We start from the raw sequence: 56794 nt of genomic DNA, 5'->3' as shown, positions 1-56794 counted from the left end.
AACACTACGGGATCTGGGTGTACGCCATCCTGTTTCTCATCATCTTCTGCGAGACAGGCCTGGTGGTCACACCCTTCCTGCCTGGCGACTCCCTGCTGTTTGCCGCCGGGGCCCTGACGGTGGGCAGCGTGCTGGACGTGCATACCCTGGCAGGGGTGCTGATCATCGCCGCTGTGCTCGGCAACGTGGTGAACTACACCATAGGGCACTTCTTCGGCGAGCAGCTGTTCCGCAATCCGGACTCGAAGATCTTCCGCCGCGATTACCTGGTCAAGACCCACGCCTTCTATGCCAAGCACGGGGGCAAGACCATCATCATCACCCGCTTCCTGCCCATAGTGCGCACCTTTGCGCCCTTCGTGGCGGGGATGGGTGCCATGACCTATCCACGCTTCCTGGCGTTCAATCTGGTGGGCGGCCTCCTGTGGGTGCTCTCCTTCGTCTATGCGGGCCACTTCTTCGGCAATCTGCCGGTGGTGCGTCACAACTTCACCCTGCTCATCTTCGGCATCATCGGCATCTCCCTGCTGCCCATGGTGGTCGGCATGGTGAAGGCCAGGATGGATGCCGGCAAGGTGGCCTCCTGAGCTTCTTGTCCCTGTGGCAATGAAATGAGAAAGGGAGCCGATGGCTCCCTTTCTGTTTGTGGCCTGCTCACTGTCAGATTGCCGATGGTCACGATGGCAATCGGCAATCTGGAGACGAAGATGGCAACTCACCGCTGTGGAACTATGGTCCAGGCGTGATCTGACGCATAAACAAAGGAGGGAGCCATCGGCTCCCTCCTTTGTTTATGCGTGCCTCCCGGCTCAGTTGCAGCAGCGACCCTTGATCAGGTTGCCGATGGCGACCACCACAAAGACCAGCAGATAGGCGGCGAAGATGGCGACCAGCCACTGGGGCATGGAGAAGCCGAGGAATTGCCAGCTGATCTCGCTGCAATCTCCGTCCGGATAGAACATCCAGGGGATCCACTGATCCAGCGGCGCCCAGCTGGGGAAGTCGACAAAGCCCTCGCACACGTTGAAGGGGGAGGGGTTCATCTGATAATCCACATGCTTGAGCGCCAGCTTCAGGCCCCAGAAGGCGCTGTAGCCCCACAGCAGCATGGCGCTCCAGCGCACATACCACTTCTGGGGCGCCACCATGCCGAGCAGGCCGGCCGCCAGCACGCCCAGGATGGCGATCCGCTCGTAGATGCACATGACACAAGGGTGCAGGACCAGCACGTGCTGGAAGAAGAGGGCGCACAGTTCGAGGAAGAGAGCGGACGCGGCCAGCAATCCCCAGGCCAGACGATGGCTGGCAATGCGGCGAAGAAACTCGATCATCTGATTGATCTCACAGAGAAAATAGTGGCTGAATTAGAGCAGAGCCCCATCCAAAAAGAAAGGGGCCGTACAGCCCCTTTCACCATCAGTGTGCCGCCGGCGCCGACAGAGGCACGGCGGCGTGCTCCATCAGCCAACCCGCCTGGTAGAACCATTCGGTGGCGGGGCCGAGCAACAGCTCCACGGAGAAGAAACCGACCAGGCCCAGTACCAGGGTATAGGGCAGGGCCATCCATACCATGCGGCCGTACGAGAGGCGCAGCAGGGGGGCCAGGGCCGAGGTCAGCATGAACAGGAAGGCGGCCTGGCCGTTGGGGGTGGCGACCGAGGGCAGGTTGGTGCCCGTGTTGATGGCCACCGCCAGCAGATCGAAGTGGGCGCGGCTGATGGCCCCGTTGATCAGCGCCGTCTTCACCTCGTTGATGTAGACAGTGCCGACGAAGACGTTGTCACTGACCATGGAGAGCAGGCCGTTGGCCAGATAGAACAGGGCGAGCTGATCCTCGGGCTTGGCCGCCAGCACCCACTGGATCACCGGCTTGAACAGCTGTTGATCGATGATCACCGCCACCACGCTGAAGAAGACGGTGAGCAGGGCGGTGAAGGGCAGCGCCTCATGGAAGGCCTTGCCGAGGGCGTGTTCCTCGGTGATGCCGGTGAAGGCGGTGGCGAGCACGATGACGGTCAGGCCGATCAGCCCCACGGCGGCCAGATGCAGGGCCAGCCCCGTGATAAGCCAGGTGGCGATCAGTGCCTGGACGATCAGCTTGGCCTTGTCTTGCGGGGTACGCTGGGCTTCTTCCTCGCGTTCGTACGCTTCCATGATGTGGCGTACGGGCTCGGGCAGCCGGGTGCCATAGCCGAACCAGCGGAACCTTTCGACCAGGATGCAGGTGAGCAGACCGCAGAGAAACACGGGGACGGTGACGGGAGACATGCGAACGGCAAACTCGCCGAAATGCCAACCTGCCTGCTCGCCGATGATGAGGTTCTGGGGCTCGCCGACCAGGGTGCAGACACCCCCCAGTGCGGTACCTATGGCCGCGTGCATCATCAGGCTGCGCAAGAAGGCCCGAAATTCGTTCAGATGCCGACGGGAGAGCTCGTCGATCTCCTCGTCATCGTGGTGCAGGTTGCCGGACTCATCCCGTGAGGCCACCTTGTGGTAGATGGCGTAGAAACCGGTGGCGACGCTGATCACCACGGCGATCACGGTCAGGGCATCGAGGAAGGCGGACAAAAAAGCCGACACCAGGCAGAAGGCGAGGGAGAGCAGCGTCTTGGAGTGGATGCGCACCAGCATCTTGGTGAAGACATAGAGCAGCAACTGCTTCATGAAGTAGATGCCGGCCACCATGAAGACCAGTAGCAGCAGCACTTCTATATTGGCCACCAGCTCATGTTTGATCTGGTCGGCCGAGGTCATGCCGATGAGTACCGCTTCGATGGCCAGCAGGCCGCCGGGTTGCAAGGGGTAGCACTTGAGGGCCATGGCCAGGGTGAAGATGAACTCGACGACCAGCAGCCAGCCAGCCAGGAAGGGATCAAGGTGAAAGACGATCGGATTGATCAGCAGGAATAGGACGATGGCAAGCTTGTACCATCGCGGGGCATTGCCCAGAAAATTCTTTGTAAACGCGCGCCCTAGGCTGATTGGCATAATGATGGTTCTCGGTTCTGTTGTTGGTATCTGCGTCTATGCAGTCGAGCCCGGCTCGACCCGAACTTCCGGATATTCACCTGTATCAGATTGATTGCACATGATTTTAATCAAGGGAGCGATAACTATAAATAACGTGGCGAAACTTGCACAGCGATGAAGTGCGTATCACACCCCCATTGGGGGTTGGTTGGCTCTCGCGTTGTCGCTGCATACATATTTTTAACAAAAAGATCGGGTTAATGTGAGCAGAGGACTGACCTTATGCTTGCCAGCATGACCGGCTTTGCTATTATTCGTGAGCCTTTTTACGTACTACAACAGAGTCACTACATGGTCATAAAAGCGCAAAGCCCTGCCGGGTTTGCCGAGGAATACATCATCGAGTCCATCTGGAACAATCGCTTTCCTCCTGGATCCATTCTGCCGGCGGAGCGTGAATTGTCCGAGCTGATTGGCGTGACTCGCACTACCTTGCGCGAAGTGCTGCAGCGCCTTGCCCGCGATGGCTGGCTCACCATCCAGCATGGCAAACCGACCAAGGTGAACAACTTCTGGGAAACCTCAGGCCTCAATATCCTGGAGACCCTGGCGCGCCTCGATCAGGACAAGGTGCCGGATCTGGTGGCCCAGTTGCTGTCGGCTCGCACCAACATCTGCACCATCTTCATCCGTGGCGCCATTCGCAACAATCCGGATCAGGCCGCCGAGATCCTGCGCGGTGCCGACGAGGTGGAAAACACGGCCGAAGCCTATGCGGACTTCGATTACCGTCTGCACCACCAGCTCTCGTTTGCTTCGGGTAACCCCATCTATGCCTTGATCCTCAACGGGTTCAAGGGGCTCTATAGCCGCGTCGGGCGTTATTACTTCTCCGACAAGCAGGCGCGCGAGACGGCGGATGCCTACTACAAGACGCTGCTGAAACTGGCCGAGACCAAGGACCACGAAGCCGTGTTCATGACGGTGCGTCAGTACGGCATCGAGTCGGGCAAGTTGTGGACCCGGTTGCGCCAGGACATGCCAAGCAATCTGTGTGACAACTGATTGCCGCGACCAAGAAAAACGCGCCTGATGGCGCGTTTTTTTATGCTTGCGACTCCCGCCTTGCCCATCAGGTGGCGCTCTTGCGATCCGGGCAGCGACCTATGATGTCCGCGGAGAGCTCGCCGTTGTCCTGCTCCAGTATCACATCGAACCCCCACAGCTGGTGCAGGTGCTTGAGCACCTCGTGGCGCGACTCACCCAGGGGAATGCGGTTGTGGGGCACGTAGCGCAGGGTGAGGGAGCGATCGCCCTTCACCGCCACGTTGTAGACCTGAATGTTGGGCTCCAGGTTGCTCAGATTGTACTGGGCTGACAGCGTGTTGCGCACCAGCCGGTAGCCCTCCTCGTTGTGGATGGCGGAGACCCTGAGGTAGTTCTTCAGATCGTCGTCGTCGATGGCAAACAGCTTCATGTCGCGCATCACCTTGGGACTGAGGAACTGGCTGATGAAGCTCTCGTCCTTGAAGTTCTGCATGGCGAAGTGCAGGGTATCGACCCAGTTGGTACCGGCATAGTCGGGGAACCAATGCCTGTCCTCCTCGGTCGGGTGCTCGCAGATGCGGCGCAAGTCCGTGAACATGGCGAAGCCGAGGGCGTAGGGGTTGATGCCGGAGTAGTAACGGCTGTTGTAGGGGGGCTGGTATACCACGTTGGTGTGGCTGTGGAGCACTTCTATCATGAAGCGGTCGCTGATCTTCCCCTCGTCATAGAGGTGATTGAGGATGGTGTAGTGCCAGAAGGTGGCCCATCCCTCGTTCATCACCTGGGTCTGTTTCTGCGGGTAGAAGTACTGGCTGATCTTGCGCACGATGCGCACCACTTCCCGCTGCCAGGGCTCGAGCAGGGGAGCATTCTTCTCGATGAAGTAGAGAATGTTCTCCTGGGGCTCGGCCGGATAACGCCTGTCCTCGACACCGGAGATCTTGTGCTGCTTGGGCAGGGTGCGCCACAGCTCGTTGACCTGGGTCTGCAGATAGTCTTCCCGCGCCTTCTGGCGCCGTTTCTCTTCGGCCAGCGAGATCTTCTGGGGGCGCTTGTAGCGATCCACCCCGAAGTTCATCAGGGCATGACAGGAGTCGAGCAGGCGTTCGACCGCATCGATACCGTGTTTCTCCTCGCACTCGGTGATGTAGTTTTTGGCGAACAGCAGGTAATCGATGATGGAGGAGGCATCGGTCCAGGCCTTGAACAGATAGTTGTTCTTGAAGAAGGAGTTGTGGCCATAGCAGGCATGAGCCATCACCAGGGCCTGCATCGGCATGGTGTTCTCCTCCATCAGGTAGGCGATGCAGGGATCCGAATTGATGACGATCTCGTAAGCCAGCCCCATCTGGCCGCGCTTGTAGTTGCGCTCGGTATGGATGAAGCGCTTGCCGAACGACCAGTGCTGGTAGCCGATGGGCATGCCGACGCTGGAGTAGGCATCCATCATCTGCTCCGCCGTGATCACCTCGATCTGGTTGGGGTAGGTGTCCAGCCGATAGAACTTGGCAACCCGGGCTATCTCCTGGTGATAGATCTCCAGCAGATCGAAGTTCCAGTCAGGACCATCGTCCAGCGGCGCTATTTTTCTCGCGGTTTCTACCATATGTGATCCCTCAAGCCGCTTGCTTCTTGAACAGCTCCCGGAAGACCGGATAGATGTCTTCCACCTTGCGGATGTGCTCCATCGCGAAGTGGGCATACTGCTCGGCCACCGCCTCGTACTCGTGCCACAGGGTCTGGTGGGCGCGGGTAGTGATCTCGATGTAGGAGTAGTAGCGCACCCTAGGCATGATGTCGCGCATCAGGATCTCCCTGCACTGGGGGGAGTCATCCGCCCAGTTGTCCCCGTCGGACGCCTGTGCCGCATAGATGTTCCACTGGTTGGCCGGGTAACGCTCGTTGATGATGTCGTTCATCATCTTGAGTGCGCTGGAGACTATGGTGCCGCCGGTCTCCTGGGAGTAGAAGAACTCGTGCTCGTCCACCTCCTTGGCCTGGGTGTGGTGACGAATGTAGACCACTTCCACATTCTTGTAGGTCCGACTCAGGAACAGATAGAGCAGAATGTAGAAACGCTTGGCCATCTCCTTGGTGGCCTGATCCATGGAGCCGGAAACATCCATCAGGCAGAACATCACCGCCTGGCTGGAGGGAACGGGTCGTTTGACGAAGTTGTTGAACTTGAGATCGAAGGTGTCGATAAAGGGCACCGCCTCGATGCGCCGCTTCAGCTCACGGATCTCTTTCTCGAGCTGGGCCATCTCGGCGAAATGGTCGTTGGGTTCGCGAACCAGCTGGGCCAGCCGCTCCTCCAGTTCGCGCAGCTGGCGTTTCTTGCCTGCCTGCAGCGCCATGCGGCGTGCCAGCGAGTTTTGCAAGGATCTCACCACGTTGATGTTGGCGGGCACCCCGTTGGAGGTGTAGCCCGCCCGGTAGGTCTTCATCTCCATCAGCTGGTTGAGCTGGGTCTTTTGCAGCCGTGGCAGCTCGAGATCCTCGAACAGCAGATCGAGGTATTCATCCTTGGAGATCTGGAAGACGAAGTCATCCACGCCTTCCCCCTGATCCGAGGCCTGGCCTTCACCTGTGCCCTGACCGCTGCCCCCTCCCTTGGGACGGTCAATCTTGTCGCCGGAGACGAACTGATCGTTGCCAGGATGCACCATCTCCCGTTTGCCGCCTTGCCCCTGATGAAAATGGGGCTCGCCGATGTCCTTGGTCGGGATGCTGATGCTCTCGCCCTTGTCCACGTCCTGGATGCTGCGTTTGGAGACAGCATCCGAGACCGCTTGTTTTATCTGCTTCTTGTAGCGGCGAATGAAGCGCTGCCGATTGACAGCGCTTTTGTTTTTGCCGTTGAGCCTGCGGTCGATAAAATGCGCCATAACTCCCCCTTGAACACGGCAGGGTCAGGATGACTTGCGTACCCTGAGATACCACTCGGAGAGCAGGCGCACCTGTTTGCGGGTGTAGCCCTTCTCCATCATCCGTTCTACAAAGTTATCGTGCTTCTTCTGCTCCTCAGCCGAGGTTTTGCTGTTGAAGGAGATAACCGGCAGCAGCTCTTCCGTGTTGGAGAACATCTTCTTCTCGATCACGGTGCGCAGCTTCTCGTAACTGGTCCAGTTGGGGTTACGGCCTGCGTTGTTGGCCCGGGCACGCAGCACGAAGTTGACGATCTCGTTGCGGAAATCTTTCGGGTTGCTGATTCCGGCGGGTTTTTCTATCTTTTCCAGCTCGCTGTTGAGGGATGCGCGGTCAAACAGCTGGCCGGTCTCGGGGTCACGATACTCCTGATCCTGGATCCAGAAGTCGGCGTAGGTGACGTAGCGATCGAAGATGTTCTGGCCGTACTCGGAGTAGGACTCGAGATAGGCGGTCTGGATCTCCTTGCCGATGAACTCCACGTAGCGCGGGGTCAGATAGCCCTTGATGAACTCCAGATAGCGATCGTGCAGCTCCTGCGGGAACTGTTCCCGCTCGATCTGCTGCTCCAGTACATAGAAGAGGTGCACCGGGTTGGCAGCTACTTCCGCGTGGTCGAAGTTGAAGACGCGGGAGAGGATCTTGAACGCGAAGCGGGTCGACAGGCCGTTCATGCCCTCGTCCACCCCGGCGTAGTCGCGATACTCCTGATAGCTCTTGGCCTTGGGATCCGTGTCTTTCAGGCTCTCGCCGTCATAGACCCGCATCTTGGAGTAGAGGCTGGAGTTTTCCGGTTCTTTCAGGCGAGAGAGCACCGAGAACTGGCCCAGCAGCTCCAGGGTCCCCGGGGCGCACTTGGCATCGGTCAGCTCGCTGTTGAACAGCAGTTTTTCATAGATCTTCACCTCCTCCGAGACCCGCAGGCAATAGGGCACCTTGACGATGTAAACCCGGTCGAGGAAAGCCTCGTTGTTCTTGTTGTTGCGGAACTGCTGCCACTCGGATTCGTTGGAGTGGGCCAGCAGGATGCCGTCGAAGGGCAGGGCGGACAGCCCCTCGGTGCCGTTGTAGTTGCCCTCCTGGGTGGCGGTCAGCAGCGGGTGAAGCACCTTGATGGGAGCCTTGAACATCTCCACGAACTCCATCATCCCCTGGTTCGCCTTGCACAGGGCGCCGGAGTAGGAGTAGGCGTCGGCATCGTCCTGGGCATAGTGTTCCAGCATGCGGATGTCGACCTTGCCGACCAGGGAGGAGATGTCCTGGTTGTTGTCATCGCCAGGCTCCGTCTTGGCGATGGCGATCTGATCCAGGATGGAGGGGTTGACCTTCTCCACCTTGAACTTGGTGATGTCGCCGCCAAATTCGTGCAGGCGCTTGGCGACCCAGGGGGACATGATGGGCCTCAGGTAGCGGCGCGGGATGCCGTATTCCTTCTCCAGGATCTCGCCATCCTCTTCGATGTCGAACAGGCAGAAGGGGTGATCGTTGACCGGTGAGCCCTTGATGCGATAGATGGGAACTTTCTGCATCAGGGACTTGAGTTTCTCTGCCAGCGAGGATTTACCACCGCCGACGGGGCCAAGCAGGTAGAGGATCTGTTTCTTCTCTTCTAGGCCCTGGGCCGAGTGCTTGAGATAGGAGACGATCTGCTCGATGGCATCTTCCATGCCATAGAAGTCTTTGAAAGCGGGATAGCGCGCGACGACGCGGTTGGAAAAGAGGCGGCTGAGGCGCGGATTGGTCGAGGTATCGATCATTTCCGGCTCGCCGATGGCGGTCAGCAGGCGTTCTGCGGCGGAGGCGTAGCAGGATTTGTCCTGTTTGCACATATCCAGAAACTCCTGGATGCTGTACTCCTCCTCTCTGGCCTTCTCATACCGCTGTTGATAGTGCTCGAAGATGCCCATAACTTAGCCCTCGTTATAGTCGCTTGCCCTGAAAAAGAGTGGATCACTACTTTTGTTCTGTTTACCTCTTAAGCCTAGTCAACAGCCCCCAGTAATCCATCGCCATCATTGGTTTAAGTTTGTACGGGAGCTTCCCGATCCTGGTGCGGGAAGAGACAGCCAATGACATACCTATGTTACTGACTGTTAAATTATTTTTGCCACGACAATGATGCCGATGTCAAAGACATAAAAAATAAATATTTGTGCGGTACGGGCGGAAAACGCGGGTTGTCCGTCTTGCGGTGGCGTGCAGCAGGCGGGGCAAGGGATAGAGGCGTAAGGAGAGGAAATGCGATGTCGTTTACGTCAACGTAATGCACTTGGTTTGGTGCTTTAACTCTAATTTTTACATTGACGCTACATTTTGGCTGCTTTAGATTGGCCCTGTGTCGAGCAGCCATCGCTTTAGCAAGAGAGTGGGTGACTGTGCAGATACTAAGCTCTGTTTAAGCACGTTTCCGTTGGCTTGACCCTCGCACCCGCGAGGGTCTTATTTTTTCAGCATCCGGCAGATCAGGATTCGTCGGGATAGAGGCGGGAGACCGCCGCCAGCACGTCCGCGAAGGGATGGGCCGCCAGCTGGCCAAAACCGGCCAGGCTCCTGGCCTTGAGCCGGGTGGTCAGCGGGGTGGCGATGCCGCACAGGAAGCGGGTCAGCAGGCGGGGATCCCGGCTGCGACACAGGGCCACCAGGGGATCGCACCAGGCGCGCAGGCCATGCTCGTTCGGCAGGGCGGGCGTCGGCAACGGGGGCAATAGGGCGACCTCTCCCCGGCAAACGGAGCAGTGCCCGCACCGCTCGGGGGCCTCGTCATCGGCAAAATAGCGGGCCAACTCATGGCTGAGACAGGTGGTCGAGGAGAAGAAGGTCAGCAGGGCTTGCAGCCGGGCCAGTTCACTCTGCTCTTTTTGCTCGAACAGGGCATGGAGCTGATCTGCCAGCGACGCCACGTCGATCCCCTGGCGCAACACCCGATACACCTCGGTCATCTGTTTACTTTCAAGCTCTATGCAGCCCTGCTGCTGCAGATAATCCAGCGCTGCCGCGGCGCGCTGGCGTTCCCCCTGATAGCCTTGCCACAGCGCCTCGAAGTCCATGGTGCACCAGGTGCGCGCCTGGGGGGCGCAGGCAAACACCTGCTCCAGAAACTGGCGGCGCTTGGGATCGAATCGGGCCAGGATCGCCTGCTTTTCCAGCACGAACCTGAAGCGGTACGCGGCAAAGTAGTTGTAGGCCGGCGCTATGATGCCCGCCATCTCCAGATAGACCAGCAGGGTCTTGAGGGGCAACTGGCGGATGTTGGTCTCGTTGGAGAGGCGCAGCAGACCAAATTCCCACTCGCTGCCAGCCTCTTGCAGGATCCCGAGCAGCCCCAAGATGGCGGTGCGGTCGGGTGTATCCCCATAGACGAAGTTTTCCAGTACTGGCAACTGGACGCGGCTTGCCAGCACGGTGCAGCGGGAGGGGAGGCCATCGCGCCCGGCGCGGCCTATCTCCTGGCTGTAGTTCTCGATGGATTTGGGCAGATCGTAGTGAATGACCCGGCGAATGTCGGCCTTGTCGATGCCCATGCCAAAGGCGATGGTGGCGACGATGCAGTCTAGCCTGCCCGCCATGAAGTCGTGCTGGATCTGGCTGCGCAGGGCGGGATCCAGCCCCGCATGGTAGGCACACGCCCGGATGCCGCTGGCCTGCAACTGCGCGGCGCACTGCTCTGCACTGTGCTGTAGGGTCACATAGACGATGGTGGGGGCGGCCGGATCCCGGTGCAGCTCCTCGCGCAGCCAGGCGTCGCGGGCGCTGCCGGCCAGCGGGATGACGGCCAGATCCAGGTTCGGACGATAGAAGCCGGTCACCACCAGATCGTCCCCGTCGATGCCGAACTTGGCCTGCATGTCGGCCATGACCGCCGGGGTGGCGGTAGCGGTCAGCAGCAGCACCTGGGGTATGGCCAGCTCGCGGCGATGATCCGGCAGCTTCAGGTAATCGGGGCGAAAGTTGTGGCCCCACTCCGAGATGCAGTGCGCCTCGTCCACCACCAGGAGGGACAGGGGGATCTGGGCGATAAAGCGGCGAAAGCGCTCGTTCTTGAGGCGCTCCACCGAGATCATCAGGATCTTGAGCCGGCCATCGCTGGCCTGCTGCATCACGCGCCGGCTCTCCTCCGGCGTCTGGCTGGAGTCCAGGGTCGCGGCGGCGATCCCCTTGCGCTGCAAGAAGGCGAGCTGATCATGCATCAGGGCGATCAGCGGCGAGATCACCAGAGTCAGGTGGGGCAGGGCGAGGGCGGGTAGCTGATAGCAGAGGGACTTGCCGGCCCCGGTCGGGAAGATGGCGGCCGCACTCTTGCCGGCCAGCAGGCGGCTGATCACCGCTTCCTGCCCGGGCCGCAAGCGATCGAAACCGAAGTGTCGGCTTAACAAAGAGGTGATCATGGCAAGGCTCCCTGAGAAAGGGCCGCATCATACCACTTCTGGTCCAGCGTTGACCGAGGATCGGACTGGTTTGGTGACATTTTGGTCGCGGTTGATATTGTGTTATCACATTGTTGTAGATTTTTTGTGAGGTGACCCTGATATTTTTCAGTGATTATGTGGAAAAAAACGGTGGCAGATGGGATATTCCTTGTCCGCAACCCCACGCGAACGGACGGATCCAGCAGAAGATCTGCCGACGGCACCATGGTCCCCGGACCGGTGTCCTTGCGTGGGCGGGTTGCCAACAGGACTAATGATTCACGCACCATGGGTGCACAGGGACTATTTGATGACACAACAACACCCCCTCATTCGACTGGTGAACAGCACCAGTCTGGTTAGCCAGATCCTGGTCGGTCTGGTACTCGGTATCCTCCTTGCCATGTTCATGCCGGAATGGGCGAAGGCGGCGGGCCTGCTTGGCAGCCTGTTCGTCGGTGCCCTGAAGGCGGTTGCACCCTTGCTGGTCTTCGTGCTGGTGATGGCGGCGATCATCGGGCACAAGCAGGGTCAGAAGACCAACATGAAACCCATCCTGCTGCTCTATCTGCTGGGAACCTTCCTGGCGGCTGCCGTGGCCGTGGTCGCGAGCTTCCTGTTCCCCTCCAACCTGCACCTGGTGGCCAACAGCGCCGAGATCTCCCCGCCGGGCGGCATCACAGAGGTGCTGCAGACCCTGCTGTTCAACGTGGTGACCAACCCGGTGAAGGCGCTGCTGGAGGCGAACTACATTGGCATCCTGGCCTGGGCCATCGGCCTTGGCATCGCCATGCGCCACGCCAATGAGAGCACCAAGGCGGTGATCACCGACCTGTCCCACGGGGTGTCTACCATCGTCAAGGCCGTGATCCGCTGCGCCCCGCTTGGCATCCTGGGCCTGGTCGCTTCCACCCTGGCCGAGACCGGCTTCGACGCGCTGTTCGGCTATGCCCAGCTGCTGGTGGTGCTGATCGGCTGCATGCTGTTCATCGCCTTCGTGGTCAACCCGCTCATCGTGTTCTGGAAGATCAAGCGCAACCCCTATCCCCTGGTGCTGACCTGCCTGAAAGAGAGCGGCGTGACCGCCTTCTTCACCCGCAGCTCCGCCGCCAACATCCCGGTCAACATGGCGCTGGCCGAGAAGCTGCGCCTGCCGGAAGACACCTATGCGGTCTCCATCCCGCTGGGTGCCACCATCAACATGGCCGGTGCGGCCATCACCATCACAGTGCTCTCCATGGCGGCGGTTCACACCCTGGGGATGGAAGTGGATCTGGCTACCGCCATTCTGCTCTCCGTGGTCGCCACCGTCAGCGCCTGCGGCGCCTCCGGCGTGGCCGGTGGCTCCCTGCTGCTGATCCCGCTGGCGTGCAGCCTGTTTGGCATCAGCAACGACATCGCCATGCAGGTGGTGGCGGTCGGCTTCATCATCGGGGTGCTGCAGGATTCCGCCGAGACGGCCCTCAACAGCTCCACCGACGTGCTGTTCACCGCGGCCGCCTGCATGGCCGAGGATGAAAGCCTGCTGGACATGGCCCCGGTCCCCAGCCGCGAAGCCTGATCCCCTCGCGTGCCATGAGTTGCCAGCGCCCTCCTCGGAGGGCGCTTTTTATTGCTGGCCCTGTCCTCCACATTCCGTATGTCCCGCATTCCCTGGATCTAGCCTTCCACCCCACAGGGTCGCCATGGCCGTAGTGGGGGCTCCCCAAATTGACCCTGGGCCGCCAGCGTGCCGGTGCCAAGGCTGGTCTGCGTGCGCGGCTTCCCGTGGTTCCGCCATGAGTGACGTTGCTTCCTGCTGCCTGAGCGGCGGCGTGGCGCATCGCATCAGAGGATGGGCAAGCGCGGGGGGCAGGCGATACGACCGGGCAGCCTGTACGGCGAAGTGCAGGGGCCACGCCACCGGCGCGTGTCTGTTCCCTGTGACCAGTTCATCCCTTGAGTCGGAGGGCTATTGCCAAGCGGGATCCTGCCGTCCTGCTCAACCCCGTCAGAGGGATGCGTCGTGCTGGGGCCTGATGCGATGCAAGCCGATGCCGCTGCGCCTGCAAGGACGAGGGGAAAAGGGCGATGAGGGGAGAGGGCAGGAGCCCCTCTTTGGGTGAGGGGGATGGGCAAGGCGGAGCTGGGTACTCAAGAAGGCTGGGAACTGGGCCGAGGAGTGCGCCATGGGCCGCGGGAAGGGACTATCTGAACGCCTGATCCCGGGGGCATGATCCTCACAACGAACACAGCCCGGCAGAGGGGATCTGCCGGGCTGCGGGGAGTGTCGGGCCAGAGGCTGGCCCGACACTATCGGTGGCGGGATTAACCGACCAGCTGATACAGGATGGCGGAGATGGCGATGAGGCCCATGACCGCCACGAAGACGTTGCTGATCTGACCCTGGTATTTCGCCATGGCCGGCACACGCTTGATGGCGTACATGGGCATGAGGAACAGGATGGTGGCGATGATGGGGCCACCCAGGGACTCGATCATCCCGAGGATGGAGGGGTTGATCACGGCCACGGCCCACAGGGTCAGGATGAAGAAGGCGATGATGAACAGTTCGATCTTCTTGTGGTTCGGGGTCTTGCCGGAGTTGCGCATGTTCTGGACGATCATCCCCTTCAGGCCTTCACGGGCACCCAGGTAGTGGCCGAAGAAGGAGGAGACGATGGCCACGAAGGCAACCAGCGGGCCGAAGTAGGAGATGATGGGGCTCGCATGCTGGTTGGCCAGGTAGGAGAGCACGGCGATGTTCTGGGACTTGGCCTCCGCCAGCTGGGCCGGTGTCAGGCTCATCACGCAGGAGAAGACGAAGAACATCACGAAGCCCAGCAGGATGACGGCGGTACGCTTGAGGATGGCGTCGGACTTGGCGACCGCATGGTCACCGTGATCGCGGCGCTGGGCCAGGGCGAAGCTGGAGATGGCCGGGCTGTGGTTGAAGGAGAAGACCAGCACCGGAATGGTCAGCCACAGGGTGGTGGCGAAATCCTTGGCGCTCGGCACTTCACTCAGGGCCGCGCCGGTCCAGTCCGGAATGAGGTAGAGGGAGATACCGGCCAGGATGGCGATGAGCGGGTAGACTAGGAACTCGGTGACCTTGAGCATCAGCTTCTCGCCGGCCAGCATCACGGACATCATGGCCATGATCAGCACGATGGAGAGGATCCAGCGCGGCGGCGCCGTCATTTGCAGCTGGTTGACCAGGAAGCTTTCCACCGTGTTGGTGATGCCCACCCCGTAGATCAGCACTATGGGGTAGATGGCGAAGAAGTAGAGCAGGGTGATGAGCTTGCCGGCACCCATGCCGAAGTGCTCTTCCACCACCTCTGTGATGTCGGCATTGGGCTGCTTGGAGGAGAGCACGAAACGCGCCAGACCGCGGTGGGCCAGGTAGGTCATGGGGCCGACCAGCAGCGCCATCACCACCAGTGGCCAGAAGCCGCCCATGCCGGCGTTGATGGGCAGGAACAGGATGCCGGCGCCGACGGCGGTACCGAACAGGCTGATGACCCAGGTGGTGTCTTGTTTGCTCCAACCGCGAGCCTGGGTTGAGCGGGTTCCTTGCTCCTGTACGGCTGCAACATCCTGTGCGCCAGTGACTGTATTGGACATGTGTCTCACCCCGAATGTGTGGTTTTAATTAATCGGCGCAAGAATACTTTTTTTTTCATCAAAAATGTTGATCAAATTCACCTTTATGAGGCAGAAACCCGTACTTCCTTGTAGAAATGTGATCAAAAGAATAAAAAATCAAAATTTATTTATCAAATGCAGTGTTATTTGAATGTTAATCGGTCGATTCTTCATCCCTGCATGTTGTCAATATGTTGCTCTGAGAGGTGTTGGGACAGCTGGCGGATCATGCTGGCGGTCGCCCCCCAGATGAAAGAGTGCTCCCAGGGGATCCAGTAGATGGTGTGGCGTTTTCCCGCCCTGGGCAGGGTCAGGGCGATGTGATGGGCCGGATCCAGCACATGGCTGAGGGGCACTTCGAAGGCCTGATCCACCTCGTCCGGGCTCAGGGTCACCCGATAGCCGGGATCGAGCATGGCCAGCACCGGCAGCACATCGTAGCGGGAGATGGTGTTGAGGGGGGTAAGGCTGCCGATGACCCGGATCTGGGAGGCGGGAATGCCGAGCTCCTCCTCGGTCTCTCGGAGCGCCGTGTGGATGAGGCTCTCATCGTCCGGATCCTGGCGCCCGCCGGGGAAGCTTATCTGCCCCGGATGGTGGCGCAGGGCGGGACTGCGACGGGTCAGCAACAGGTGCAGGCCCCGGGGGCGCTCCACCAGGGGGATCAACACCGCCGCCGGTTTGAGCCCCCCCAGCGCCAGGCGATGGGCGGGGGCGGGGCGTTGCAACAGGAAGCGGGTCAGCAGCTCGCTGCTCGTCATCTCCATGGGTCTCCATATTGCGGCCCGGAGGGCCTGGGTTCACAGGGTATCCAGCAGCGGCAGGATGCGGGCCACCTTGTCGAAGGTCTCCTGATACTCGGCGTCGGGGTTGGAGTCGGCTATGATGCCGCCCCCCGCCCAGCAGTGGAGCTGGCCTGCCTCGGCGATCAGGGTGCGAATGCAGATGCTGGTGTCCATCCGCCCGTGCTGGCTCAGGTAGCCGATGCTGCCGCAGTAGGCGTTGCGTCTGTGGGGCTCCAGCTCCTCGATGATCTCCATCGCCCGGATCTTGGGGGCGCCTGTGATGGAGCCGCCGGGGAAGCAGGCCCGCAGCAGATCCACCCCTTGCCAGCGCGGGTCCAGCTCCCCGTGAATGGTGGAGACCAGGTGATGCACCGCGGGGAAGGACTCCACGGCGAAGAGGTGCGGCACAATGACCGAACCCGGGCGGCTCACCCGGCCGATGTCGTTGCGCAGCAGATCCACGATCATCAGGTTTTCCGATCTGTCCTTGTCGGCGTGGGCGAGCGCGTCGGCCACCCGGGCGTCGATGACGGGATCCGGATGGCGGGGGCGGGTGCCCTTGATGGGCTTGGTCTCGATATGGCGCTCGTCGAGCAGCAGGAAGCGCTCCGGGGAGAGGCTCATAATGGCGCTCTGGGGCAGGCGGACAAAGGCCGAGAACGGCGCCTTGTTGGCGGCGCTGAGGGCGCAATAGGCGGACCACTCGTCTCCCTCATAGGGGGCACTGAAACGCTGGGTCAGGTTGATCTGGTAGCAGTCTCCCGCCGCCAGATAGGCCTGGATGCGGGCAAACTTGTCACCGTATTCGGCTCGCGTCATGTTGCTCTGCCAGGGTCCCAGCAAGGCGAGAGGGGCAGATGAGCGCCCGGTCTGCGCCATCAGCCAGGCGAGGCGACGGGCGAGTCCGGTCTCGTCTCCCCAGTGCACCAGTTGCCAGCAGTCGGTCGCCACGTCCCGCAGCAGTGCCCAGTCGTAGATCCCCACCGCCATGTCCGGCACCTGGATGTCCGCCTGTGCCTGCGCTGGCAGGCGCTCGAATCGCCGTCCCAGATCGTAGCCAAAAAGCCCCATGGCACCCCCGATAAACGGCAGACCCGAGTCATCGTCAACCAGATCCCCGAGCAGGGCCCGCTGGACGTCGGCGAGCAGGGCGAGGGGATCGTCGTCATGGTGGCTCAGGTGGCCAGCCTGGTTCAGGCAGGTACTGTCACCCCGGGTCTCCAGGGTGGCGAGGGGATCGGCGCTGACGATGTCAAAGCGGTTGTCGGCCCCCTGGGGACCGGCGGACTCCAGCAGGATGGCCCAGGGCTGGTGCTGCAACCGGGCGAACAGGCCATGCAGCGAGGTTTGCGGGTCGAAATGGTGGATATGCAGTCTTGGTTTCATTTTTTGTTACATAGGCAACAGTTTGCACCCGGCTCCCTAGCCGGTTCGGGTGCTCAAGCGTATCATGGCCGCCGGCATTTTTAAGAAAAACACCGTTATAAAAACACGCCGTAGTCTGCCGGCTCCGGGCGCGCCTGCCGCCTGCCGAAGGCCCGGCTCATATGGAAGCCCTTGCTCGCGCAAGCGAGGACAAGGACCAGTGAGGATGATATGAGCATCATTAGAAAACAGGACTTTATCGATTCCATTGCTGACGCCCTGCAGTACATCTCCTTCTACCACCCCCTCGATTTCGTTCAGGCCGCCAAGGCCGCCTATGACAGGGAGATCAACCCGGCTGCCAAGGACGCCCTGGCCCAGATCCTGATCAACTCCCGCATGTCCGCCGAAGGCCATCGTCCGCTCTGCCAGGATACCGGCATCGTCACCTGCTTCGTGAAGATCGGCATGCAGGTGCAGTGGGACAGCGACATGACGGTCCAGGAGATGGTGGATGAAGGCACCCGCCGTGCCTATACCAACCCGGACAACCCGCTGCGCGCCTCCGTGCTGGCCGATCCGGCGGGCAGCCGCAAGAACACCAAAGACAATGCCCCTGCCGTCGTGCACATCGACATGATCCCCGGCGACAAGGTGGAGGTGAGCATCGCGGCCAAGGGTGGCGGCTCCGAGAACAAGTCCAAGATGGTGATGCTCAACCCTTCCGACGACATCGTCGAGTGGGTGCTCAAGACGGTGCCGACCATGGGGGCCGGCTGGTGCCCGCCCGGCATGCTGGGCATCGGCATCGGCGGCACCGCCGAGAAGGCGGCCGTGCTCGCCAAGGAAGCCCTGATGGAGCACATCGACATCCAGGAGCTGATCGCCCGTGGTCCGCAAACCACCGAAGAGAAGCTGAGGGTCGAGCTCTACGACAAGGTCAACAGGCTGGGGATTGGTGCCCAGGGCCTCGGCGGCCTCACCACAGTACTGGACGTGAAGGTGAAATCCGCGCCGACTCACGCCGCCTCCAAACCCGTGGTGATGATCCCCAATTGTGCCGCCACCCGTCACGTGCATTTCGAGCTCGATGGCTCGGGCCCGGCCGAGCTGACCCCGCCCAAGCTGGCCGATTGGCCCGAGATCACCCGCGAGGCGGGGGGCAACGTGCGCCGGGTCAACGTCGACGGTATCACCAAGGCCGAGCTCGCCAGCTGGAAGAGTGGCGATACCGTGCTGCTCTCCGGCAAGATCCTGACCGGTCGCGACGCCGCCCACAAGCGCATCGCCGACATGCTCAAGAACGGTGAAGGGCTGCCGGAAGGGGTCGATTTCACCAACCGCTTCATCTATTACGTGGGCCCTGTCGATGCGGTGCGTGACGAAGTGGTCGGCCCGGCCGGCCCGACGACCTCCACCCGGATGGACAAGTTCACCGACATGATGCTGGGAGAAACCGGCCTCATCGGCATGATCGGCAAGTCCGAGCGCGGCCCCAAGACGGTCGAGAGCATCAAGCAGCACCAGGCCGTTTATCTGATGGCGGTCGGTGGCGCCGCCTATCTGGTGGCGAAAGCCATCAAGAAGGCGCGGGTAGTGGCCTTTGCCGATCTCGGCATGGAAGCCATCTACGAGTTCGAGGTGGAAGACATGCCGGTCACCGTGGCGGTCGACTCTCAGGGCAACAACATCCATGAAACCGGGCCGGCCTACTGGTCCGCCAAGATTGCCGAGCTGGATACCAAGCTCGCGTGATCCGCAGCCCCCGTCGGGGGTCGGGCAGGGAAACTGCCACCGGCATGGAGATGACAGAAGGCGACCTCAGGGTCGCCTTTCTTGTGCGCCTCGTTTGCCGATCGCCACGCCTTGATAATGGTGCTCTGTTCTTATAACCCTATGACGCAAGGGGCTTTTCAGAGACCAGCCCGGAGCCGTAGGTCTACTCAATGGTTCAGGTAGACATCCTGGCCGCCGTAGCCAAGGGCGCCTCCCCGGGAGGGCACGGGTTCGAAGAAGCGGGTCAAGACGCCGGCGCGCTGGCCCAGGGTGTTCAGTCTGCCGCGATCCAGGGCAACCTGTTCGGGCAGCCAGGTCAGCACGGCGGCACAGTGGCCATTGATCAGGCTCTGCTCCAGCAGACGCTGCCAATTCTTGATCTTGCGACCATGCACGACCAGCACCCTGGCAGGGTTGATCCCCTGTGCCTGCAACTGCTCGGCGACGGGCAGGCCGGGCGGCGCGATGAGCAGGATCCAGCCGCGGTCGCTCTGGCTCAGGTGGCCCAGCGCATCGAGCAGCGGTGTCTCGTGAAGGTTGGCACCGAGCCGCTGCTCATGCCCCATCTTGCTCTGATGGCGGGTGGGCCAGGTGGTGATCAGACCGGCAGAGGAGGAGAGAGGGCGGTGACTCAGGGGCTGGCTCATATGTTGTTCCTGTATGAATAACCATGCTGTATGCGCATACAGTAGTTCCATCTTGCGGGAGTGACAAGTCGCTTGTGGCTAAAAATGTGAGCAGATTGGCAATATCAATACTTAAGGTTATGAATAAAAAGAATATTTTTATTTGGCATGAGGTGGGTGTTTTGTGAGCTGTAGACAAATGGCGGGTCGGCGCCCATGGTTATACAGTCTGTGTGACGAGAGGAGGGAGCAAGATGGACGTCAGTACCTTGCAGCGGCTGGATGCCAACATTCTGCTCGGGATCATCAACGAGAAGCTGCGGCTGGAGTGCGATGGTCTGGAAGAGCTGCTGGCTTATTACGACATGACGGAGGATCAACTGGCCACCCGTCTGCAGCAGATTGGGTATCACTATGATCCCATGAGCAACCAGTTCAAGGCCCATGGCTAATTGGCAGGGCAGGGTGCTCCGCTTGGAGCACCTTCCTTTTATTGCCGCCTGAACATTGCAAGCATTGAAAGCGGTTTCACCTTCAATCATATTGGCAGTTATTTTCACGTATTTTCAGCCGCAGGCAAACATTGAAAACCTATTCATGAATTTATCTTTTGTGAATTCATGCATTGTGTTGATTTAAAAGGTTATTTTTATTTCCCATCCCAAAATTTAAGGAAAGGGTTTTCATGGTGAAACTGTCATTTTTATGCGTTAAAGTGTGACTCACGTTAACTTTTCAACCCCTGGCTTTAGCTAGTATGCCCACGCCGGAGCATATTCTGAGATAACAACAGCGCCGGTCCCCAATGGGATGACATTTTTATTTGTAACGAAGGAAAATGGTTTATGGCTACCAAGAAGAAGACAGACCAGGATCTCCAACTGGATAAAGATCAGCTCAAGGCGAGTATCGTGCGTCACCTGCGTTCTACCTTGGGTACAAGCGAACAGAAAGCCTCTCCGGATGCCTGGTGGAAAGCGACCGCTGCCGCCGTCAATGAACAGGTGTACGAGCGCCTGACCCGCACTCAGCAGACTCACTTCAAGAAAGATACTCGTGCGATTCACTATCTATCTGCTGAATTCCTGATGGGGCGTTTGACCTCCAACAACCTGCACAACCTCTCCCTGTACAAGATCTGCGAAGAGGCGCTGGGTGAACTCGGTCTGGAACTGACCGATCTCTGCGAGCAAGAGCCCGACATGGCCCTCGGCAATGGCGGCCTGGGCCGTCTGGCCGCCTGCTTCATCGATTCCCTGGCCACCCTGAACTACCCGGCGGTGGGCTATGGCATCCATTACGAACACGGCCTGTTCCGTCAGGAAATTCAGGATGGCCGCCAGATCGAGCGTCCGGACTCCTGGCGCGAATATGGCAACCCCTGGGAGATCTGCCGCCCCGAGTCTGTGCAGGAGATCCCGCTCTACGGCTACGTGGAGACGGTGTTCGGTGACAAGGGCGGCCTGAAGAAGGTGTGGCACGCCGGTCGCAAGATCAAAGGGGTGCCCTGGGATATCCCGGTCGTCGGTTTTGGCGGCCACACCGTCAACATCCTGCGCCTGTGGGAATCCCGCGCCTCCGAGTTCTTCGACTGGGACGTGTTCAATGCCGGTGGCTACGTCGACTCCCAGGCCGAGAAGGCCCAGGCTGAGACCATCTCCAAGGTGCTCTACCCGAACGACGAGACCGACGCGGGCAAGGAGCTGCGCCTGATCCAGCAGTACTTCTTCTGTGCCTGCTCCATCAAGGACATCATGCGTCGCTACAAGCGGGTCCATGGCGCCGATTTCGGCAACTTTGCCGCCCAGATCGCCATCCAGCTCAACGACACCCACCCCACAGTGGCCATCCCCGAGCTGATGCGGGTGCTGGTGGACGAGGAAGGGCTGACCTGGGATACCGCCTGGGGCATCTGCTATCAGGTCTTCTCCTACACCAACCACACCCTGCTGCCCGAAGCGCTGGAGAAGTGGTCCGTCAGCCTGTTCGAGAAGGTGTTGCCCCGTCATCTCGAGATCATTTATGAGATCAACGCCCGCTTCCTGAACGAGCTGGTCGAGCCGAAATGGCCGGGCAACGACGCCATCAAGGCCAAGCTCTCCATCATCGAAGAGGGTAACGTGCGCAAGGTGCGCATGGGCAACCTGTGCGTCATCGGCTCCTCCAAGGTGAACGGCGTGGCCGAGATCCACTCCAAGCTGGTGAAGGAGGATCTCTTCCCCGAGTACGCCGAGCTGTGGCCGGAGAAGATGTGCAACGTCACCAACGGCGTGACCCCGCGTCGTTGGCTGCTGGCCTGCAACCCCGAGCTCGCCGAGCTCTACAACGAGGTGGTGGGCAAGGAATGGCCGCTGCAGCTCGACAAGCTGCGCAGCGTGGTGAAGTTTGCCGACGACCAGGCCTTCCAGCAGCAGTTCATGACCATCAAGCGTCACAACAAGGAGAAGCTGGTCAAGGTCATCAAGGCCGAAACCGGCATCGAGGTGAGCGCGGAGGCGATCTTCGACGTCCAGATCAAGCGTCTGCACGAGTACAAGCGCCAGCAGCTGAACCTCATCCACATCATGGCGCTCTACCGCCGTCTGCTGGCGAACCCCGACTATGACATGCACCCGCGCGTGTTCATCTTCGGCTCCAAGGCGGCGCCCGGTTACAAGCTGGCCAAGGACATCATCTACGCCATCAACAAGCTGGCGGAGCGGGTCAACAACGACGCCCGCATCCAGGGCAAGCTGAAAGTGGTGTTCATGCCGAACTACCGCGTGAGCCTGGCCGAGAAGCTGATCCCGGCGGCCGACGTCTCCGAGCAGATCTCCACCGCCGGTTATGAAGCGTCCGGCACCGGCAACATGAAGATGGCACTGAACGGCGCCATCACCATAGGTACCCTGGACGGCGCCAACATCGAGATCGCCGAGGAAGCGGGCGCCGAGAACTGCGCCATCTTCGGCCTGAACGTGGACGAGGTGAAGTCCCTGAAGGCGCGCGGTTACAACCCGTACGACTTCTACTACGCCAACTCCGAGCTCAAGGCCGTACTGGACTGGTTCGATACCGACTACTTCACGCCGGGTCGCCCGGGGGAGCTCGCCTCCATCAAGCGCTCCTTGCTGGAAGGGGGGGATCCCTACCTGACCCTGGCGGACTTCGAGTCCTACTCCGAGGCGCACAAGCTGATCGATGCCTGGTATCGGGATCCGGCCCTGTGGGCGAAGAAGGCCATCATCAACTCCGCCACCATGGGCAAGTTCAACTCCGACCGCTCCATCCAGGACTACGTGGACCGGATCTGGAAGCTCAAGAGCTGCAGCGTCGGCTGATCGCCACCCCTATGAAAAACCCCGCGATGCGGGGTTTTTTTATGCCATCAGCTCCAGGGCTCTGTCATCAGGGTCTGTCGACCACCCGGGTGCCTGCCGGCACGCGCTTTTTGCCGGTGATCATCCCCCTGACGAGATCCCCCCGCACCAGGCGATCGAGGGCGATGACCGCCAGCACATGGACGAAGATGGCGATCTGCAGCGCCTTGGCAAAGAACTCGTGCACCTCCTCCATGAGATGGCTGCCCGCCAGCGGCCCGTATTCGGTCATGATCCCGCTCGCGGCGGTGCCTACCAGGCAGGTCAGGAGCAGCAATACCATCAGGGAGCCCAGCGGATTGTGGCCGGCGTAGTAGGGATGCCGTCCCTGCAGGGTGCTCTTGAGATAGGCGATGACGCCGGCCGGCGTCGGCAACCACTGGGCAAACCTGGCATGGTAAGAGCCGATGAACCCCCACAGGATGCGCAGCACCAGCAGTCCTGCCAGCGCATATCCCGCATAACGGTGGTTGCGCTCCCCCTCCTCGAGGATGAAGAGGTTCAGCACGCATAAAAGCACGGTGGCCCAGTGAAAGCCCCTGACCACCCAGTCCCACACCTTGATTTCATTGCCGCTCTGCATCGTGTTCCCCATGACATGATCCTCTCGTCGTGATGTGTCGAGCCCTCCGCGTCACGGGTGGCTCGCCTGTCGTTGTCCTGCATCATGGGAGGGATTTCTTAAGGCAGTGTTAATGCGAGCACGGCCGGGAAGCCGAGGGGGCTGGTTGCCATGTCGGCGCGATGAGGGAGGCGGCCGCGGGCAAAACAAAGCCCCGGCGAAGCGGGGCTTTGAGGGTCATCAGGGCCGCCTGCGGGCGAACATCAGTGGAGGATGTCCCCCATGAAATAGGCGAGCAGGGTCAGAATGACGGTGAACACCAGGTTCAGCACCAGACCGGCCCGCATCATCTCCCGCTGCTGGATGTGACCGCTCGCAAAGACGATGGCGTTGGGTGGGGTGGCCACCGGCAGCATGAAGGCGCAGGAGGCGCCGACCGCGATGAGTACGGACACCACCACGGGGGAGACCCCCAGCGCCTCGGCGACCCCGGCGAACAGCGGCACCAGCAGGGCGGCGGTGGCGGTGTTGGAGACCAGCTCGGTCAGGAACACCACGAAGGCGGCCAGGCAGAGCAGGATGACGAAGATGGGCATGGCGGAGAGGCCGCTGGAGAGGTGCTCCGCCAGGAAGGCGTTGGCCCCGGTCTGCTTCAGAATGGCGCTCAGGGTGAGGCCGCCTCCGAACAGCAGCAGCACACCCCAGTCGGTGTTCTGGTTGATGTCATCCCAGCTGGCGACCCGGCTGACGGCGATGGCCAGGATGGCACCCATGGCGATCAGGGTATCGAATTGGGGAATGCCGCCCAGGGCCGCGGCGAGGGGCTGGGAGCCGATCCACAGCAGCACAGTAGTGAGGAAGATGAGCAGAGTCGTCTTGCGCTGGCCTGTCCACTCTATGGTGACCCGCTCGGTGCTGACCTGGTGGGAGAGATTGGGACGGGTCACCCAGTAGAGCAGGCTTATGCCCACCGGCATGAAGATGAGCACCACAGGGATGCCGAATTTCAGCCAGTCGGTGAAGCCAAGGCCCATCTGGGCGGCGGCGATGGCATTGGGCGGGCTGCCCACAAGGGTGCCGATGCCGCCGATGCTGGCGCTGTAGGCGACGCCAAGCAGGACGAAGACTAGGGTACGACGCTCCTTGTGGGCGTCGAGCCCCTTCAGCATGCCGAGGGCGAGCGGCATCATCATGGCGGCGGTGGCGGTGTTGCTGATCCACATGGAGAGGGCTGCCGTGATGGTGAAGAGCACGATGGCGGCCCAGCCGAGGTGCCCCTTGGCGAGCTGCATCACCTTGCCGGCGATCTGGGTATCGAGTCCCTGCTTGGAGAGCGCCGCCGCGAGGGCGAAGCCGCCGAAGAAGAGGAACAGGACGGGGTTGGCGAAGTCGGTCAGCGACTTGCTCATGTCAAACACCCCGAGCAGGGTGGCGAGCACCGGGATGGAGATGGCGGTGATGGTGATGTTCACCGCCTCGGTCAGCCAGAGGATGGCGATGAAGATCAGGATGCCGAGCCCCTTGTTGACCATGGGATCAAACGGGAGCCAGGCGAGCATGGCACAGAGCAGCAGGAGATCCAGGATGACGATCCCGGACTTGATGTCCAGCCAGCGTGAGGGGGTGGAAGGCAGTGCAGAGGTTGGCATGTTGTTCTCTCGGTTAATTTATGGTTGTTGTTGTGTTGCCGAGATTACATTCAAGCCCCTGTTTGAAACAGGGGCTTGTGGTCAAACCATGTGGCGACTCACAGAGTCAAGTGAAAATGGATCTGAAATTAAACACAAATCAAACATTTCATTTTCATTTTGGCGTGATCGCGAAGGAGAGGAGCCACTCCTTGAACATCCCCTTGGGCAGGGCCCCGCTGCGCTGGGCCAGGATCTCCCCCCGCCGGAAGATCATCAGAGTCGGAATGCTGCGAATGGCGTAGCGGCTGGCGATGGCCGCCTCCTGCTCTGTGTCGAGCTTGACGAAACGGATGCGGGGTTCGAGCTCCCGGGCCGTCTCCTGAAAGACAGGGGCAAATTGCAGGCAGGGGCCGCACCAGCTGGCCCAGAAGTCGACCACCACCGGAATGTCGGACTGGATCAGGGCATCGAAGTGCGCCAGCCGGCCGGTGACGGGGGTGTACGCGAACAGGGGATGCTGGCAGCGGCCACACTTCGCATTTGAGTCTGTTTTTTCGGCGGGCAGGCGATTGCGGGTAAAGCATTGGCTACAATAGGTAGTGACAAGTGACATATTTGCTTCCTTATTTCATGGCCCGGCAACATCTTTATTGCATTCAGAGCGCCGACTAACGGTAACATAGCACCCAGTTGTTTTTCACAGTGGGCCCTCCGGCCGTGACCTCGTGTCACCGGATGGCCGACCATGACATGAGAATCGAGACGGGATGAAGAGTGTGGCACGGGTCAATCGTGTGGTCTTTGGCCTTATCATCGTATCGCTGCTGGCGTTTTCTGCCTATTGCTGGCAATTGCTCAGCCAGCAGCAACGCGCCTTCGATCTGAGTGTGGCCGCAGAGTTGGTGCTCAATCGGGTCAATACCGACACCGTTTATCTGCTGGGGCGCGAGAAGGCCAGCGATGGCAGCGTGCAGCAGCGTCTCAGCCTGCTGTCGAGCAGTCTGGACCGGTTCGTGAGCCAGGTGCGCGACGATCCGGCGTCGGCCGAGGATCCCGGCGCCCAGACCCTGCAACGGGACATCGACGGCTATCTGCTGGATCTCGCCAGGCTCTACACCATGGAGATGACTATAGAATATCTGGCGCCTCGCTTTCAGGGCCAGCTCAAGGCGCTGCAGACGACCCTGCCGGCCGGGGAGGGGCAATACCGCGACCTCACCGAGCTGGTCCGGCTGAGCCACTATCTCAGGCGCAGCTGGGACACAAACGAGCAGAAACACCTGTTGCAACTGCAGCAGCAACTGCTGGACACCTATGGCGGGCAGCCCAGGATGGTGGCGGTGGTCCGGCTGAGCCAGGAGCTCAACCAGCAGGTGATGGAGTATCATCGCCTGCGCAACCAGATCGTCGAGATGAAGGGGCTGAGCTCGCTGCCGGCCTGGAAGCAGAGCAAGCTGGAGCTGGCCTCCTCCCTCAAGAGCCGCTTCTATCTGATGGTGCTGGGGGGGGCGCTGCTCTGCTTCTCGCTGGTGGCCGCGACCCTGTGGCGCCGCAACCAGAAGCTGAGCGATCTTTCCCGCCATGCCGGCTTGCTGGCCCAGGCCAAGAGCGACTTCCTGGCCAACATGAGCCACGAGATCCGCACCCCCATGAACGCCATCATCGGGTTCAGCGCCCTGGCGCTGCAGACCAACCTGGATCCGCAGCAGCGGGACTATCTCAACAAGATAAAATCCTCGTCTGACACCTTGCTGCTGCTCATCAACGACATCCTGGATCTCACCAAGGTGGAGTCCGGCAAACTGACCCTGGAGGAGATCGACTTCGATCTCAGCGAACAGCTCGACTCCCTGGCCGCCATGTTCGCGGATCTGGCGGAGCGCAAGCAGATCGAGGTCATCATCAACAAGTCCCCCGCCGTGCCCGACTTCCTGCGCGGGGATCCGCTGCGCCTCGGCCAGGTGCTGGTCAACCTGGTCAACAACGCCATCAAGTTCACCGAGCGGGGCGAGGTGGAGGTGGCTATCACCCTGGTCAACCAGCACCCCATGCGGGTCTGTTTCAGCGTGCGGGACACCGGCATCGGCATCGCACCGGAGAAGGTGGCGCAGCTGTTCCAGCCCTTTACCCAGCTGGAGGCGGGCAACACCCGCAAATACGGCGGCTCCGGGCTGGGCCTCAACATTTCCCAGCGGCTGGTGGGACTGATGGGGGGCGAGATCCGGGTGCAGAGCAAGCCCGGGGTGGGGTCCACCTTCCGGTTCGAGATCCCCATGTCCCAGGCGGTCTACGGGGTCTCCGGGCGCCGGGTCTTCTTCGATCACCAGCCCCTCATCCTGATGATGGATGACAACGAGCTGGTGCTGGAGCTGGCCAAGGACATCCTGGGCCGTGCCGGCGCCTCGGTGATCGCGGTCAACAGCCTCTCCCGCGCCCGCCAGGTGCTGCGCGAGGAGGGGCACCATATCCGGCTCGCCATCCTCGACTGGCGCATGGGTCAGGAGGACGGCCTGGATCTTGCGCTCGAGATGTACCAGCACAGCCAGTGGCGGCGCCTGCCCATCCTGATGACCAGCGCCTGGTCCAGGGAGGGGCTGCACGGGCGCATGGAGAGTATGGGGCTGACCCACTTCCTGGCCAAGCCGATGACAGAGAACGCCCTGCTGGCCAAGGTGGACGAGCTGCTCAATGGCAGCTCCCACGACAGCAAGGTCCGCCAGGCCGAGGTGCAGGGGGATCAGCAGCATTTTCGCGATCTGCTGCGCGGCACCCGGGTGCTGCTGGCCGAAGACAACAGGGTCAACCAGCAGCTCATCCTGGAATACCTGCGCCGGGTGGAGGCCAAGGTCACCGTGGTGGACAACGGACGCGAGGCGGTGGAGCAGGTGGCGGAGCAGCCGTTCGACGTCATCCTGATGGACTTGCAGATGCCGGTGCTGGACGGGCTGGATGCGACCCGCCAGATCCGCAAGATGGTGGACAAGCACGACGTGCCCATCATCGCCCTGACCGCCAGCGCCATGCCCGGGGATCGGGAGCGCTGCCTTGGGGTGGGCATGAACGGCTATGTCACCAAGCCGGTCAGCAAGCTGGATCTCTACAACAACCTGTTGCAGTGGGTGAAGAGCAGCGGCGGGGAGTCCAAGGTGCCCCTCGAGGTCAAGCCGCCGGCTCTGATGGGGGTGCTGGATCTGGACGATGCCCTGCGCCGGCTGGAGCAGGACAGGGAGGCGCTGCAGATCCTGTTCAAGTTGTTCCTCTCCGAACACAAGGACGATCTGTGGGACATCCGCTCCGCTCTGCGCCGCCAGCAGCCCGAGGTGGCGTGCCGGCTGTTGCACACCCTGAAGGGGGTGTCGGCCAACATCTCCGCCTCCCGCCTGCAACTGCTGGCCGGGGAGCTGGAGTGGCGGCTGCGGCTGCAGGAGGAGCTGAGCGAGGGGGATCTGAACCAGCTGCAGCAGGTCTTCACCCAGACCCGGGAGGAGGTGTCCCACTTCCTGCTCACCGGGGAGCAGCAGGAGTCGGTCGCCTTCCCGTTCTCCTCCTCCGACAAGCGGATCTGAGGGGCAAAGATAGCAATCGTTCTCAAGTCGCCCGCTTCAGGCTATGATGATCGACCCAATCGCCCCCGCCACGGGGGCGATTGTATTGGGCTTTTTTCACGATCACGCGGCAGCGCGCCGCGACCAAGGACTTCTCTGTGAGCGTATTTCTGCGGCTAGGCTGGTTTTTCAAGGATCAGTGGCGGCGTTATCTGGTGGCCATCTCATTGCTGATGCTGGTGGCCCTGTTGACCGTGATCCCCCCCAAGGTGGTGGGCTGGGTGGTGGATGGCATCGCCAAGGGCGGGCTCGACGGCAGCACCCTCACCGGTTATCTGGCTGGGCTCTTCGGCCTGGGCCTGCTTATCTACCTGCTGCGCTACGTGTGGCGGGTCATGCTGTTTGGCGCCTCCTATCGCCTCGCCTACGTGCTGCGCAACCGGCTGTTCACCCACTTCACCCGCATGAGCCCGGATTTCTACCAGCGCCACCGCACCGGCGATCTGATGGCCCATGCCACCAACGACATCCAGGCGGTGGAGATGACGGCCGGGGAGGGGGTGCTGACCCTGGTGGACTCCTTCATCGTCGGTATCCTGGTGCTCTCCATCATGTGCAGCCAGTACTCCTGGCAGCTGACCCTGCTCTCCCTGCTGCCCCTGCCGGTGATGGCCTTCTTCATGAACCGCTTTGGCACCCAGATCTACAAGGAGTTCAAGGCGGCTCAAGGGGCCTTCTCCCGCCTCAACAACAAGACCCAGGAGGCCCTCTCCGGGGTGCGGGTACTGAAATCCTATGCGGTGGAGTCCCTCGAGGATCAGGGTTTTGCCGAGCTGACCCGTCAGGCGGGGGAGCGCAACATGGCGGTGGCCCGCATCGACGCCAAGTTCGACCCCGTCATCTACCTGTGCATCGGCTGCTCCTATTTCCTGGCGGTGGCGGGCGGCAGTGCCCTGGTGCTGCGTGATGAGCTGACCCTGGGGGAGCTCACCAGCTTCACCATGTACCTGGGCCAGCTCATCTGGCCCATGTTCGCCATCGCCTGGTTGTTCAACATCATCGAGCGGGGCAGCGCCGCCTACTCTCGCATCGAGAGCCTGCTCGGCGAGCGCAGCGACATCGAGGAGCCTTCCTCCCCGCTGCCGTTCACCTCGCCCTTCCCCCTGGTGATGAAGGGGGTGGCATACCGGCTGGAGTCGCGCACCCTGCTGCTGGGAATAGACTTCACCCTGTCAAGGGGCGGCATGCTGGGCATAGTGGGACGCACCGGGGCGGGCAAGAGTTCCCTGCTCAAGCTCCTGATGCGTCTGGCCAACCCGGGGGCCGGACAGATCACCATGGGGGGGCAGGCCATAGAGCAGCTCTCTCTGGAGGCGCTGCGCAGCCAGTTTGCCTATGTGCCGCAGGAGCCCTTCCTGTTCTCCACCACCATAGCCGCCAACATCGCCCTCGGCCGGCCGGACGCCAGCCAGGAGGAGATAGAGCGGGTGGCCCGCATCGCCTGCGTGCACGACGACATCGTCCGCTTCCCCAGAGGCTATGAGACCGAGGTGGGGGAGAAGGGCGTCACCCTCTCCGGCGGCCAGAAGCAGCGGCTCGCCATCGCCCGCGCCCTGTTGCTGGATGCCCCCATCCTGGTGCTGGACGACGCCCTGTCGGCGGTGGATGCCCACACCGAGCAGCAGATCCTGCTGGCGCTCAAGGCCCACAAGCGCACCCTCATCCTGGTCAGCCACCGCATGACGGCGGTGGAGCAGGCGGACGAGATCCTGGTGCTGGAGCAGGGAGAGATCAGCGAGCGAGGCCGTCACGACGCCCTGATGATCCACAACGGCTGGTACGCGGACATGGTCCGCTATCAGCGCCTGGAACAAGACGTGGAGGAGAGCCTGTGAGTTTGATGATGAGACGAGTGGTTCCCCTCATCCCCACTGCTCCTGCGAGGGGGGAGGGGAACAAAGAAGGGAGCAAAGAGAGTCAATCCCATTGGAACGCTGCGCTGGAGGCAAGTCTGTGAATCCCACGATCAAACGCCTGCTGGCCTACTGCACCCACTATCCCCGCTGGCTGGTGCAGGCGGGCATCTGCCTGCTGCTGGCGACCGGTGCCGAGGTGGCGGGCCCCTTGCTCATCAAGCTCTTCATCGACGACTACCTGGCGCCGCGCCGGCTGGAGTGGGGCATCATCGCCGCCATCGCGGCGGGCTATCTCGGCTTGCAGGTGCTCTCGGCGGCCGGTTTCTATCTGCAATCCCTGCGCTTCAACCGCATCGCGCAGGCGGTGGTTCAGCGCCTGCGCGAGCAGGTGTTCGCCACCGCCATCCGGCTGCCTGCCCGCTACTTCGACAAGCACCGCTCCGGCTCCCTCATCTCCCGCATCACCAACGACACCGAGGCGATCATGAACCTCTACGTCCAGGTGATAGGGCTCCTGGTGCAGAAGGTGGTGCTCCTGTGCGGCATCCTCCTCTCCATGGCGCTGCTGGACTTGCGCCTGATGCTGGTGTGCGCCACCCTGCTGCCGGCGGTGGGGGCCGTGATGTGGCTCTATCAGCGCCTGAGCGTGCCCGTGGTGCGGGCGACCCGCTCCTTGCTCTCCGATATCAACAGCCGCCTCAACGAGTCGCTGCAGGGGATGCCGGTGATCCAGGCCATGGTGCAGGAGCACCACTTCGCCAACGCCTTTGCCGGGGTGAACCAGCAGCACTGGCAGGCGCGGATCAAGAGCCTCAAGATCAACGGCATCCTGCTGCGCCCCCTCATCGATCTCTTCTACATGATGGTGCTCATCGGCCTGCTGGCCCTGTTTGCCCACGAGGGGCTGAGCACGGCAGGGGCCATCCAGGTGGGGGTGCTCTACGCCTTCATCAGCTATCTGGGGCGGATGATCGAGCCCCTCATCGAGATGACCAACCAGCTCAACCAGTTGCAGCAGGCCATGGTGGCGGGGGAGCGGGTCTTCGCCCTGCTCGACGAACCCCGCGAGAGCACTAAGGGCGAGACGCTCCCCCTGGAGGGGCGGGTGCGTTTCGAGGGGGTGAGCTTCTCCTACGACGGGGAGCAGCCCGTGCTGAGGGACGTGAGCTTCGCCACCCGGCCCGGCCAGATGCTGGCGCTGGTGGGTCACACCGGCAGCGGCAAGTCCACCATCATCAGCCTGCTGATGGGTTTCTACCCCCTGGATCAGGGGATGATCCACTTCGATGATCACCCCATGACGGGGCTGTCGCTCGCAGCGGTGCGCCGCAGCATCGGCCTGGTGCAGCAGGATCCCTTCATCTTCGTCGGGACGCTGGCCGAGAACCTGCGCCTCGGGCGTGACGGCATCGCGGAGGAACGGCTCTGGCAGGCCCTGGAGGAGGTGCAGCTCGCCGACTTCGTGCGCCGCCTGCCGGATGGCCTGGCCACCCTGATGGAGGAGGGGGGCAAGAACCTCTCCGCAGGCCAGCGCCAGCTGCTCTCCTTTGCCCGCGCCCTGGTGGGGGATCCGCGCATCCTCATCCTGGACGAGGCGACCGCGAGCGTGGACTCCCAGACCGAGCTGGCGCTCTCCCAGGCGCTGGCGGCGGCGCGCCGCGGCCGCACCACCATCGCCATCGCCCACCGCCTCTCCACCATAGTCGATGCCAACGAGATCCTGCTGCTCTCCCGCGGCCAGGTGAGCGAGCGCGGTACCCACAACGAGCTGATGGCCGAGGGAGGCCACTACGCCCAGCTGTTCGAGATGCAGAGCCAGGGGGCCTGGCTCGAAGAGAAGCGGGCCTGAGGCCTTTCATAAAGAAAACAGCCGGCATTTGCCGGCTGTTTTGATTGGGGGGGTTACACCGTGGCCTTGCTGCGGGCAACCAGCTTGGGCTCCAGGGGCGGGAAGTCGTCATTGAAGAAGGTGTCCGCCTCCTCGATCTGCGCCTTGCGCTGCTTCTGGATGAAGTTGTCGAAGTCGCGCTTGATCTCCGGATCCTTCAAGGCCTCGTAGTCGAATACGTTGGCGGCATAGAGGTAGTTGAAGTAGATGTCGACGAATTCGGCGCGGGCACAGGCGGAGGTGAACTTGCTGTTCTGGCGGTCGAAGTTGACGCGGTACTGCTTGATCTTCGGTACATAGACCAGCTCGTTGCCCACCCTGAACACCTCCACCGTGACCCCCACGGTGATGGTCTTGTAGAAGTCCTTGTTGTTCTCCACCCCGAAGCGGATGGCATCCCCCTGCTTTTGCAGGAACTTGTTGAAGCTCGCCAGCGCCGTGGTGCCCTGGCTCACCACCACGTCCATGATGAAGTTGATGAAGTCGGTGGCGATGCTGAGCCCCTTGATGTGGCGGCTGTAGCTCTGCTGGTCGATCTTGCTCGGCCCCATCAGGGGGATCTTGGAGAGGGCTCGGGCCCAGAGATCCGCGTCCGTCTTGTACTGCTCGCCATAGGCTTCGGCGTAGCGGTTGATGTAGGCGGTGACCACAGAGGTGATGGCGATGAGGTAGGCCTTCTGCTCCGCCAGCCTGGCCATGACGGCGGGATCGTCCAGCAGCTCGTTGGCCACGATGAACTCCACCAGGCCGTCCTTGTCGGCATAGGGATCATTGCCCACCGCCCGGACGGTGTCGGGCAGGTTGACGTCGTTGAAGAAGGCCTCGGCCTCGGCGAACTGGTCATGGTGGTTCAGACGGCTGGCCGGGGCCTCGCGCACCAGCTGGCAGAGCACGATCTCGGCCTCGTAGTCGGACTCGCGCCACAGGGGGGCCTGTGCCTGGTTGCCGAAGGTCTTCTTGTAGGCGAGGTTGAAGTCGAGCAGCACAGAGCTGCAGCCGCAGTCCATGGCGAAGTCGACGGTGTAGCTCAGCGGCCCGGTGGGCAGGGGCTTGCTCATCCGGCCCTTGACGCCGAGGTTGGCGTAGCACTTGAGGTACTCCCGGCCAAACAGCTCAAAGGCCCGGTTGTTGTTGAAATTGAGCTGGAAGGTGCCGGCGCTTTCGCCCCCGTTGAACAGCTGTTGCACGTTACTCATCTCTCTGTCCTTATGTTGAGATTGGTGTCGTATGGCTCGGTGCCATCCGGCCAGTCACGAGCCTGCAAGAGCCTAGCGAGGGGTCGGGCATTTGGTTACTGTGACTATTGTCAGTGGCGTGGCCAGGTTCCTGGGCTAGCACCCGGGGGGCAGAATTTGTCGTTGCGTTTCATTCGGCTAGGGCTGTCATGCTCCCGTCATCCGGCGCCGGGCGCGATCGAGGGACCGCTAAAAATAAGGACTCAATAGAGCGCATTCACGGCGCTCGGTCGCAGGGGGCCGTGCCATTGACCGGTCAAATGCCACTGGCCTGCGGCATGGATCAGGCAAATACCTTTGGGGGCTTGCTCACAGGGTGGAGAGTGGGGGCTTGTCTATTGGGGAGGGGGCTGGCAACATTTCGGTCACATTCACTCATCGGATCAGTTTGCAATGGACCTGCAACGCCTCAAAGCCAACCTCGCCCTGCGCCTGTTTGCCTGGCGCTACATTCCCGTCATCGGCTTCTGCGCCCCCGTCATCGAAGAGATGAACGCCAGGGCGCTGCGCATCCGCATTCCGCTGGGCTGGCGCACCCGCAACCACCTGGGCAGCATGTATTTCGGGGCGCTCGCCACCGGCGCCGATCTGGTAGGGGGCCTCCTGGTGATGGAGAAGGGGCGAGCGCGGCGCAAGAAGGTGCACTTCGCCTTCAAGGACGTGCAGGGGGAGTTCCTGAAGCGTCCCGAGGGGGACGTGCAGTTTGACTGCGAGGCGGGGGAGCTTATCGACGCCATGATAGACGAGTCCCTGGCGAGCGGTCAGCGCATCAACCGTCCCATCCAGGTAGTGGCCACCTGCCCGTCGCTCAACGGGGATGAGGCGATGGCCCGCTTTGTGCTGACCCTGTCGATCAAGGCCAGCTGAATGCTAACGGGCGCGTTGGCGCCCTTATTCAAGCAGGGATCAGAGGATCTCGGGGCTGACGCCTTCTTTCACCACGACTTTCATGCCGTTGAAGTTGACCACCTGATCGGCGTGTGCTGGGTAGCGTTTGCGGAGGCTGACCTCGGGCTTAGAAGAGCTCGGGGCTGACGCCTTCCTTCACCACCACCTTCATGCCGCTGAAGTTGACCACCTGCTCGGCGACTGTGCTGGGTAGCGCTTGCGGAGGCTGACCTCGGGCTTAGAGGATCTCGGGGCTGACGCCTTCTTTCACCACCACCTTCATGCCGTTGAAGTTGACCACCTGCTCGGCGACTGTGCTGGGTAGCGTTTGCGGAGGCTGACCTCGGGCTTAGAGGCGCTCGGGGCTGACGCCTTCTTTCACCACGACTTTCATGCCGTTGAAGTTGACCACCTGCTCGGCGACTATCTTGCAGCGCTTGCGGGTCTCCACCTGGCCGTCCACCTCCACCAGACCCTCGGCGACCAGCGCCTTGGCCGCACCGCCGCAATCGGCCCAACCCTGATGCTTGATCAGGTCACACAAGGCAACGAAGGGGTGACCTTCGAGCAGAAACGTCTCCATGGGAAATCCTCTAGCTGGATGAATGGCTGAAAACAGCGGGGGCTCATTTTAGGCAGTTAGGCGGGGCAGGGAAAGGGCCTGGGCCGAATTGCCGCGAAAAAGGAGGCGAGGGTCGCGGGGGAGTACAATCAGCCCGGCAGGGACCGGGCTGATTGTGTCTGCTTGCCGCCGGAGCTTAAGGCAGCTTGACCACAGCTTCCCCCGTCACGGCGAGGGCGCCACTTGAGGTGAAGATGCGGGTGGTCAGGGTGGCGATGGGCTTGTCGCTGCGAAGGGCGGTCACCTCCACCTCGGCCGTCACCTCGTCGCCGACGAAGACCGGCTGCTTGAAACTGAGGTTCTGGCCCAGGTAGATGCTCCCCTTGCCCGGCAACTGCTGGCCCAGCAGCCCCGAGAAGAGGCTCGCCAGCAGCATGCCGTGGACGATGGGACGCTCGAACGGCGTGGTGGCGGCGAAGGCCGGATCCAGGTGCAGGGGGTTGAAGTCCTCGGACAGGCCGGCAAAGGCCGAGACCTCGGCCTCCCCGAACCGCTTGGTCAGACGCGCCTTCTGGCCCACGGCGAGGGCTGGTACATTCATGCTGCGTCCTCCTGCTGGGCGCTGGCAAACACCGGGTTGAGCCGCACCTTGACGTAGCTGCCTGGCGCCGCCTCCAGCCCTTCGGCCGGCACGCGTGCGGGGACGGGCTCGGCCCCCTCGTCACGGCCCTGGATGAAACGGATCATCTCTGGCCACCAGGAGCCGGTGCTGTGGGTCGCGCCCGCCAGCCACGCCTCTGGGCTGCCGGCCTCGATCTCGCTCTGCCAGAAGCCGTATTTGTTGGCTGCCGGCGGGTTGATGATGCCGGCGATGTGGCCCGACTCTGCCAGGAGGAAGCGCCGCTCGCCGCCGAACAGCGCCATGCCCTGCCAGGTGCCCTGCCAGAGGGCGATGTGATCGTCCACGGCCGACACCAGCAGCACCGGGGTCTTCACCTTGGCGAGCTCGATGCGGGTGTTGCGGATCCTGAGCTCCCCCTTCACCAGCTGGTTCTCCAGGTAGAGGCGGCGCAGCAGACTGCTGTGGGTCTTCCCCGCCACATGGGTGCTGTCGCTGTTCCAGTGCAGCAGATCGAAGGCCACCGGGCTCTGGCCCTTGAGGTAGCTGTCGATGTAGTAGTTCCAGTAGAGGCTGTTCTCCCGCAGCAGGCTGAAGGAAACCGCCAGCTGGCGACCGTCCATGATGCCCTTGGCCTCATTCTGGGCCTCGAGCGCCGCTATGATGGGCTCGTGGATGAAGATGCCGAGCTCCCCGGGCTGGGAGAAGTCGAGCAAGGTGGTGAACAGGGTGGCGCTGCGCACCCGCTGCTTCTGGCGCCGGGCCGCCAGCCAGCCCATGGCGAGTGACAATGCAGTGCCGCCGATGCAGTAACCGATGCCGTGCACCTCCCGCTCGCCGGTTGCCGCCTCCACGGCGTCCAGGGCGGCGATGACCCCGTCCACCACGTAGTCGTCGAGATCGATCTGGGCCTGATCAACGCCCGGATTGCGCCAGGAGATCATGAACACCGTCTGGCCCTGGGCGACCAGCCAGGCCACCAGGGAATTCTGGGGCCGCATGTCCATGATGTAGTACTTGTTGATGAAGGGGGGGACTATCAGCACAGGGGTCTTGCCCACGGTTTCCGTGGTGGGGCTGTACTGGATCAGCTCGAAGAGCTCGGTGCGATGCACCACCCGGCCCGGGGTGGTCGCCAGATCCCGCCCGAGCTCGAAGGCGGACTCGTCGGTCAGGCGGATGTTGAGCTGATCGGCGCTGCGTTCCAGATCCTCGGCCAGGAGCGCGAGGCCGCGCACCAGGTTCTGGCCGTCGGAGTCCAGGGTCAGCTTGAGCAGCTCCGGGTTGGTGGCCAGGAAGTTGCTGGGGGCCATGGCGTTGACGTACTGGCGGGTGAAGAAACGCAGCCGCTCCCGGCTCTTCTGGGGGACGCCGTCCAGGGCATCCACCGAGGCCAGCAGGTGCCTGGCGGTGAGCAGGTAGGATTGCTTGAGATAGTCGTAGATGGGCTGTTCGCTCCAGGCCTCGGCCTTGAAGCGGCGATCGCTGCGCTCCGGGGTGATCACGGGGTCGCTCTCCTGGCCCGCGCTCTTGAGCAGGGTGTGCTGCATCAGCTTGAGCTGATCCTGCCACCAGTTCATCTGGGCCTGGATCAGCTGCCAGGGTTGCTGGCTGCCCTGCTCCAGCACCTTGCCCAGATCGTCCAGATTGGTCTGCAGCAGGGCCTGGGCTGTGCGCTCGGTCTGGGCCTTGGCCATGGCCAGCAGCTTGTCATTGTAGTGGGCCAGGGCCTCGAACAGCGGGCCGTAAGATGGTTGGCTCATGTGTTCTCCTTCACCCACACCCGAGGCAGGCAGGGGCCCGCGCACTCGTGTCGTGGGGAGATGTGGCTGCCCGGACGGGCAGCCAGGGGTTATCAGGCCTTGCCCGTGCTCTTCTTGATGCCGTCCGCGGTCAGGGCATCCAGCTCTTCCTTGAACTGCAGGCCGAGGGCGTTGAGCTTCTGGATGTCATCCAGCATCTGGCGGGAGAGCTGGCTGGCGGTCTCCAGCTGCACAGTGCCGAGAGCCGCCAGGCTCTGGGCATCCTGCACCTTGCTCACGGCCTGCAACTGGTTGAGGCCCAGTTCGGCGTAGGCGTTGGCGGAGGCCAGCTGCAACCGGGTCAGCTGTTCGATGTTGCTGGCCAGCAGCTGGTTGTAGCGGGTGAGGGGGGCGGCAAAGCCTTGCATCTGCTCGGTAAAGCTCTTGATCACGTCCATATTCATCATGGGTCTCCAGTTCGGCAGAACAGTATTGTTGCGGGCCATGTGGCCCTTCTTTCGGGTACGGCACGTCATCCCTGTCTCCGTGTTGTTTGCTCTGTTCAAACACACGTTTGAGCATTCTGCAACCAAATCGGCTTTGGTGTAAATGACATAAATGTTAATTTCTGTTTGAATTTTTCTGTCAGTCGCCACGGATTCAGACGGGAGGTGACGCAAGGGGGGTGGCGGGACCTCGTTCCGCCGATCATGGGCTGATACCCTTGGACATCACTCCGATCCTCAAGGAATGCCCGATGAAGCCTCTTGCCCTGCTGCTCGGCAGCACGCTGTTCCTCGCCGGCGCGGCCCAGGCCAGCACCCCGGTCCAGATCTCCCTGCCCGGCGTCAATCTGCCCTCGTCCCACCAGGTGGAAGGGGCGCGCGCCTCCCTCCTCTATGGCCGGACTGGCCAGGTGAAGGGCATCGATCTGCCGGTGTTCGCCCTCTCCGACGTGGATCAGTTCACCGGCCTGCAGCTTGGCGTTTTCTTTGGCGCAGGCCGGGTGCGCCACCAGTTCGGCGGTGTGGCCATCAACGCCGTCAACTGGCACCAGGGTCAGGATACCGGGCTCAACCTGGGCTTCGTCAACCTGACCAACAACGTGCGGGGCCTCAACTGGGGGGCGGTCAATGTGGCTCAGGGCAACGCCCTGGCCAACGTCGGCTTCGTCAACTATGCCGAGCGCACCACCTTCCAGCTCGGTTTTATCAATGCCACCAGGCACCTCGACGGCCTGCAGATAGGCCTCGCCAACTACGCCGAGAACGGCATCTTCCCCATACTGCCCCTGGTGAACTTCAAGAAATCCTTCTAACCGTGCTGCCGCCCCTTGCTTTAGGAGGGGCAGTCATTACCCTGTGCTTCATCAATAGTGCGTGGAGGTGACAGGGGCATGACAACGGAACACATGGATGCCATCGGCATCGGCTGGGATGTGAGGGGCTGGCAGGGCAATGCCCAGGCGGTGGCCGTGGTGGGCTGGCAGGCTCGCGAGCGGCGCCTGCACTGGCTCGGCATCTCCCCGCTGTTTCGGCTGAGCTCCCGGGTGGCGCCGGATCTGGACGCCTTGCTGCGTCCGGCGCTGCAAGACGAGATGGCGCTGATGCAGGTGCTGGCCTGCCCGCACCTCGCGCTCGGCATCGACGCCCCCCTGGCATTTCCACGGGCCCTCGGCGAGCTGCTGGCGGGGCGGGGGCCCGAGTGTGCCGTGCCTCAGCGGGAGATAGACAACCCTTACGCCTATCGGGACTGCGAACGCTGGCTCCATGAGCAGTACGGCAAGAAGCCGCTCTCGGCCACCTTCGACAGGCTGGGCAACAACGCCACCCTGGCGCTCTCCATGCTGCCGCGCCTCGGGGATCTGCAGCTGGTGCCAAAACAGGTGAGGGAGGCGGATCGCGCCGTGCTGGAAGTCTATCCCGCCCTGGCCAAGGTGGGGGGCAAGGCCTCGGCGGTGCGGCCCGAGTTGCAGCCCCATCAGCCGGCCTCCCTGGTGCCGGGCACCGATCTCTACGATGCCGCCCTCTGCGCCCTGATGGCCCTGCAGTATGCGGCCGGGGGGGCCGTCTCCTCGCTGCCTCCCCTGGTGCCGCCAGCGGCCGACTTGGCCCTGGACGAGGGCTGGATCTACCACTTCGCCCGGGATTGAGGGCCCCAGACAGGGGACAGCATTTCCGCGCTGCCCCCTGTTGTCCACTCTCCTGTGAACCTTCGGCCTCTGCCCTTGGCACCATCACCTGTTCAAAAATGCATCTCATATGCCATCAAACAAGAGTCTCGATAGACCTGACAATGCCTGGTGACAATAGCGGTTTGTGTCGGAGCGGCATGGCAGGAGAACGGAAGGGCGGGGGATGGCTACATCCTGGTGGCCAAATCTGCCGCAGATCCCGGCTTCTCAAGCATAAATAGAGGTTGATGGCGGTAATTGCTGGATGCGCCGTCTCCTCATCCGATATATTGCCTGTTTTCCTCATGCTTCTTGTGCGGTGGTTTCGATGAAACGCATTCTCTCTATCCAGTCCCACGTGGTGTTCGGCTGTGCCGGCAACAGCGCCGCCGTGTTTCCCATGCGCCGTCTCGGCATGGAGGTCTGGCCCATCAACACGGTGCAGTTCTCCAACCACACCCAGTACGAGGCGGGCTGGCAGGGGATGGCGATGCCGGCGGGCCATATCGGTGCCCTCTGTCAGGGGCTCGGCAACATAGAGGTGCTGGGGGGCTGCAATGCGGTGCTGAGCGGCTATCTGGGGTCGGCGGAGCAGGGGGACGAGATCCTGGCGGTAGTGGCGGCGGTCAAGGCGGCCAATCCGGCGGCCATCTACTTCTGCGATCCCGTCATGGGGCACCCGGAGAAGGGTTGCATAGTCGCTCCGGGTGTCACTCGCTTCCTGATGGAGAAGGCGCTGCCGGTGGCAGACATCATGGCTCCCAACCTACTGGAGCTGGAGACCCTGTGCGGCCTTCATCTGGCGACCCTGGCGCAGACCCGGGCCGCGGCTCATCAGCTGCTGGAAAGCGGCGTCAAGATGGTGCTGGTCAAGCACCTGGGCCGCGCCGCCAGCGTGGCCGGGCGCTTCGAGATGCTGTTGGCGACCCCAGAGGGGGATTACCTTATCGCCCGCCCGCTCTACGACTTTGCCCGTCAGCCGGTAGGGGTGGGGGATCTCATCAGCGCCCTTATGCTGGCCAACCTGCAGGCGGGATTCGACGCCGTGAGCGCGTTTGAACGCACCAATGCCGCGGTGGATGCGGTGCTGCGCCAGACCTGGGAGGCGGACGCCTACGAGTTGCAGCTGATCCGGGCCCAGGGCGCCTTTGCCGATCCCGTGATCGCCCACAGGGCCGATCGCCTGACCTGAAGAGAGTGATCAGCCCGTGACAGGACGGGCTGATCAAGACTCAGCTTGCGGCGCTGATCGGCGTTGCGTCCTGAAAGTGCTCGACGGTGGGGAAGGGGTCGTAGAAGTGGTGCAGCAGGGCTTTCCACTCCTGATACTGGGGCGAGCCCCTGAAGCCCTGGGTATGATCCTCGAGCCGCTGCCACCGGACCTGCAGCAGGTAGCGGTGGGGATCGGTCAATGAGCGCTGCAACTGGTGGCCTTTGTAGCCCGGCATGGTGCTGATGATGCGCTGGGCCTCCTCGAACGCCTGCTCGAAGGCGGGGGCCTGGCCGGGAATGATCTGCAGGTGGGCGACTTCCAATATCATGCTGGCTCCTTGCCAATGGGATCTGGTTGAACGGGAAGAGGGAGAGCGCCGCGCCAAGCCGGCAAGCCGCGGCCCCATGGACAAGGTCGGCCCGAGGGCTGGCCTGGTTGTATGGGGAGGCCGCCGATCGGCACCCGCCTCAGAGCTGCTTGTAAAAGAACTGGGTGGCGGCCAGGGTGCCGTCCCCATTGCGGGCGAAATTCGGGATCTGGCCGGCCTCCAGGTAGCCGAGCTGACGATAGAGGGTGGAGGCCACGTCGCCGACCCGGGTGTCCAGCACCAGCAGGCTGCGCCCGGCATCCCGGGCTCCCTGCTCCATGGCCTGCATGAGGGCGCGGCCCACTCCCTTGCCACGGGCCTCGCTGTGCACCATCAGTTTTTCCACCTCGGCCCTGTGGCCGCCGTTGGCCTTGGTGCACAGGGAGAGTTGCAGGGCGCCGATCAGGTGATGCTGATCGAATGCCACCCAGAGCCTGCGCACTCCGTTGGCCAACTCCCCTTCGATGCCTTGCCAGTACGCCAGCCCCTGCTCTTCCTGCAGGGGGGGCAGGAAGCCCACGGATGCACCGCTGGCCACGCAATCTTGCAGCAGGGTGATCAGCGCCGGTTTGATGCCTCTGGTGCTATCGACCTCAAGGATCTCCATTGAAACTCCTCATCTTCTCACTTGACCCACTCGGGATCATCTTTCACGGGGGGCGCCGCCCGCTAGGGCGACCGCACGCCTGTCAAACGGTACGCAGCCTTAGCGGATCAGGCCCTGCTCCGCCAGCCACTGGAACAGCAGGCGGGAGACGGGGGAGAGCTGGTCCTGGTGACGGCTGTCGAGCCAGCGCAGCTCGGCGATCTCCGCCGAGGCGGTGGGAGTACCGTCGGCTTCCCCCGTGTAGCAGCGCAGATTCACCAGCACCCCTTGCGGCTTGCCGTCGGCCTGGGCGCTGAATTCGCAGGCCAGGCGCAGAGTCTCGGGGTGGAGCCTGACCGCCAGCTCTTCCTCGATCTCGCGCACCAGGGCGGCCTCGTCGCTCTCGCCCGGCTCGCGCTTGCCGCCGGGAATGTAGTAGAGGGCCTTGCCGTGGGAGCGGGCGCACAACAGTTGCCCCTCCTTGAAGGTCAGCCAGGCCAGTTTGTCGATCATGGGCAGAGTCCTCTTGTCAAAGGGAGGCCCGCTGCTCGCACAGGGTGCGATAGGAGCGGGTCTCCAGCATGTCGGGGGTGAGCCCCAGCCTTGCGGCCAGCGTCTGCAGCTGCGCGCGATGGGTGGGCAGGGCGGCCTCGTCGTCGGTCATGATGGCCAGCTCGGCGAAGTCGCCAAGGCCGGCCAGACTGTCCAGGGTGATGTGGAAGGGGCCGACGAAGTAGATGCTGCGCCGCTTGTCGATGGTCAGCACCGGCCGGTAGCCCAGGGTGCACACCATGCTGGCCGCCTTGTCCGCATCGGTGATGTTGACCGCCTCACAGCGATCCGGCCCCGGCCCCTTGACGATCCAGAGCCGGATGCCGGCACCGTGCATGGTGCGGATCACCAGGCTCTTGCCCTCCCGGGCCAGGGCTCCGTCCGCCGTGTCGAAGTAGCAGTCCTGCTCGTGGTCCGCCTCCACCATCACCTCGGGGCCGAGGGTCGCAAGGGCACGCAGGAAGGCCGCGCGATCCGCCAGGCGGTATTTGAACTCCACCTCGAAGCGACCCTGGAAATGAGTGGTGATGGCCATCTGTGGACCCCCGAACGGCAACTGAATGGGGCAGACTAGCAAAAGCACCGGCCTCGCCCAAGTACCGGGATCACAGCTTGACGCTGACTGCTCTCTTTATGACCACCTGGAGGGGAGAAATCCGCCCTGGAGCACAGCTTGCCCCGGGGCGGCTGGGCGCCGTCTCGGGGCTGTGCTCTAATAAGCTCCCTCTTTGGCGGTACTTTCCGCCCCTGAACAACACAACGAGGCGGCGGCCCGGGCCGCGCCAGTGGAGCCACAGATGCAGATCACCGAATTGAGCAACTTCATCGGATTGGGGGTGGCGGGCAACTTCGCCGGTCACCTGGAGCAGGCCGGGGAGGCGGCGGACTTCGTCGCCGTCAAGGTTGACGACAAGGTCGCCCCCAAGGCGCTGTTCCCCTTCTATGTGCCGTCCCATCCCGGCCAGCTCGGGGTCTTCCCGTTGAGCGGCGACGCCATCTTCCTGCCCGAGGCGGCGGTGAGCGGGGACGAGAAGGTGCAGATTGAACCGGAAGTGGCGCTCTGGTGCGAGCTGGAGTACGCAGGGGAGCAGGTGGTCGCGATCCATCCCAAGGCGTTTGGCGCCTACAACGACTGCTCCATCCGCCGCCCCAACGCCAAGAAGATCAGCGAGAAGAAGAACTGGGGCGAGGAGAGCAAGGGGCTGGCCGCGAACCTGCTGCCCCTGACCCACTTCGGCGCGGGATGCGAGCTCGATGACTACCGCATCGCCTGCTATCTGGAGCGGGACGGCGAGCTGCACCCCTATGGCATTGACAGCGCGGCGGTGGATTACAGCTACTTCCATCAGCAGTTGCTCGACTGGGCCATCGACAAGTTCAACCATCAGCAGGACGAGGGGCCGGCCGAGCATATCCAGGAGTTGCTGGCCCAGGCGGGACGCCCGGCTCATGCCCTCATCAGCATTGGCGCCACCCGCTACACCCCCTTCGGCGAGACCCACTTCCTCGCCCCCGGCGACACCGCCTGCGTGGTGGTCTACCCGGCCAGCCGCTACGGCGAGAGCGACATTCGCGAAGCCATCCGCGCCCGCACCTTTGGCCCGGATGTCTCGGCCCTGCTGCAGGCGGTCAAGACCCGCTGAGCCCCATGCCTTCCCAACCAGGGGAAGGCATCTTCTTTCTCTTTATGCCTGCGTACATCACATGCTGGCGTCATTCATGACCCGCCTGAGGGTGAGTGGCAGATCAGGAGGTGTGCCATGGTGGTGATCAGAGAGTGCAAGGAGCAGGATCTGGCGGGCTTGCTCAGCCTCTATGCCGAGCTCAGACCCCGGGATCCCGTGATGAGGCCCTCCATGGCGAGGGAGGCGCTCACGCGCCTGCTGGCCAGGCCCGAGGTGCGGATCATCGTGGCGGAGGTGGGCGGTGAGCTCGCCGCCACCTGCCAGCTCGGGGTGATCCCGACCCTGACCAACGGCGGCAGGCCCTTTGGCATCATAGAGCACGTGGTCACTGCCTCTGTGTTCCGGCGCCAGGGGTTGAGCCAGAGGGTGCTTGAGCAGGCCCTCTCCCTGGCCTGGGCGCTGGATTGCTACAAGGTGATGCTGCTCTCGGGGGAGGGGCGCGAAGGGGCCCACCGCCTCTATGAAAAGCTGGGCTTCAAGGCCGGTATCGAGAGAGGGTTTGTCATCAAGCAGGCCGAGGCCATGGCTGCCGGATCGGTCCCGGGCGATAAGCCCATTGAGTGAACACCGGATGAGACGGAAAGAGACTCCGAGAAGGGATGCTCAGATCCAGTAAAAAAACCGCCCGGAGGCGGTTTTTTCATGATGGCGTCGGCACACTGGCTTACTCCTCGCTGGAGTTGTCCTGATAGTCGCCGCGCTGGGCCTTGGGCAGGCGGCGCAGGGGGGCAAAACCGATGTCCTCGCCCACCACTTCCCGCTTGCGGGACTTGTTTTGCGCAGACTGGGCCGGTTTCTTGGCGCCATCCCCCCTGGCCTGGCCGGCGGTTTTGCCCTTGCCACCCTTGGCGTTGGCATGGCCACGGGCGCGGGGCGGGTTTTGGACCGGCTTGCTGCCCGGCAGGGTCTGACGGCTCGGCTTGCCGCTCGGCTCGTACCCTTCCAGGGTCTCCACCTGCAGTGATTGGCCGATCAGTGCCTCGATCTCCTTGAGCTGACCCAGCTCGTCCTGGCTCACCAGGGAGATGGCCTCGCCGCCACGCCCGGCGCGGCCGGTGCGACCGATGCGGTGGATGTAATCCTCCGCCATCTGGGGCAGTTCGAAGTTGATCACGTGGGGCAGCTGATCGATGTCCAGACCCCGTGCGGCGATGTCGGTGGCGACCAGCACCCGCACCTTGCCCTCACGGAAATCCGCCAGCGCCCGATTGCGAGCCCCCTGGCTCTTGTCACCGTGAATGGCGACCGTATCCAGACCGTCTTTCTGCATCTGCTGGGCGAGCCTGTCGGCGATCTGCTTGGTGCGCACGAACACCAGCACCCGCTGCCAGTTGCCACGGCCGATCATGTGGGAGAGCATCTCCCGGCGGCGTTCCCGATCGACCTGGATGATGCGCTGGGTCACCTGCTCGGCGGCGGTGTTGCTGGGATCCACCTCGATGAGGGTGGGATCCTTGAGCAGATCGTCCGCCAGGGCCTTGATGTCATCCGAGAAGGTGGCGGAGAAGAGCAGGGTCTGGCGCTCGTCAGGCAGCGCCTTCATGATGCGGCGGATGTCGGTGATGAAGCCCATGTCGAGCATTCTGTCCGCTTCGTCCAGTACCAGCACTTCCAGGGCGCTCAGGGTCAAGGCTCCCTGGGTCAGCAGATCCAGCAGGCGGCCCGGGGTAGCCACCAGGATGTCGACCCCGAGCTTGATGGCGTCCAGGTTCGGCTTGATGCTGACGCCGCCGTAGGCGATCAGGGTGCGAAACGGCAGGTGGTGGGCGTATTTGATGATGCTCTCGCCCACCTGGGCGGCCAGCTCCCGGGTCGGGGTCAGCACCAGGGCTCGCACCTGACGGCGACCGCCCCGGCCATGGTTGGCCAGCAGCCGATGGAGCATGGGCAGGGTGAAACCGGCCGTCTTGCCCGTGCCTGTCTGGGCGCCGCCCAGCACGTCCTGCCCGGCCAGGATGGCGGGAATGGCTTGCTGCTGGATGGGGGTGGGTTGTTCGTAACCCAGCTCCTTGACGGCCCGCAGGATGTGCGGTGACAGACCCAGTTCATTGAATGACATGTTCGAGGGACACTCCGAGCCTTGGGCTCAACGGGTGACGGCAGCCTTGGTCCGTCACGACATGGAAAATAGGGTGGGTCGCCATCGAGGCAGGGCCTGAGCCCGGCGGGGCGACCGCACGAGAGACAGTGGGCGCGTAATATAGCAGACGCGAGGCGATCACGCAGCAGCCGTGTCGCGAATGGGCGCAGCCCCACGGTGACGGCCGCCGCCATCCTGGCAAACAGAAGGAGGGGCGCCGCGAAGGGAGCACCGGGCTCGCGTCGTCGCAAGCCTTGTCAGAGCTGCGCCTCGATGGCCTGGGTCAGCGCCTCCGGCCTGGTCTGGGGGGCGAATCTGTCCACCACCCGGCCTTCCCGATCGATGAGGAACTTGGTGAAGTTCCACTTGATGGCCTCGCTCCCGAGGAGCCCCGGCTTTTGCTGCTTGAGCCAGCGATAGAAGGGGTGGGCCTGGGCGCCGTTGACCTCGCATTTCGCCATCAGGGGGAAGCTGACCGGATAGTCGAGGGAGCAGAAGCGGGCGATCTCCTCGGCATCGCCGGGCTCCTGGTGGCCGAACTGATCGCAGGGGAAGCCCAGGATCTCGAAGCCCCGGGGGCCGAACCGGCGATAGAGGGCCTCGAGCCCGGTGTACTGGGGGGTGAAGCCGCAGCGGCTGGCCACGTTGACCACCAGCAGGACCCGCCCCTGCAGATCCGCGGTGGAGCAGGGCATGCCGTCGAGTCGTTGCAGGGGAATAGGGGGCAGGGACATGGCACTCTCCTGGAAAGATGATGGGCAAGGCGCCCCAGAGGGCGATCTCTGCACGTTAGCGGGCCGGGCGCCGGTGAGCAAGGGGAAAGGGGCTGTGGCAGGCCGCCTCCTATTGATGGCGGGACTTCTCAGGAGAAGCAAACCGGTTTGTGCAAGGGCCCCGAAGTCGCTACAAAGCGCACTCTCTCTCCTCGCTGCGAGCCTATCTTGGACTATCAAGCCGTCATGGATGCCATCTACACCCGGGGCTGGGTGATAGTGGACGATTTTTTAACCGCCGCCGAGGTGGATGCCCTCAAGGCCTGCCTGCCCCATGAGTGGCAACCGGCGGGGATCGGTCGCGCCACCCTGCACCAGGACAACCGAGACATCCGCCGGGATCAGATCCACTGGCTGGACCCTTCCCTCGGCGCGCCGGTGGCCGACTATCTGGCGCGCATGGAGTCCCTGCGCCTGGCCGCCAACCGCAGCCTGATGCTGGGGCTGTTCGACTACGAGGCCCACTTCGCCCGCTACCGGCGTGGCGACTTCTACGCCACCCATCGCGATGCCTTCGCCGGGCGCTCCAACCGCCGCCTCACCTCGGTGTTTTACCTGAACAACGGCTGGCAGCCAGAGGCGGGGGGAATATTGCGGGTCTATGACGACAACGAGCAGTTCCTGATGGACGTCTCCCCCAAAGGTGGGCGCCTAGTGTTGTTCTTGTCGGAGGAGTTCCCCCATGAGGTGCTGCCCGCAAGCGAGGAGCGCTACAGCATCGCCGGCTGGTTTCGGGTCAACGGCAATGGTGGCGGGCGGGTCGATCCGCCGCGCTGAGCGCATTTCACCCAGTTTCTGACACAGGCGGGCACTTTTACGGGTCTGGATGGGGGGAGGGCGGTCCCATCGGCTGACAAGGCTTCCCCTCCCTTGCTACACTGCCCGCACTTATGTTCGTTTCCGGCTTCGTCCTGTGATGGAACATGCTCGCCCTTCGACCGGTACTCGCCGGCGGGGGCGAACAGGCTCTTCGGTTGGTTTTTGACAGGGTGATGACGAAGCCGCTTCTCCCAAGGGATCACATCTAATGAAGAACATGCATGTCTTGCTGCTGTGCGGTGGCGGTGGCTCCGAGCACGAAGTCTCGCTGCGCAGCGCCAATTTCCTCGAAAAACAGCTCGGGCTCCTGCCCGGCGTCGAAGTGACCCGGGTCGAGATGTTTGCCGACCGCTGGCTCAGCGCCGACGGCCGTGAGTGCAAGCTGGGGCTGGACAAGCTGCTCTCCTTTGACAGCGTGGCCCGTCCGGTGGACTACGTGGTGCCCTGCATCCACGGCTATCCGGGCGAGACCGGCGATCTGCAATCCTTCCTGGAGCTGGCGGGCCTGCCCTATCTCGGCTGCGACGCCGAGGCGAGCAAGATCTGCTTCAACAAGATCACCACCAAGCTGTGGCTCTCCGCCATCGGCATCCCCAACACCCCCTATCTGTTCCTGACCGAGCAGAACGACGCGGCGCTGGCGCAGGCGAAAGCCGCACTGGCCAAGTGGGGCAAGGTCTTTATCAAGGCGGCGTCCCAGGGCTCCTCCGTGGGCTGCTACTCCGCCAGCAACGAGGCCGATCTGGTGAAGGGGATTGCCGATGCCTTCGGCTATTCCGAGCAGGTACTGATCGAGAAGGCGGTCAAGCCCCGCGAACTGGAAGTGGCGGTCTACCAGTACGGTGACGAGCTGGTGGCGACCTATCCCGGGGAGATCTGCGTGCCCCAGGACAAGTTCTACACCTACGAAGAGAAGTACAGCAGCGCCAGCCACACCGAGACCGCGCTGCGGGCCGAGGGGCTGACCCAGGCCCAGGCCGATGCCATCCACGAGTACGCCCTCAAGGCGTTCCGTCAACTCAAGTTGACCCACCTGTCGCGCATCGACTTCTTCCTGACCGAAGAGGGGGAGATTTTGCTCAACGAGATCAACACCTTCCCGGGCATGACCTCCATCTCCATGTTCCCGAAACTGCTGGAGCATCACGGTCATAACTTCGCCGACTACCTGGAGCGGATCCTGCGCAAGGCGCTCTGACGCAGCTGCAGCCGTGCAACCTGAGGGGCCCAAGGGCCCCTCTGTCATATCCCCTGGTCAGCCGATGGTTGCGCGCCTTGCCGCAGAGTGCGCCCCCCGCTACAATCTGCCCCCTTTTCTCCCGCCGAGTGCATCCCCAGAGCCGCGCCCCATGAAGCCCATTCCCGATCACGCCGTCAATCGCCTGCGCCTGTGGCGCAAGAGCGTCTCGACCAGGCCCTTTCTCGCCCGTGGTGGCAGCGTGCCGCGCTGCGACGCCTGCCAGCTGCGCCACGACTGGTGTGCCTGTGACTGGCGCCCCGCGCTCAAGGCCGAGGCGGGCTTTTGCCTCTTGATGTATGACAGCGAGCCCATGAAGCCCTCCAACACCGGGCGCCTCATCGCCGACGTGCTGCCGGACTCCACTTGGGCCTTTCTCTGGTCGCGGACCCAGCCCCATCCCGAGCTGCTGGCCCTGCTGGCGGATCCCGCCTGGCAGCCCTACGTGGTGTTTCCCGCCAGCGAGAAGGCGCCCGCCCGTCTGACCGGCGAGGTGGCGCTGGCGCCGGGTAAGAAGCCGCTGTTCATCCTGCTGGATGGCACCTGGCCCGAGGCGCGCAAGATGTTCAACAAGAGCCCCTATCTGGACGGCTTTCCGGTGCTCGCCATCAAGCCCGATGCGCTCTCCACCTACGGCATGCGGGTCGCCCACAGCGACGAGCACCTGTGCACCGCCGAGGTGGCCGCCTGCGTGCTGGAGGTGGCCGGGGAGTTGCGGGCGGGCCAGGCGCTGCAGCTCTGGTTCAATCTCTTCAGCCGCCGCTATATGGCGGGCCGGGTAAGCCGTGCACCCGGTGCGGATGAAGCGCCCCTGCTGGAGGGGCTGGAGGCCATCAAAGCCCAGAGCCGCGCTCTGGATTAATCCTCTTCAGCCGCCGCTATATGGCGGGCCGGGTAAGCCGTGCTCCCGGTGAGGATGAAAGCCCGCTGCTGAAGGGGCTCGAGGCCATCAAGGAGCAGGCAGCCTCTTGCGCTTGATTGATGAAAATAAGGAATCGATTGGCTGCCACTGTTTCGTTGGCCTCATGTGCCCGTGGCCGCTAGGATAGCGTCCTGCTGACTCATTCAGGCTCCAGGCAGCACCGGGGCCGCCAATCACACGAGGTCTATGGATGGAACTGGAACTGTTCACCCTGGTCGCCCTGTTCGGGGTGGCCCTCATCGCCGGCTTTATCGACGCCATCGCCGGGGGCGGGGGGCTCTTGACGGTGCCGGCCCTGCTGGCCACCGGCATGCCGCCGGCCCTGGTGCTCGGCACCAACAAGCTGCAGAGCAGTTTCGGCTCCTTCTCCGCCACCTGGTTCTATGCCCGCAAGGGGCTCCTGGAGTGGGCCATCATCTGGCCCGCCGTCATCTGCACCTTCATCGGGGCGGCCATCGGCACACTGGCGGTGCAGACCATAGACGCCGCCATTCTGGAGCGGCTGCTGCCCTTCCTGCTGATGGCCTTCGCCTGCTACTTCTACTTCTCCCCCAGGGTGAGCGATGCGGAGAGCCAGCGCCGCCTCACCCCCATGGCGTTCGCCCTGCTGGTGGGCGGGGGTGTGGGCTTCTATGACGGCTTCTTCGGGCCGGGCACGGGGTCGTTTTTTGCCATCGGCTTCGTGGCCCTGGCGGGCTTTGGCATGGCCAGGGCCACCGCCCACACCAAGTTGCTGAACTTCACCTCCAACATCGCCTCTCTGCTGTTCTTCACCCTGGGGGGCAAGGTGGTGTGGAGCGTGGGCCTGTGCATGGCGCTGGGGCAGTTCATCGGGGCACGCATGGGCTCCAAGCTGGTGCTCAAGAAAGGGGTGAAGCTCATCAAGCCGCTGCTGGTGACCGTCTCCCTGCTGATGTCCGCCAAGCTGGTGTGGAGCCAGTACCCCGAACTCTTTGCCTGGCTGGGCTGATCCTGGCACCAAAGATGGCGAGGGCCCGATCCCCTGGATCGGGCCCTCCTGTTTTCAGCCCTGGGAACTCAGGTGCCGGAAATGGGCTTGCAGGGCCTGCACCAGGCGGGCAATGCGATCGCGCTTGAGGCTGTTCGGGCGATAGACCAGGTGGAGCGGGCGGCCCAGCCCTGGCAGGGGACGGGCTCTCTTGCCCTGCTCGCCCACCAGGGCCAGCAGGCCGGCGGGCAGCAGCACGGGCCCTATCCCCGCCTTGGCCAGCTCGATCAGCGCCAGGTAGGAGTCGAGCTCCATGGCGGGGGTGAGCCCGAGGGCGGCCAGGGGCTCGCGCAGGTAGCGGTTGGAGGGGTTCTCCAGATCCATGGTCAGTATCCTGCGCTCCTCCTCCTGATCCCCAGGCGTGGCCTCCCCCTGATCATCGCCCACCAGATAGAAGGGCTCCTCCAGCAGCCGCTCGGCGCACAGGCCGTGGCCCGGCGGCAGCCGACCGGCGCAGATGCCGAGCAGGGCGTCCCCGCCGCGGACCCGGGCCAGGATGACAGGGGTATGGTGGGTGGAGAGCGCGATGTGAGGATCCTGCTGCAGGTAGTCGTGCATAAAGCGGGCGAGGTAGCCCGCCAGCAGGGTCTCGGAGCAGGCGACGGGCAAGGAGGTATGGTCGGTGAGGATCTGGCTGTCCGCCAGCACCCCCTTCATCTCGGCGAGGCTCGGGGCTACCCGGGCGAGCAGTTCACGGGCCTGGGGGGTGAGGCGGATATGACGGCCATCGGGCTCGATGAGCTTCTTGCCGAGGCGCTGCTCCAGCTGGGCGATGCGCTTGCTGACCGCCGACTGACTGATATAGAGGCGGCTTGCAACCTTGGCCATGGTGCCCTCGCTCGCCAGCAGGCAGAGTGTCTCCAGCCCTTCCAGTAACATGCGTCTTCCCGTTCTCGTCTGTTGAAAGCCGTTACCTTAGGGGCTGGTACCATCAGGGGCAAGTACCGTTTGCAGCCCTCGATAACGGCCAGCGCCACGCCTTGACGGGGGGCGCGAAGATCACCAGGTTGCCGATGAGGCTCACCACCACGCCGACGATGGAGACCGTCTGCCAGACGAAGCCCTCATAGAAGGTGGAGAGGGTGAGGGCCACCAGGGGGAAGAGCACAGTGGCGTAGGCCGCCTTGCTGGCGCCGATGCGTCCCACCAGGGTGAGGTAGGCGGTGAAGGCGATGACGGAGCCGAAGATGGCCAGATAGACCATGGACGCGAGGTAGCGGGGGTCTGTGGGCAGGGTGAGGGACTGGCCGAGTACCGTGACCCAGCCCAGCAGCAGCGCGACCCCGTACACCATGCCCCAGGGCACCATCTGCAATACGTGATAGCCCTGGCGCTGGCCCCGGGCCGAGACCAGGTTGCCCAGGGAGAAGCAGAGGGTGCCGCCGCAGGCAAACAGCAAGCCCTTCCAGCCGTTTGCACCCAGTTGCGCATCCGCCAGCACAGGCCAGAACAGCAGCAGGGTGCCAAAGAGCCCCAGCAGCGACCCTTGCAGCCAACGCAGGGTGGGCCGCTTGCCCTCGAACAGCCAGAGGTTGAGGCCGTTGAAGATGCTGGCGCTGGCGAAGATCACCGCCGACAGGCCGCTCGGGATATAGAGGGTGGCGTGGTAGAAGCAGAGGAAGTTGGTGGAAAAGAGCAACGCGCCGAGCAGGGCCGCGTAACGCTGGCCCGTCCAGGGCAGGCGCGGGAACCTGCCGCCGAGGGTGAGCAGGGCGAACAGCGCCAGGGCCGCCAGGGCGAAACGATAGAGCACCGAGACCTCAATGGGGATGGGGCCGAGCTGCCAGGCGATGGCAATCCAGGTGCTACCCCAGATGAGGACGGTGGAAACATAGAGCATCAGATTCATGGTGTGACCGCTTCGAGAGGAATGACGTGGGATCAGCATGAACCGGGAGGCGGGGCGCCGGATTGCACCATCTTGCGGTTTTTTCCACGGGGGCGCAGCCTTTGGCCATGAGGCGCGATAAGATGGCGACAGAAAGGGGAGACGGACAGTGCCAGAGAGGGACGCAAGGGTGCAGCATGCCATGCCGCAGATGAGACAGGCGGGGGTCTTTGATGCCCTGGTCAGCACCGGGGCCAGGCTGGAGGACTCCTGCTGGCTGGAGCCCGGGCTCGGGGTGGCGAGCTGGCGCAACCGCTACGATCAGACCCGTTACCACAAGCCGGGTCATCACACCATCAGCGTCTACCTGCAGGGGGGTGAGCAGACCGAGCGCCTGGACGGGCCCGGCGGCCACGGCGGCGCCGGCAAGGTGTGCATCATGCCGGATCACCACAGATCCGAGTGGCTGGTGCGCGAGGAGTTTCGCTTCTTCCACCTCTACTTCACCCCGGCCCACTTCACCCGCATCGCCGAGCAGGTGTGCGACAAGGAGGGGCGCCACCTGCAACTGGAAGACAAGACCTTCATCGAGGATCCCCAGGCGGCGGCCCTGGTGCAGGGGCAGCTGATGCAGCTGGACTGGCAGCACGGCATCGATCGCATGGCGCTCTCCCACGGCGCCTGGATGCTGATGTTGCACGCCTATCGCCACCACACCCGGGAGGCCCCGACCCTGCCCGAGGTGCGGGGTGGTCTCGCGCCCGCCGTGGTGCGCCGGGTGCAGGAGTATCTGATGGCGCATCTGGCCGAGCCGGTGACCCTGGGGGAGCTCGCCCGGGAGGCGGGCCTGAGCGAATACCACTTCGCCCGGATGTTCGGCCAGAGCCTGGGCTGCCCGCCCCACCGCTATCTGCTGGGGCTGCGGCTCAAGCGGGCCAAGCAGTTGCTGGCGGGAAGCGAGCCCCTGGCCAGCATCGCCGCCCAGTGCGGCTTCTCCTCCCAGGCCCACTTCGGCAACCGTTTCCGGGAGGCCTTCGGCCTGAGCCCGGGCCAGTGGCGCGCCCAGCTGTCATTCTCCTGTCACAGATAACGCTGAGACTCTGGGCAAAAGAGGTGTACCCTCTGTCTCTTGTCCATTGAAAGGAATGCCCATTGAATCATCGCAAACGTCAGACCCGCACCCGCCATCTCTGGTTCAGCCACTGGAATGCCCCCCAGGATCGCGCCAGCCTGCCCACACCGCCCGAACCTCTCGTTCCTCACAGTTCCCGCTGAAAACGCCGCAACCCGGTAGGATTTTTCCGGCAACTTTGCCACTATTGCGCCATCAGGATGGACTGGATATGGCCGCATGTTTCTGGAACGCATTGAAGTCAAAGGTTTTCGCGGAATAAATCGCCTCTCGCTCGGGCTGGACAACACCACAGTGCTCATCGGCGAAAACGCCTGGGGCAAGTCCAGTCTGCTGCGCGCCCTCTGGTGCCTGCTGGGGGATGCCGAGCCCTATCAATTTGGGCTGGATGATTTCCATCGGCCCGAAGATCCCGAGCTCGAACCCTCGCGCAACTTGCAACTGGTGCTCACCTTCAGCGAGTACCGCCCCCAGATGTGCCAGCACTCCCGTCGTCTGGCCCGCCTCGGGGCAGCCTGGATCCCCCACAAGGACAAGTTCCACCGGGTGCACTACCGCGCCAGCGCCGAGCTGCAGGACGATGGCACAGTGCTGACCACCCACGACTTTCTCGACGGCATCGGCAAGAGTCTGGCCATCGACAACAACGAGGCGCTGGTGCGCCTGCTCATCACCATGAACCCGGTGTTCCGGCTGCGGGACGCCCGTACCGCCCGGGACGGCATCGAGCGGCTGCCCTGGGGGGATCTCTGCGAGCAGCGGCTGGGGGAACTGGCCGGCAAACTCACCGACGAGCCCCAGCGCATCGGCGAGCCCGAGCTCAAGGAGGCGCTGCAGGCGGTGCAACAGCTGATGGAGCACTACTTCAGCGCCCTGGCCCCCATCAAGCACAAGCCCCGCAGCCAGCGGGAAATCGTCAACCGCCCCATGACCCTGCGCAACCCCGGCAACCTGCAGGTGCTGCTGCGCAATGCGGACAACCGGGCGCTGCAGCTGGCCATGGCGGGCATGGCGGCCATGCTGCTCCACGCCCGGGGCAACCGGGAGCTGGAGGAGGGGGCCAGGCCCATACTGATGCTGGAAGACCCCGAGAGCCGGCTGCATCCCACCATGCTGGCCCTGGCCTGGGGGCTGCTGGAGCAGTTGCCCGGCCAGAAGCTGCTCACCACCAATTCGGGGGACCTGCTCTCCTCCCTGCCGCTCAATCAGGTGCGCCGCCTGGTGCGCCGCCAGCAGGACATCCTCTGCCACCAGCTGGGAGGGGAGCGCTACAGCAGCGACGATCTGCGCAAGATAGCCTTCCACGTGCGCATCAACAGGCCCATGTCGATGTTCGCCCGCTGCTGGCTGCTGGTGGAGGGGGAGACCGAGATCTGGCTGCTCTCCGAGCTCGCCCAGATCTGCGGCTACAGCCTGCGGGCGGAAGGGGTGCGGATCATCGAGTTCGCCCAGTGCGGTCAGGCCCCCCTCATCAAGGTGGCCCGGGACTTTGGCATAGAGTGGCACCTGCTCACCGACGGTGACGAGGCGGGTGCCAAGTATGCGAGCTCCGCCCGCTCCCTGCTCAAGGGGGAGCGCGAACGGGACCGACTGACCCAGCTGCCGGCGGCGGACATAGAGCACTACCTCTATCACAACGGGTTCGAGGGGGTGTTTCGGCGCGAGGCCGGGGTGGGGGGCCGCTCCACCCTGAACGCCGGACGCATCATCGCCAAGGCCATCCACCACCGCAGCAAGCCCGGCATGGCCCTGGCGGTGGTGGAGGAGGCGGAGCGCCTCGGCAGCGAGCACATCCCCCCCGTGCTCAGGCAGATGTTCGCCCGGGTGGTCGCCCTGGCTCGCGGGCAAAGCTGAACCCGCGGCGTTGGGAACGGGGAGGAGTTTGGCTATACTCCCCGCCTCTTGTCATTCCTTGTCTTATGACGGGCGCGCCGGCGCCCGGACTCACACTGTTGCCGGAGACCCTATGTTCGTCCAACTTCCTTTTTGGCTCTTTCCCCTGACCGGTCTGATGGCCCTGGGGGCCCTGATCGCCGTCGGCCTCGTCCTGTGGCGCGGCGATCTCTGCCCGGGCCAGCGTTCGCGGATCACCACCCAGATCTTCTCGGTCTGGGTGATCACCGGGCTCTCCCTGATGCTGGCGATCGAAGCCGGCATCGAGGGCTGGCTGATCTGGAGCGGCGCCGCCGCCCTGATCCTCGGCGTCGTGCTCTCCCTGGCTCAGTCCCGCCTGGAGGGCAAGCGCGCCATCCCCGCCACCCTGCTGTGGCTGCCCGCCCTGCCGCTCGCCCTCTATGGGGCGGGCCTGCTGCAGATCCAGGGCTGGCTCGGCGGCCTGCTGCAGATGGTGCTGCTGGGATCGGCCTTTGCCCACCTGATGCTGCTGCGGGCCCGCCATCGCCTGCAGGCCTTCAACCTGCTGCTGCCCCTGGCGGGGCTGGTGGCGGCCATGCTGAGCCTCATCTGGCTGGCGGTGCTGGTGGGCTGGCAGGGGAGCGGCGAGGGGCTCGACGCCCTGATCCCCGGGGTCCTGACCCAGGCCGGCCTGCTGGTGGCCGCCCTGCTGCTCTGGTTCAGCCCCCTTTACCGCCAGCAGGAGACGGCCCCCGTGGTGCTCTCCGTGACCCTGTGCGGTCTCATCATCGCCCAGATTGCGGCGACCAGCGTGCTGCACCAGCTGGCCTGAGCCTGGTGCCGTCGCGCGGCCCGCACCCCGGGGTGCGGGCTTTTTTTATGGCAAAGAGGCGCCAGACAGGGAGCGTGGAGGGGAGGGTACTGAGGCCCGGAAAATGGCGGGCTGCCTGAAAAAACCGCGATCTGTTGCAAAAGAAAACAGCATGTGACGGTTTAATCCTCGAATAAACTTTTTTTAGGATAATTACTTGCAATCTCAACGTTGGCGCCTATTATGGGCGACCTCGGACGCGGGGTGGAGCAG

At 63.0% G+C, this 56794-nt stretch carries 49 protein-coding genes and 1 pseudogene (1 of these 50 cut by a window edge); 23 read left to right on the top strand and 27 right to left on the bottom strand.

What is annotated here, in order from left to right:
- Positions 1-587: the 3' portion of a DedA family protein gene (locus tag BN1132_RS09125; RefSeq protein ID WP_042076968.1), read on the top strand. Its footprint begins 67 nt before the window's first position; the window shows 587 of its 654 coding nt (coding positions 68-654); its start codon lies beyond the left edge, outside the window; it ends in the stop codon at positions 585-587.
- 222 nt (positions 588-809) lie between these two features.
- On the opposite strand, the gene dsbB is transcribed toward BN1132_RS09125, so the two are convergent.
- Both dsbB and nhaB read right to left on the bottom strand, forming a co-directional pair.
- Positions 810-1331: a disulfide bond formation protein DsbB gene (gene dsbB / locus BN1132_RS09120; RefSeq protein ID WP_042076967.1), complete on the bottom strand. Its 522-nt coding sequence runs from the start codon at positions 1329-1331 to the stop codon at positions 810-812.
- A gap of 85 nt (positions 1332-1416) precedes the next feature.
- Entirely contained in the window at positions 1417-2991 is a 1575-nt protein-coding gene (nhaB, locus tag BN1132_RS09115) for a Na(+)/H(+) antiporter NhaB (RefSeq protein WP_042076966.1), read from the bottom strand.
- 333 nt (positions 2992-3324) lie between these two features.
- On the opposite strand from nhaB, the gene fadR reads away from it, so the two are divergent.
- Positions 3325-4038 carry a fatty acid metabolism transcriptional regulator FadR gene (gene fadR, locus BN1132_RS09110; protein WP_042076965.1) on the top strand — a complete coding sequence of 238 codons (714 nt, stop codon included), beginning with the start codon at positions 3325-3327 and terminating at the stop codon, positions 4036-4038.
- Positions 4039-4105: 67 nt separating this feature from the next.
- Here fadR and BN1132_RS09105 read toward each other — a convergent pair whose 3' ends face one another.
- The 4 genes from BN1132_RS09105 to BN1132_RS09090 all read right to left on the bottom strand — a co-directional run bounded on the left by BN1132_RS09105 (position 4106) and on the right by BN1132_RS09090 (position 11333).
- Positions 4106-5626 (bottom strand): SpoVR family protein, encoded by a 1521-nt coding sequence (locus BN1132_RS09105; protein ID WP_042076964.1) that lies wholly within the window; start codon positions 5624-5626, stop codon positions 4106-4108.
- A gap of 10 nt (positions 5627-5636) precedes the next feature.
- Positions 5637-6908, bottom strand: coding sequence for a YeaH/YhbH family protein (locus tag BN1132_RS09100; protein WP_042076963.1), 1272 nt, complete (start codon positions 6906-6908; stop codon positions 5637-5639).
- Positions 6909-6932: 24 nt separating this feature from the next.
- Positions 6933-8855, bottom strand: coding sequence for a PrkA family serine protein kinase (locus BN1132_RS09095; RefSeq protein ID WP_042076962.1), 1923 nt, complete (start codon positions 8853-8855; stop codon positions 6933-6935).
- A gap of 555 nt (positions 8856-9410) precedes the next feature.
- Positions 9411-11333 carry a RecQ family ATP-dependent DNA helicase gene (locus BN1132_RS09090; RefSeq protein WP_042076961.1) on the bottom strand — a complete coding sequence of 641 codons (1923 nt, stop codon included), beginning with the start codon at positions 11331-11333 and terminating at the stop codon, positions 9411-9413.
- Between the two features lie 331 nt (positions 11334-11664).
- Between BN1132_RS09090 and sstT the strand changes: the two genes are divergently transcribed.
- Positions 11665-12915 (top strand): serine/threonine transporter SstT, encoded by a 1251-nt coding sequence (gene sstT, locus BN1132_RS09085; protein ID WP_042076960.1) that lies wholly within the window; start codon positions 11665-11667, stop codon positions 12913-12915.
- Between the two features lie 746 nt (positions 12916-13661).
- On the opposite strand, the gene BN1132_RS09080 is transcribed toward sstT, so the two are convergent.
- From BN1132_RS09080 to pabB, 3 genes are all read right to left on the bottom strand, one after another.
- Positions 13662-14960: an HAAAP family serine/threonine permease gene (locus BN1132_RS09080; protein ID WP_042076959.1), complete on the bottom strand. Its 1299-nt coding sequence runs from the start codon at positions 14958-14960 to the stop codon at positions 13662-13664.
- A 191-nt stretch (positions 14961-15151) separates the two neighbouring features.
- On the bottom strand, positions 15152-15742 hold the full coding sequence (locus BN1132_RS09075) for a CoA pyrophosphatase (protein WP_042076979.1): 591 nt from the start codon (positions 15740-15742) through the stop codon (positions 15152-15154).
- Between the two features lie 39 nt (positions 15743-15781).
- Positions 15782-17152, bottom strand: a complete 1371-nt coding sequence (pabB, locus tag BN1132_RS09070; protein WP_042076958.1) for an aminodeoxychorismate synthase component I — start codon at positions 17150-17152, stop codon at positions 15782-15784.
- Positions 17153-17362: 210 nt separating this feature from the next.
- Here pabB and BN1132_RS09065 point away from each other — a divergent pair, with 210 nt between their 5' ends.
- Positions 17363-18886, top strand: coding sequence for a fumarate hydratase (locus tag BN1132_RS09065; protein WP_042076956.1), 1524 nt, complete (start codon positions 17363-17365; stop codon positions 18884-18886).
- 188 nt (positions 18887-19074) lie between these two features.
- Here BN1132_RS09065 and BN1132_RS09060 read toward each other — a convergent pair whose 3' ends face one another.
- Entirely contained in the window at positions 19075-19554 is a 480-nt protein-coding gene (locus BN1132_RS09060; protein ID WP_042076955.1) for a cell division inhibitor, read from the bottom strand.
- Positions 19555-19787: 233 nt separating this feature from the next.
- Here BN1132_RS09060 and BN1132_RS09055 point away from each other — a divergent pair, with 233 nt between their 5' ends.
- Together BN1132_RS09055 and BN1132_RS09050 are read left to right on the top strand one after the other, a co-directional pair.
- Entirely contained in the window at positions 19788-19985 is a 198-nt protein-coding gene (locus BN1132_RS09055) for a DUF4250 domain-containing protein (protein ID WP_005323525.1), read from the top strand.
- Between the two features lie 393 nt (positions 19986-20378).
- A complete protein-coding gene (locus BN1132_RS09050) occupies positions 20379-22853 on the top strand; it encodes a glycogen/starch/alpha-glucan phosphorylase (RefSeq protein WP_042076954.1) in 2475 nt (824 codons plus the stop codon).
- A gap of 67 nt (positions 22854-22920) precedes the next feature.
- Here BN1132_RS09050 and BN1132_RS09045 read toward each other — a convergent pair whose 3' ends face one another.
- The 3 genes from BN1132_RS09045 to trxC all read right to left on the bottom strand — a co-directional run bounded on the left by BN1132_RS09045 (position 22921) and on the right by trxC (position 25698).
- A complete protein-coding gene (locus tag BN1132_RS09045) occupies positions 22921-23475 on the bottom strand; it encodes a cytochrome b/b6 domain-containing protein (protein ID WP_042076977.1) in 555 nt (184 codons plus the stop codon).
- A gap of 242 nt (positions 23476-23717) precedes the next feature.
- Positions 23718-25103 carry an SLC13 family permease gene (locus BN1132_RS09040; protein ID WP_042076953.1) on the bottom strand — a complete coding sequence of 462 codons (1386 nt, stop codon included), beginning with the start codon at positions 25101-25103 and terminating at the stop codon, positions 23718-23720.
- Between the two features lie 154 nt (positions 25104-25257).
- Positions 25258-25698, bottom strand: a complete 441-nt coding sequence (gene trxC / locus BN1132_RS09035; RefSeq protein WP_042076951.1) for a thioredoxin TrxC — start codon at positions 25696-25698, stop codon at positions 25258-25260.
- A 154-nt stretch (positions 25699-25852) separates the two neighbouring features.
- Here trxC and BN1132_RS09030 point away from each other — a divergent pair, with 154 nt between their 5' ends.
- From BN1132_RS09030 to BN1132_RS09020, 3 genes are all read left to right on the top strand, one after another.
- Complete coding sequence (locus tag BN1132_RS09030; RefSeq protein WP_042076950.1) at positions 25853-28651, top strand: hybrid sensor histidine kinase/response regulator; 2799 nt, start codon at positions 25853-25855, stop codon at positions 28649-28651.
- A 137-nt stretch (positions 28652-28788) separates the two neighbouring features.
- A complete protein-coding gene (locus BN1132_RS09025) occupies positions 28789-30525 on the top strand; it encodes an ABC transporter transmembrane domain-containing protein (protein ID WP_042076949.1) in 1737 nt (578 codons plus the stop codon).
- A gap of 118 nt (positions 30526-30643) precedes the next feature.
- Positions 30644-32395, top strand: a complete 1752-nt coding sequence (locus BN1132_RS09020) for an ABC transporter transmembrane domain-containing protein (RefSeq protein WP_042076948.1) — start codon at positions 30644-30646, stop codon at positions 32393-32395.
- Positions 32396-32448: 53 nt separating this feature from the next.
- Here the strand turns inward: BN1132_RS09020 and BN1132_RS09015 are convergent, their stop codons facing one another.
- Entirely contained in the window at positions 32449-33630 is a 1182-nt protein-coding gene (locus BN1132_RS09015) for a hypothetical protein (RefSeq protein WP_042076947.1), read from the bottom strand.
- A 432-nt stretch (positions 33631-34062) separates the two neighbouring features.
- On the opposite strand from BN1132_RS09015, the gene BN1132_RS09010 reads away from it, so the two are divergent.
- Complete coding sequence (locus BN1132_RS09010; RefSeq protein ID WP_042076946.1) at positions 34063-34536, top strand: DUF4442 domain-containing protein; 474 nt, start codon at positions 34063-34065, stop codon at positions 34534-34536.
- A 259-nt stretch (positions 34537-34795) separates the two neighbouring features.
- On the opposite strand, the pseudogene BN1132_RS19960 reads toward BN1132_RS09010, so the two are convergent.
- The 5 genes and pseudogenes from BN1132_RS19960 to BN1132_RS08990 form a co-directional block, all read right to left on the bottom strand.
- Positions 34796-34870: pseudogene (locus BN1132_RS19960) on the bottom strand (ribosome-associated protein); the annotation flags it as partial.
- A gap of 36 nt (positions 34871-34906) precedes the next feature.
- Entirely contained in the window at positions 34907-35140 is a 234-nt protein-coding gene (ybcJ, locus tag BN1132_RS09005; protein WP_042076945.1) for a ribosome-associated protein YbcJ, read from the bottom strand.
- A gap of 175 nt (positions 35141-35315) precedes the next feature.
- On the bottom strand, positions 35316-35720 hold the full coding sequence (locus tag BN1132_RS09000) for a MaoC family dehydratase (RefSeq protein ID WP_042076944.1): 405 nt from the start codon (positions 35718-35720) through the stop codon (positions 35316-35318).
- Positions 35717-37501, bottom strand: a complete 1785-nt coding sequence (locus tag BN1132_RS08995; RefSeq protein ID WP_042076943.1) for a class I poly(R)-hydroxyalkanoic acid synthase — start codon at positions 37499-37501, stop codon at positions 35717-35719. Before BN1132_RS08995 ends, BN1132_RS09000 begins: the two co-directional genes overlap by 4 nt.
- A 92-nt stretch (positions 37502-37593) precedes the next feature.
- Positions 37594-37944, bottom strand: coding sequence for a phasin family protein (locus BN1132_RS08990; protein WP_042076941.1), 351 nt, complete (start codon positions 37942-37944; stop codon positions 37594-37596).
- Between the two features lie 293 nt (positions 37945-38237).
- Here BN1132_RS08990 and BN1132_RS08985 point away from each other — a divergent pair, with 293 nt between their 5' ends.
- From BN1132_RS08985 to pdxY, 3 genes are all read left to right on the top strand, one after another.
- Entirely contained in the window at positions 38238-38798 is a 561-nt protein-coding gene (locus tag BN1132_RS08985; RefSeq protein ID WP_042076940.1) for a VC2662 family protein, read from the top strand.
- 78 nt (positions 38799-38876) lie between these two features.
- The gene (locus BN1132_RS08980) at positions 38877-39632 is read left to right on the top strand and encodes a DUF429 domain-containing protein (RefSeq protein ID WP_042076939.1); all 756 of its coding nucleotides are present in this window, start codon (positions 38877-38879) and stop codon (positions 39630-39632) included.
- Positions 39633-39981: 349 nt separating this feature from the next.
- Positions 39982-40845: a pyridoxal kinase PdxY gene (gene pdxY, locus BN1132_RS08975; protein WP_042076938.1), complete on the top strand. Its 864-nt coding sequence runs from the start codon at positions 39982-39984 to the stop codon at positions 40843-40845.
- 40 nt (positions 40846-40885) lie between these two features.
- On the opposite strand, the gene BN1132_RS08970 is transcribed toward pdxY, so the two are convergent.
- From BN1132_RS08970 to cyaB, 4 genes are all read right to left on the bottom strand, one after another.
- A complete protein-coding gene (locus tag BN1132_RS08970) occupies positions 40886-41194 on the bottom strand; it encodes an antibiotic biosynthesis monooxygenase family protein (RefSeq protein ID WP_042076937.1) in 309 nt (102 codons plus the stop codon).
- 139 nt (positions 41195-41333) lie between these two features.
- Positions 41334-41840 (bottom strand): GNAT family N-acetyltransferase, encoded by a 507-nt coding sequence (locus tag BN1132_RS08965; RefSeq protein WP_042076936.1) that lies wholly within the window; start codon positions 41838-41840, stop codon positions 41334-41336.
- Positions 41841-41939: 99 nt separating this feature from the next.
- Entirely contained in the window at positions 41940-42332 is a 393-nt protein-coding gene (locus BN1132_RS08960; protein WP_042076935.1) for an NUDIX hydrolase, read from the bottom strand.
- 16 nt (positions 42333-42348) lie between these two features.
- Positions 42349-42906: a class IV adenylate cyclase gene (gene cyaB / locus BN1132_RS08955; protein WP_042076933.1), complete on the bottom strand. Its 558-nt coding sequence runs from the start codon at positions 42904-42906 to the stop codon at positions 42349-42351.
- 262 nt (positions 42907-43168) lie between these two features.
- Here cyaB and BN1132_RS08950 point away from each other — a divergent pair, with 262 nt between their 5' ends.
- Both BN1132_RS08950 and BN1132_RS08945 read left to right on the top strand, forming a co-directional pair.
- The gene (locus tag BN1132_RS08950; RefSeq protein ID WP_042076932.1) at positions 43169-44014 is read left to right on the top strand and encodes a DUF5718 family protein; all 846 of its coding nucleotides are present in this window, start codon (positions 43169-43171) and stop codon (positions 44012-44014) included.
- 117 nt (positions 44015-44131) lie between these two features.
- Positions 44132-44620 (top strand): GNAT family N-acetyltransferase, encoded by a 489-nt coding sequence (locus BN1132_RS08945; RefSeq protein ID WP_042076931.1) that lies wholly within the window; start codon positions 44132-44134, stop codon positions 44618-44620.
- A gap of 100 nt (positions 44621-44720) precedes the next feature.
- Here BN1132_RS08945 and BN1132_RS08940 read toward each other — a convergent pair whose 3' ends face one another.
- Both BN1132_RS08940 and BN1132_RS08935 read right to left on the bottom strand, forming a co-directional pair.
- Positions 44721-46115, bottom strand: a complete 1395-nt coding sequence (locus BN1132_RS08940; protein WP_042076930.1) for a DEAD/DEAH box helicase — start codon at positions 46113-46115, stop codon at positions 44721-44723.
- 278 nt (positions 46116-46393) lie between these two features.
- Positions 46394-46870 carry a glutathione peroxidase gene (locus tag BN1132_RS08935; protein ID WP_042076929.1) on the bottom strand — a complete coding sequence of 159 codons (477 nt, stop codon included), beginning with the start codon at positions 46868-46870 and terminating at the stop codon, positions 46394-46396.
- 207 nt (positions 46871-47077) lie between these two features.
- Here BN1132_RS08935 and BN1132_RS08930 point away from each other — a divergent pair, with 207 nt between their 5' ends.
- The 4 genes from BN1132_RS08930 (at position 47078) to BN1132_RS08915 (ending at position 50857) form a co-directional block, all read left to right on the top strand.
- Positions 47078-47686 (top strand): 2OG-Fe(II) oxygenase, encoded by a 609-nt coding sequence (locus BN1132_RS08930; RefSeq protein WP_042076928.1) that lies wholly within the window; start codon positions 47078-47080, stop codon positions 47684-47686.
- 250 nt (positions 47687-47936) lie between these two features.
- Positions 47937-48926 (top strand): D-alanine--D-alanine ligase, encoded by a 990-nt coding sequence (locus tag BN1132_RS08925; protein WP_042076926.1) that lies wholly within the window; start codon positions 47937-47939, stop codon positions 48924-48926.
- A gap of 151 nt (positions 48927-49077) precedes the next feature.
- Positions 49078-49827 (top strand): tRNA-uridine aminocarboxypropyltransferase, encoded by a 750-nt coding sequence (locus tag BN1132_RS08920; RefSeq protein WP_042076925.1) that lies wholly within the window; start codon positions 49078-49080, stop codon positions 49825-49827.
- Between the two features lie 250 nt (positions 49828-50077).
- Complete coding sequence (locus BN1132_RS08915) at positions 50078-50857, top strand: TSUP family transporter (RefSeq protein WP_042076923.1); 780 nt, start codon at positions 50078-50080, stop codon at positions 50855-50857.
- Between the two features lie 54 nt (positions 50858-50911).
- Here the strand turns inward: BN1132_RS08915 and BN1132_RS08910 are convergent, their stop codons facing one another.
- Entirely contained in the window at positions 50912-51775 is an 864-nt protein-coding gene (locus BN1132_RS08910) for a LysR family transcriptional regulator (protein ID WP_042076922.1), read from the bottom strand.
- A gap of 52 nt (positions 51776-51827) precedes the next feature.
- On the bottom strand, positions 51828-52745 hold the full coding sequence (locus BN1132_RS08905; RefSeq protein ID WP_042076921.1) for a DMT family transporter: 918 nt from the start codon (positions 52743-52745) through the stop codon (positions 51828-51830).
- A gap of 181 nt (positions 52746-52926) precedes the next feature.
- Between BN1132_RS08905 and BN1132_RS08900 the strand changes: the two genes are divergently transcribed.
- The 4 genes from BN1132_RS08900 (at position 52927) to BN1132_RS08890 (ending at position 56542) form a co-directional block, all read left to right on the top strand.
- Positions 52927-53814 carry a helix-turn-helix domain-containing protein gene (locus BN1132_RS08900; protein ID WP_042076976.1) on the top strand — a complete coding sequence of 296 codons (888 nt, stop codon included), beginning with the start codon at positions 52927-52929 and terminating at the stop codon, positions 53812-53814.
- Positions 53815-53876: 62 nt separating this feature from the next.
- Positions 53877-53999, top strand: a complete 123-nt coding sequence (locus BN1132_RS20360) for a hypothetical protein (protein ID WP_267893005.1) — start codon at positions 53877-53879, stop codon at positions 53997-53999.
- 76 nt (positions 54000-54075) lie between these two features.
- The gene (locus BN1132_RS08895) at positions 54076-55710 is read left to right on the top strand and encodes an ATP-dependent endonuclease (RefSeq protein WP_042076919.1); all 1635 of its coding nucleotides are present in this window, start codon (positions 54076-54078) and stop codon (positions 55708-55710) included.
- Between the two features lie 112 nt (positions 55711-55822).
- Positions 55823-56542 (top strand): hypothetical protein, encoded by a 720-nt coding sequence (locus BN1132_RS08890; RefSeq protein ID WP_042076917.1) that lies wholly within the window; start codon positions 55823-55825, stop codon positions 56540-56542.
- Positions 56543-56794: the final 252 nt, after the last annotated feature.

Source organism: Aeromonas sanarellii (assembly GCF_000820085.1).
Lineage (GTDB): Bacteria > Pseudomonadota > Gammaproteobacteria > Enterobacterales > Aeromonadaceae > Aeromonas > Aeromonas sanarellii.
The sequence above is the reverse complement of the archived record's forward strand: the minus strand, read 5'-3'. Positions and strand labels throughout refer to the sequence as shown.

Coding starts and splice junctions, on each gene's coding strand:
- trxC (WP_042076951.1), bottom strand. CDS start 25,698: ATGTCACTTGTCACTACCTATTGTAGCCAATGCTTTACCCGCAATCGC.
- BN1132_RS09060 (WP_042076955.1), bottom strand. CDS start 19,554: ATGAGCCAGCCCCTGAGTCACCGCCCTCTCTCCTCCTCTGCCGGTCTG.
- BN1132_RS09105 (WP_042076964.1), bottom strand. CDS start 5,626: ATGGTAGAAACCGCGAGAAAAATAGCGCCGCTGGACGATGGTCCTGAC.
- BN1132_RS08980 (WP_042076939.1), top strand. CDS start 38,877: ATGACAACGGAACACATGGATGCCATCGGCATCGGCTGGGATGTGAGG.
- BN1132_RS09100 (WP_042076963.1), bottom strand. CDS start 6,908: ATGGCGCATTTTATCGACCGCAGGCTCAACGGCAAAAACAAAAGCGCT.
- BN1132_RS09045 (WP_042076977.1), bottom strand. CDS start 23,475: ATGCAGAGCGGCAATGAAATCAAGGTGTGGGACTGGGTGGTCAGGGGC.
- BN1132_RS08895 (WP_042076919.1), top strand. CDS start 54,076: ATGTTTCTGGAACGCATTGAAGTCAAAGGTTTTCGCGGAATAAATCGC.
- nhaB (WP_042076966.1), bottom strand. CDS start 2,991: ATGCCAATCAGCCTAGGGCGCGCGTTTACAAAGAATTTTCTGGGCAAT.
- BN1132_RS08960 (WP_042076935.1), bottom strand. CDS start 42,332: ATGATCGACAAACTGGCCTGGCTGACCTTCAAGGAGGGGCAACTGTTG.
- sstT (WP_042076960.1), top strand. CDS start 11,665: ATGACACAACAACACCCCCTCATTCGACTGGTGAACAGCACCAGTCTG.
- BN1132_RS08945 (WP_042076931.1), top strand. CDS start 44,132: ATGGTGGTGATCAGAGAGTGCAAGGAGCAGGATCTGGCGGGCTTGCTC.
- BN1132_RS08910 (WP_042076922.1), bottom strand. CDS start 51,775: ATGTTACTGGAAGGGCTGGAGACACTCTGCCTGCTGGCGAGCGAGGGC.
- BN1132_RS08925 (WP_042076926.1), top strand. CDS start 47,937: ATGAAGAACATGCATGTCTTGCTGCTGTGCGGTGGCGGTGGCTCCGAG.
- BN1132_RS08915 (WP_042076923.1), top strand. CDS start 50,078: ATGGAACTGGAACTGTTCACCCTGGTCGCCCTGTTCGGGGTGGCCCTC.
- BN1132_RS09065 (WP_042076956.1), top strand. CDS start 17,363: ATGAGCATCATTAGAAAACAGGACTTTATCGATTCCATTGCTGACGCC.
- BN1132_RS08995 (WP_042076943.1), bottom strand. CDS start 37,501: ATGAGCCAACCATCTTACGGCCCGCTGTTCGAGGCCCTGGCCCACTAC.
- ybcJ (WP_042076945.1), bottom strand. CDS start 35,140: ATGGAGACGTTTCTGCTCGAAGGTCACCCCTTCGTTGCCTTGTGTGAC.
- BN1132_RS09080 (WP_042076959.1), bottom strand. CDS start 14,960: ATGTCCAATACAGTCACTGGCGCACAGGATGTTGCAGCCGTACAGGAG.
- pdxY (WP_042076938.1), top strand. CDS start 39,982: ATGAAACGCATTCTCTCTATCCAGTCCCACGTGGTGTTCGGCTGTGCC.
- BN1132_RS09000 (WP_042076944.1), bottom strand. CDS start 35,720: ATGAATGTACCAGCCCTCGCCGTGGGCCAGAAGGCGCGTCTGACCAAG.
- BN1132_RS09050 (WP_042076954.1), top strand. CDS start 20,379: ATGGCTACCAAGAAGAAGACAGACCAGGATCTCCAACTGGATAAAGAT.
- BN1132_RS09040 (WP_042076953.1), bottom strand. CDS start 25,103: ATGCCAACCTCTGCACTGCCTTCCACCCCCTCACGCTGGCTGGACATC.
- BN1132_RS09055 (WP_005323525.1), top strand. CDS start 19,788: ATGGACGTCAGTACCTTGCAGCGGCTGGATGCCAACATTCTGCTCGGG.
- BN1132_RS08940 (WP_042076930.1), bottom strand. CDS start 46,115: ATGTCATTCAATGAACTGGGTCTGTCACCGCACATCCTGCGGGCCGTC.
- dsbB (WP_042076967.1), bottom strand. CDS start 1,331: ATGATCGAGTTTCTTCGCCGCATTGCCAGCCATCGTCTGGCCTGGGGA.
- BN1132_RS08965 (WP_042076936.1), bottom strand. CDS start 41,840: ATGGAGATCCTTGAGGTCGATAGCACCAGAGGCATCAAACCGGCGCTG.
- BN1132_RS08990 (WP_042076941.1), bottom strand. CDS start 37,944: ATGAATATGGACGTGATCAAGAGCTTTACCGAGCAGATGCAAGGCTTT.
- BN1132_RS08950 (WP_042076932.1), top strand. CDS start 43,169: ATGCAGATCACCGAATTGAGCAACTTCATCGGATTGGGGGTGGCGGGC.
- BN1132_RS09030 (WP_042076950.1), top strand. CDS start 25,853: ATGAAGAGTGTGGCACGGGTCAATCGTGTGGTCTTTGGCCTTATCATC.
- BN1132_RS09090 (WP_042076961.1), bottom strand. CDS start 11,333: ATGATCACCTCTTTGTTAAGCCGACACTTCGGTTTCGATCGCTTGCGG.
- fadR (WP_042076965.1), top strand. CDS start 3,325: ATGGTCATAAAAGCGCAAAGCCCTGCCGGGTTTGCCGAGGAATACATC.
- BN1132_RS08970 (WP_042076937.1), bottom strand. CDS start 41,194: ATGATATTGGAAGTCGCCCACCTGCAGATCATTCCCGGCCAGGCCCCC.
- BN1132_RS08935 (WP_042076929.1), bottom strand. CDS start 46,870: ATGTCCCTGCCCCCTATTCCCCTGCAACGACTCGACGGCATGCCCTGC.
- pabB (WP_042076958.1), bottom strand. CDS start 17,152: ATGAAACCAAGACTGCATATCCACCATTTCGACCCGCAAACCTCGCTG.
- BN1132_RS09015 (WP_042076947.1), bottom strand. CDS start 33,630: ATGAGTAACGTGCAACAGCTGTTCAACGGGGGCGAAAGCGCCGGCACC.
- BN1132_RS08985 (WP_042076940.1), top strand. CDS start 38,238: ATGAAGCCTCTTGCCCTGCTGCTCGGCAGCACGCTGTTCCTCGCCGGC.
- BN1132_RS09075 (WP_042076979.1), bottom strand. CDS start 15,742: ATGACGAGCAGCGAGCTGCTGACCCGCTTCCTGTTGCAACGCCCCGCC.
- cyaB (WP_042076933.1), bottom strand. CDS start 42,906: ATGGCCATCACCACTCATTTCCAGGGTCGCTTCGAGGTGGAGTTCAAA.
- BN1132_RS08920 (WP_042076925.1), top strand. CDS start 49,078: ATGAAGCCCATTCCCGATCACGCCGTCAATCGCCTGCGCCTGTGGCGC.
- BN1132_RS09010 (WP_042076946.1), top strand. CDS start 34,063: ATGGACCTGCAACGCCTCAAAGCCAACCTCGCCCTGCGCCTGTTTGCC.
- BN1132_RS08905 (WP_042076921.1), bottom strand. CDS start 52,745: ATGAATCTGATGCTCTATGTTTCCACCGTCCTCATCTGGGGTAGCACC.
- BN1132_RS09095 (WP_042076962.1), bottom strand. CDS start 8,855: ATGGGCATCTTCGAGCACTATCAACAGCGGTATGAGAAGGCCAGAGAG.
- BN1132_RS08900 (WP_042076976.1), top strand. CDS start 52,927: ATGCCGCAGATGAGACAGGCGGGGGTCTTTGATGCCCTGGTCAGCACC.
- BN1132_RS08890 (WP_042076917.1), top strand. CDS start 55,823: ATGTTCGTCCAACTTCCTTTTTGGCTCTTTCCCCTGACCGGTCTGATG.